44 protein-coding genes (1 of these 44 only partly in view) are annotated in these 46,613 nt (G+C 72.2%); 20 read left to right on the top strand and 24 right to left on the bottom strand.

Features of this window, described 5'->3' with window-relative positions; translation table 11 throughout:
* Positions 1-100 precede the first annotated feature (100 nt).
* The 5 genes from ACZ6RT_RS14475 to ACZ6RT_RS14455 form a co-directional block, all read right to left on the bottom strand.
* Positions 101-997, bottom strand: coding sequence for a hypothetical protein (locus ACZ6RT_RS14475; protein WP_470153814.1), 897 nt, complete (start codon positions 995-997; stop codon positions 101-103).
* 289 nt (positions 998-1,286) lie between these two features.
* Positions 1,287-1,832 (bottom strand): hypothetical protein, encoded by a 546-nt coding sequence (locus ACZ6RT_RS14470; protein WP_470153813.1) that lies wholly within the window; start codon positions 1,830-1,832, stop codon positions 1,287-1,289.
* 116 nt (positions 1,833-1,948) lie between these two features.
* Positions 1,949-2,701: a lysophospholipid acyltransferase family protein gene (locus ACZ6RT_RS14465; RefSeq protein ID WP_344904078.1), complete on the bottom strand. Its 753-nt coding sequence runs from the start codon at positions 2,699-2,701 to the stop codon at positions 1,949-1,951.
* Positions 2,702-2,826: 125 nt separating this feature from the next.
* The gene (locus ACZ6RT_RS14460) at positions 2,827-4,635 is read right to left on the bottom strand and encodes a thiamine pyrophosphate-binding protein (RefSeq protein WP_470153812.1); all 1,809 of its coding nucleotides are present in this window, start codon (positions 4,633-4,635) and stop codon (positions 2,827-2,829) included.
* A complete protein-coding gene (locus tag ACZ6RT_RS14455) occupies positions 4,632-5,405 on the bottom strand; it encodes a cyclase family protein (protein ID WP_399191911.1) in 774 nt (257 codons plus the stop codon). Before ACZ6RT_RS14455 ends, ACZ6RT_RS14460 begins: the two co-directional genes overlap by 4 nt.
* 218 nt (positions 5,406-5,623) lie before the next feature.
* Between ACZ6RT_RS14455 and dhaK the strand changes: the two genes are divergently transcribed.
* The 3 genes from dhaK (at position 5,624) to dhaM (ending at position 7,704) form a co-directional block, all read left to right on the top strand.
* Positions 5,624-6,616, top strand: a complete 993-nt coding sequence (dhaK, locus tag ACZ6RT_RS14450) for a dihydroxyacetone kinase subunit DhaK (RefSeq protein WP_399191913.1) — start codon at positions 5,624-5,626, stop codon at positions 6,614-6,616.
* A 1-nt stretch (position 6,617) separates the two neighbouring features.
* Positions 6,618-7,271 carry a dihydroxyacetone kinase subunit DhaL gene (gene dhaL / locus ACZ6RT_RS14445; RefSeq protein ID WP_470153811.1) on the top strand — a complete coding sequence of 218 codons (654 nt, stop codon included), beginning with the start codon at positions 6,618-6,620 and terminating at the stop codon, positions 7,269-7,271.
* 61 nt (positions 7,272-7,332) lie between these two features.
* Positions 7,333-7,704 carry a dihydroxyacetone kinase phosphoryl donor subunit DhaM gene (gene dhaM / locus ACZ6RT_RS14440; protein ID WP_399191917.1) on the top strand — a complete coding sequence of 124 codons (372 nt, stop codon included), beginning with the start codon at positions 7,333-7,335 and terminating at the stop codon, positions 7,702-7,704.
* 89 nt (positions 7,705-7,793) lie between these two features.
* Here the strand turns inward: dhaM and ACZ6RT_RS14435 are convergent, their stop codons facing one another.
* The 3 genes from ACZ6RT_RS14435 to ACZ6RT_RS14425 all read right to left on the bottom strand — a co-directional run bounded on the left by ACZ6RT_RS14435 (position 7,794) and on the right by ACZ6RT_RS14425 (position 9,698).
* On the bottom strand, positions 7,794-8,156 hold the full coding sequence (locus ACZ6RT_RS14435; protein WP_344904096.1) for a hypothetical protein: 363 nt from the start codon (positions 8,154-8,156) through the stop codon (positions 7,794-7,796).
* A gap of 277 nt (positions 8,157-8,433) precedes the next feature.
* Positions 8,434-8,604, bottom strand: coding sequence for a hypothetical protein (locus tag ACZ6RT_RS14430; RefSeq protein WP_399191919.1), 171 nt, complete (start codon positions 8,602-8,604; stop codon positions 8,434-8,436).
* Between the two features lie 149 nt (positions 8,605-8,753).
* On the bottom strand, positions 8,754-9,698 hold the full coding sequence (locus tag ACZ6RT_RS14425) for an NADP-dependent oxidoreductase (protein ID WP_470153810.1): 945 nt from the start codon (positions 9,696-9,698) through the stop codon (positions 8,754-8,756).
* A 79-nt stretch (positions 9,699-9,777) separates the two neighbouring features.
* Here ACZ6RT_RS14425 and ACZ6RT_RS14420 point away from each other — a divergent pair, with 79 nt between their 5' ends.
* Both ACZ6RT_RS14420 and ACZ6RT_RS14415 read left to right on the top strand, forming a co-directional pair.
* Positions 9,778-10,206: a winged helix-turn-helix transcriptional regulator gene (locus ACZ6RT_RS14420; protein ID WP_470153809.1), complete on the top strand. Its 429-nt coding sequence runs from the start codon at positions 9,778-9,780 to the stop codon at positions 10,204-10,206.
* 356 nt (positions 10,207-10,562) lie between these two features.
* The gene (locus ACZ6RT_RS14415) at positions 10,563-10,925 is read left to right on the top strand and encodes a hypothetical protein (RefSeq protein WP_470153808.1); all 363 of its coding nucleotides are present in this window, start codon (positions 10,563-10,565) and stop codon (positions 10,923-10,925) included.
* Between the two features lie 175 nt (positions 10,926-11,100).
* On the opposite strand, the gene ACZ6RT_RS14410 is transcribed toward ACZ6RT_RS14415, so the two are convergent.
* A complete protein-coding gene (locus ACZ6RT_RS14410; RefSeq protein ID WP_326638573.1) occupies positions 11,101-11,355 on the bottom strand; it encodes a Smr/MutS family protein in 255 nt (84 codons plus the stop codon).
* A gap of 614 nt (positions 11,356-11,969) precedes the next feature.
* Here ACZ6RT_RS14410 and ACZ6RT_RS14405 point away from each other — a divergent pair.
* Entirely contained in the window at positions 11,970-15,278 is a 3,309-nt protein-coding gene (locus tag ACZ6RT_RS14405; RefSeq protein WP_399191929.1) for a S8 family serine peptidase, read from the top strand.
* Positions 15,279-15,450: 172 nt separating this feature from the next.
* Here ACZ6RT_RS14405 and ACZ6RT_RS14400 read toward each other — a convergent pair whose 3' ends face one another.
* Both ACZ6RT_RS14400 and ACZ6RT_RS14395 read right to left on the bottom strand, forming a co-directional pair.
* A complete protein-coding gene (locus ACZ6RT_RS14400; protein ID WP_399191931.1) occupies positions 15,451-15,879 on the bottom strand; it encodes a CBS domain-containing protein in 429 nt (142 codons plus the stop codon).
* Positions 15,880-15,972: 93 nt separating this feature from the next.
* Complete coding sequence (locus tag ACZ6RT_RS14395) at positions 15,973-17,172, bottom strand: PucR family transcriptional regulator (RefSeq protein WP_344904129.1); 1,200 nt, start codon at positions 17,170-17,172, stop codon at positions 15,973-15,975.
* Between the two features lie 183 nt (positions 17,173-17,355).
* Here ACZ6RT_RS14395 and ACZ6RT_RS14390 point away from each other — a divergent pair, with 183 nt between their 5' ends.
* The 6 genes from ACZ6RT_RS14390 to ACZ6RT_RS14365 all read left to right on the top strand — a co-directional run bounded on the left by ACZ6RT_RS14390 (position 17,356) and on the right by ACZ6RT_RS14365 (position 24,007).
* A complete protein-coding gene (locus tag ACZ6RT_RS14390) occupies positions 17,356-18,189 on the top strand; it encodes an ABC transporter ATP-binding protein (RefSeq protein ID WP_470153807.1) in 834 nt (277 codons plus the stop codon).
* Between the two features lie 59 nt (positions 18,190-18,248).
* Positions 18,249-19,082: an ABC transporter ATP-binding protein gene (locus tag ACZ6RT_RS14385; RefSeq protein ID WP_470153825.1), complete on the top strand. Its 834-nt coding sequence runs from the start codon at positions 18,249-18,251 to the stop codon at positions 19,080-19,082.
* Positions 19,079-19,969, top strand: coding sequence for a branched-chain amino acid ABC transporter permease (locus tag ACZ6RT_RS14380; RefSeq protein WP_399191935.1), 891 nt, complete (start codon positions 19,079-19,081; stop codon positions 19,967-19,969). Before ACZ6RT_RS14385 ends, ACZ6RT_RS14380 begins: the two co-directional genes overlap by 4 nt.
* Positions 19,962-21,089 carry a branched-chain amino acid ABC transporter permease gene (locus ACZ6RT_RS14375; RefSeq protein ID WP_399191937.1) on the top strand — a complete coding sequence of 376 codons (1,128 nt, stop codon included), beginning with the start codon at positions 19,962-19,964 and terminating at the stop codon, positions 21,087-21,089. Before ACZ6RT_RS14380 ends, ACZ6RT_RS14375 begins: the two co-directional genes overlap by 8 nt.
* Positions 21,090-21,093: 4 nt before the next feature.
* On the top strand, positions 21,094-22,374 hold the full coding sequence (locus ACZ6RT_RS14370) for an ABC transporter substrate-binding protein (RefSeq protein WP_399191939.1): 1,281 nt from the start codon (positions 21,094-21,096) through the stop codon (positions 22,372-22,374).
* 226 nt (positions 22,375-22,600) lie between these two features.
* Positions 22,601-24,007, top strand: a complete 1,407-nt coding sequence (locus ACZ6RT_RS14365) for an aminopeptidase P family protein (protein ID WP_470153806.1) — start codon at positions 22,601-22,603, stop codon at positions 24,005-24,007.
* A 101-nt stretch (positions 24,008-24,108) separates the two neighbouring features.
* Here ACZ6RT_RS14365 and ACZ6RT_RS14360 read toward each other — a convergent pair whose 3' ends face one another.
* Positions 24,109-25,242 (bottom strand): cation diffusion facilitator family transporter, encoded by a 1,134-nt coding sequence (locus ACZ6RT_RS14360; RefSeq protein WP_470153805.1) that lies wholly within the window; start codon positions 25,240-25,242, stop codon positions 24,109-24,111.
* 200 nt (positions 25,243-25,442) lie between these two features.
* On the opposite strand from ACZ6RT_RS14360, the gene ACZ6RT_RS14355 reads away from it, so the two are divergent.
* From ACZ6RT_RS14355 to ACZ6RT_RS14345, 3 genes are read left to right on the top strand one after another with little or no spacing between them, the layout of a single operon-like run.
* Complete coding sequence (locus ACZ6RT_RS14355; protein WP_399191945.1) at positions 25,443-26,033, top strand: MarR family winged helix-turn-helix transcriptional regulator; 591 nt, start codon at positions 25,443-25,445, stop codon at positions 26,031-26,033.
* Between the two features lie 59 nt (positions 26,034-26,092).
* Positions 26,093-26,776, top strand: a complete 684-nt coding sequence (locus ACZ6RT_RS14350; protein ID WP_399191947.1) for an LppX_LprAFG lipoprotein — start codon at positions 26,093-26,095, stop codon at positions 26,774-26,776.
* 2 nt (positions 26,777-26,778) lie between these two features.
* Entirely contained in the window at positions 26,779-28,482 is a 1,704-nt protein-coding gene (locus ACZ6RT_RS14345) for an MFS transporter (protein ID WP_470153804.1), read from the top strand.
* Positions 28,483-28,647: 165 nt separating this feature from the next.
* Here the strand turns inward: ACZ6RT_RS14345 and der are convergent, their stop codons facing one another.
* The 11 genes from der to ACZ6RT_RS14290 all read right to left on the bottom strand — a co-directional run bounded on the left by der (position 28,648) and on the right by ACZ6RT_RS14290 (position 40,215).
* Positions 28,648-30,090 (bottom strand): ribosome biogenesis GTPase Der, encoded by a 1,443-nt coding sequence (der, locus tag ACZ6RT_RS14340; protein WP_470153803.1) that lies wholly within the window; start codon positions 30,088-30,090, stop codon positions 28,648-28,650.
* Positions 30,087-30,722: a (d)CMP kinase gene (gene cmk, locus ACZ6RT_RS14335; protein WP_399192269.1), complete on the bottom strand. Its 636-nt coding sequence runs from the start codon at positions 30,720-30,722 to the stop codon at positions 30,087-30,089. Before cmk ends, der begins: the two co-directional genes overlap by 4 nt.
* Positions 30,723-30,915: 193 nt before the next feature.
* Complete coding sequence (locus tag ACZ6RT_RS14330; protein ID WP_470153802.1) at positions 30,916-31,989, bottom strand: prephenate dehydrogenase; 1,074 nt, start codon at positions 31,987-31,989, stop codon at positions 30,916-30,918.
* Between the two features lie 37 nt (positions 31,990-32,026).
* The gene (gene aroH, locus ACZ6RT_RS14325) at positions 32,027-32,386 is read right to left on the bottom strand and encodes a chorismate mutase (protein WP_344904173.1); all 360 of its coding nucleotides are present in this window, start codon (positions 32,384-32,386) and stop codon (positions 32,027-32,029) included.
* A 78-nt stretch (positions 32,387-32,464) separates the two neighbouring features.
* On the bottom strand, positions 32,465-34,411 hold the full coding sequence (locus tag ACZ6RT_RS14320; RefSeq protein ID WP_470153799.1) for a pseudouridine synthase: 1,947 nt from the start codon (positions 34,409-34,411) through the stop codon (positions 32,465-32,467).
* A complete protein-coding gene (scpB, locus tag ACZ6RT_RS14315; RefSeq protein WP_470153797.1) occupies positions 34,408-35,016 on the bottom strand; it encodes an SMC-Scp complex subunit ScpB in 609 nt (202 codons plus the stop codon). The genes ACZ6RT_RS14320 and scpB overlap by 4 nt, the downstream gene beginning before the upstream one ends.
* The gene (locus ACZ6RT_RS14310) at positions 35,009-35,836 is read right to left on the bottom strand and encodes a segregation and condensation protein A (RefSeq protein WP_470153795.1); all 828 of its coding nucleotides are present in this window, start codon (positions 35,834-35,836) and stop codon (positions 35,009-35,011) included. The genes scpB and ACZ6RT_RS14310 overlap by 8 nt, the downstream gene beginning before the upstream one ends.
* Before the next feature lie 46 nt (positions 35,837-35,882).
* Positions 35,883-36,830: a ParA family protein gene (locus tag ACZ6RT_RS14305; protein WP_399191962.1), complete on the bottom strand. Its 948-nt coding sequence runs from the start codon at positions 36,828-36,830 to the stop codon at positions 35,883-35,885.
* Between the two features lie 100 nt (positions 36,831-36,930).
* Positions 36,931-37,914, bottom strand: a complete 984-nt coding sequence (locus ACZ6RT_RS14300) for a tyrosine recombinase (RefSeq protein WP_470153793.1) — start codon at positions 37,912-37,914, stop codon at positions 36,931-36,933.
* Positions 37,871-38,509 (bottom strand): NUDIX domain-containing protein, encoded by a 639-nt coding sequence (locus ACZ6RT_RS14295; RefSeq protein WP_399192271.1) that lies wholly within the window; start codon positions 38,507-38,509, stop codon positions 37,871-37,873. Before ACZ6RT_RS14295 ends, ACZ6RT_RS14300 begins: the two co-directional genes overlap by 44 nt.
* Before the next feature lie 35 nt (positions 38,510-38,544).
* Positions 38,545-40,215, bottom strand: coding sequence for a CTP synthase (locus tag ACZ6RT_RS14290; protein WP_470153791.1), 1,671 nt, complete (start codon positions 40,213-40,215; stop codon positions 38,545-38,547).
* A 156-nt stretch (positions 40,216-40,371) separates the two neighbouring features.
* On the opposite strand from ACZ6RT_RS14290, the gene ACZ6RT_RS14285 reads away from it, so the two are divergent.
* The 4 genes from ACZ6RT_RS14285 (at position 40,372) to ACZ6RT_RS14270 (ending at position 43,328) form a co-directional block, all read left to right on the top strand.
* Complete coding sequence (locus ACZ6RT_RS14285) at positions 40,372-41,232, top strand: acyltransferase (protein WP_470153789.1); 861 nt, start codon at positions 40,372-40,374, stop codon at positions 41,230-41,232.
* Between the two features lie 78 nt (positions 41,233-41,310).
* Positions 41,311-41,901, top strand: a complete 591-nt coding sequence (locus ACZ6RT_RS14280) for a DUF4126 domain-containing protein (protein ID WP_470153787.1) — start codon at positions 41,311-41,313, stop codon at positions 41,899-41,901.
* Between the two features lie 103 nt (positions 41,902-42,004).
* The gene (locus ACZ6RT_RS14275) at positions 42,005-42,619 is read left to right on the top strand and encodes a hypothetical protein (protein ID WP_344904200.1); all 615 of its coding nucleotides are present in this window, start codon (positions 42,005-42,007) and stop codon (positions 42,617-42,619) included.
* A 118-nt stretch (positions 42,620-42,737) separates the two neighbouring features.
* Positions 42,738-43,328, top strand: a complete 591-nt coding sequence (locus tag ACZ6RT_RS14270) for a Uma2 family endonuclease (protein ID WP_470153786.1) — start codon at positions 42,738-42,740, stop codon at positions 43,326-43,328.
* 665 nt (positions 43,329-43,993) lie between these two features.
* Here the strand turns inward: ACZ6RT_RS14270 and uvrB are convergent.
* Positions 43,994-46,105, bottom strand: a complete 2,112-nt coding sequence (uvrB, locus tag ACZ6RT_RS14265) for an excinuclease ABC subunit UvrB (RefSeq protein WP_399191976.1) — start codon at positions 46,103-46,105, stop codon at positions 43,994-43,996.
* 327 nt (positions 46,106-46,432) lie between these two features.
* Between uvrB and ACZ6RT_RS14260 the strand changes: the two genes are divergently transcribed.
* Positions 46,433-46,613 carry the beginning of an SPFH domain-containing protein gene (locus tag ACZ6RT_RS14260; protein ID WP_470153784.1) on the top strand. The gene runs 1,490 nt beyond the window's last position, so the window shows 181 of its 1,671 coding nt (coding positions 1-181); it begins with the start codon at positions 46,433-46,435; its stop codon lies beyond the right edge, outside the window.

Raw genomic sequence — 46,613 nt, 5'->3', positions numbered from 1 at the left:
CCCCCCCCCCCCCCCCCCCCCCCCCCCCCCCCCCCCCCCCCCCCCCCCCCCCCCCCCCCCCCCCCCCCCCCCCCCCCCCCCCCCCCCCCGGGCCCCGGGGTCAGGGGCTCGGGGTCGGAGTGGGAGTCGGAGTCGGAGTCAGGGTGGGGGTGGGGGTCGGGACGGGCGTGGGGGTCTCGGCGGGCGGCACGGTGTCCGTCACCGTCGGGGTCGGCTCGGGGGTGGGGAAGTCCGTGGGCGGCGGGGTCTCGGTGGGCGGCAGCGTGTCCGTCACCGTCGGGGTGGGAGTGGGGGTGGGCGGCGGCACGGACGGCGTGGGGCAGGAGGCCGGGGCCCGCCACTTCTTGCCCGGCCGCCACGGCTTGTAGGACCACCAGCCGTCACCCCGCCAGAAGTTCTTCTTGGGACGCGTCAGGTCGAAGACGTAGGCGGCCGTCGGCGTCTCGCCCACGTTCGTCGCGGTCAGCGACACCCAGTCGCCCTGCCTGATCTCGTTGCCCCGCCGGCCCGCCAGGGTCCGGGTGGAGTCGGTGATCGCGTACGCCTTCTCGAAGCCGTCCTGGCTGCGCACGGTGATCGAGTCCTCCGCCAGGGCGACGGCCTTTCCGGTCTGGGCGAACACCGTGAAGCCGCAGCCCTCCCGGTCCGGCAGGACGAACTCGCCGTGCAGCGTGCTGGGGAAGGCCAGCGGCGGTACGCGGGGCACCGGCTTGACGGTGGGGCTGGGTGACGGTTCCACGGTCTGGGTCACCGTCACGGTGGGAGCGGGTGTCTCGCTCATCGTCACCGACGGCGTGGGGGTCGGCGTGTCCGTCGCTCCGGGAACGGGCGCCGGTGTCGCCGACGCCGCCGCGGACACCGCCACCCCGCTCGACGCCGCCAGTGCCAGGGCGGCACCGAAGACCACGGGCCGTGAGACGCGCCGGCGCGGCCCGCCCGATCCGCCCGATGCGCTCGGCAGGATCTCGTCTGGCCTGTCCGGGTTCGTTCGCGTCACCTTGTCCTCCAGCTGGCTCGATCCGAAACCGGCGGCGGTATGGCGCGAGGGTGCGTGCGCCCGCCACCGAGACGGAGGGCCACGTGCCCGGCTGTGATCCTCCGTCGAAGGGCGCGGAGGAGACTTCCCGCTTTCTCCGGACACATGCGGACGAAATTTGTGGGAGCACGCTGTCAGGTAATCTTCTCGCAGCTCATCGGCGATTTTCACGAATTCGAACGCCCGCCGCGAGAGCGCGCCGGACGGACTCCGTCCGGCGCGGGCGGTCCCGTCCGGCGCGGGCGGCCGGTCAGAGCGAGGCGGCGACCAGCCCGACGAGGACGCCGGCGAGCGAGACGCACGTCAGGACGGAGCCGGCGACCACCGCTCCCCGCCTGCCGCGCCGTACCCCGAGGACATGGAGGAGCGCGTACGGCAGGAAGGCCGGCACGCCGACGCCGAGGAACGGCATGGTCAGCGCGGCCAGGACCCCGGCGGTGCCGGTCGGCACGGCGCGGTCGCCCTCCGGGGCGAGCCGGGCCCGCGTGACGTCACCGGCGCCGGAGTCGGGCGAGGCGTCGACCGCGATCGCGGCGCCACCGCCGTCGGGCGTGAAGCGGCCCTTGCAGTCGTAGCGCCCCTCCCCCAGGTCCTCGCACGACAGGACCGTGAGGGTGCCGGGGGTGCCGACGGCCCCCGTGGCGAGCCTCCACCCGGGCACCGCGGAGACGAAGCACGACACCGCGAGCCCGGCCCAGAGGATCATCAGGATCGACATGCCGATCCTGCCCGGTGTACGGCCGGGACCGGGGGCCGGCAGGAGGACATCGGTCAGGGTGTCGAACGCATCGCTCATGCGGACAGGATGGGACACCCCACTTGTGAACGACCTGCCCCGCACTTGTACGCGTCCCCGGGCGTCGCCTTCCGTCCATGGAACGCCCGCGACGGGTCGTCACCGATGACGGCGCGTCACGCCCCGTGGCGCGTCGCCCTCTCCGCGGCCTCGGCGGCGTCGAGCTTGGCGGCCTCCTCCGGGGTGGGCGCGGTGCCTCCGAGGTGGCGGGGCTGCCACCAGACGCCCTGCGGGATCTCCGGGTAGCCGCGCTGCGCCCGGTCGAGCATCTCGCCCATCCGCCCGTGCAGGTCGGCGGTGACGGCGTCGTAGTCGTCACCGCGCTTGGGGTGCATGGGCTCGCCCACCAGGATGGTGATCGGCACGTGCCGCTGGAGCAGGTTCCGGGGGCGGCCCTTGGTCCACAGCCGCTGGGTGCCCCACAGGGAGACCGGGATCATCGGCACCTTGGCGCCGACGGCCATCCGGACCGCGCCGTTCTTGATCTCCTTGACCGTGAAGGACCTGCTGATCGTGGCCTCGGCGAACACGCCGACGACCTCGCCGTCCCGGAGCGCCTTCAGGGCCGCGCCGAACGCGGCGGCCCCCGCCGCGCGGTCGACCGGGATGTGGTGCATGCCGCGCATCAGCGGGCCGGAGATCCGGTGGTCGAAGACCTCCTTCTTCGCCATGAAGCGCACCAGGCGCCCGGCCGGGCGCGCGGCCAGGCCCGCGAAGATGAAGTCGAGGTAGCTGATGTGGTTGCTGACCAGCACGGCCCCGCCGGTCCGCGGGATGTTCTCGGCACCCTCGATGCGGATCTTGAGGTCCAGCGCGCGGAACACGGTCAACGCCGCCCCGACGACCGGGGGGTACACGATCTCAGCCATGGCTGAACCGTACCTCAGCTCCGCCCCGGGCCCGGACCGGTGCCCACGCCCCTTCCGGTGTCCCTTCCGACGCCGTCATGGGCGTCCCCGTCCGCGTCCCGTCTCAGTGTCCCGTCGGTGTCCCGTCAGTGTCCCCGGAACGCCTCCTCCAGCCACCACGCTCCCCGGGAGCGGACGACCCGGGCGTGGACCAGCAGGGGCCGGTCCCTGGCGCCGTCCAGCAACCGGGCCACCTCGGCGAGGTCCGCCACGTCCCGTACGGTGACCGCGTCGCAGCCGAAGCCGCGGGCGATCGCGGCGATGTCCGCGGGCGGGAAGGTCACGGTGTCCAGCGGGTGCCCGTCCGGCCCGAAGTGGTGCACCTCGGCCCCGTAGCCGTCGTCGTCGTACACCACGATCACCATCGGGATCCCCAGCCGTACGACCGTCTCCAGCTCGGAGACGCCCATCAGCGCGCCGCCGTCGCCGAGGGCGGCCACCGGGAGGCGGTCCGGCCGGGCCAGGGCGGCGCCGATCGCGGTGGCCAGGCCGAGGCCGACCGACTGGAACGCCTGGGTGAAACAGAATCCCCGCTCGTCCGGAACGTCGAGGAACATCGACGGATATCCCATGAAATTTCCGGAGTCGACGGCGAGGACGCGCTCGGCGGGCAGCAGGTCGTCCAGCCCGATGGTCAGCGTCCTGGGGTCGATCCTGCCGTTGCCGCCCTCGTCCTCGTACGGGACGTCCCGCCAGCGGCCCTCCCGGGCGATCCGCGCGGCCAGCCCCGCCGAGCGGTAACCGGCGGCGTCCCCTTCACCACCGGATCCGCGACCACCTGCTCCGTCACCACCGGCTTCGTCGCGGTCACCGCCTGCGCCACCACCGTCACCACCTGCGCCATCACCGTCCCCGCCTGCGCCACCACCGTCCCCGTCGCCCCGGTCGTCGCGGTGACCGTCGTGGCCGCCGAGGAGCCGGACGACCGCCCGCGCGGTGCGGGCCACGTCACCGGTCACCCCCAGGTGGACGGGACGGTGCGCGCCGAGCGCGTCCTCGTCCAGATCGACCTGGACGACGACGGTGTCGGGACCGATCAGCGTGCCGTGCCGGGTGGTCCACATGGTGAACGCGCACCCCCAGCCCACCAGCACGTCGGCGCCGCGGACGAGCTCGGCCGTCAGCGGTGAGGCGAAACCGCCGCTGACGTCCAGGTCCCACGGGCTGCCCCGGAACAGGCCCCGGACCACCGCGGAGGTGGCCAGCAACGCCCCGGTCAGGTCCGCCAGCTCCTCCAGCTCCCGCCGGGCCGCCCGGGCACCCCGCCCGGCCACGAAGACCGGACGGCGCGCCGCCGAGAGGACCTCCGCCAGCCGGGCGGCCTCCCCGGGCGACGGAGCGCCCGTCCCCCCGGCCCCTGCCCCCCTCAGGGCCTCCGTCACACCGGTCGTCGTTCCCCCCTCCCCCGCGGGGACGTCCAGTGCCTGCACCGCCAGCGGGAGGTTGAGCAGGACCGTCCTCCGCTCGTCGCGGGCGACGCGGAAGGCCTCGGTCACCTCTGCGACCGCGGTCCGCGCGGAGACGATCCGCATCGGGACCGCGCCCACCGCCTCGGCCAGCGCGGCCTGGTCGACGAAGAAGTTGGAGCGCCGCTCGGTCACCTCCCCCGCCAGCACGACGAGCGGGGTACGGCTCTTGGCGGCCTCGGTGACGCCGGTCATCGCGTTGGTGAGCCCCGGCCCCTGGTGGACGCTGAGCACGCCGACCCGGCCGCTGAGGCGCGCGTAGGCGTCGGCCATGGTCGCCGCGCCGCCCTCGTGGCGGGCGGCGACGTAGCGCACGCCGTGCGCGACCAGGGCGTTGGTCACGTGGAAGTTGCCGCTGCCGACCACGCCGAAGGCGACCTCCACGCCCAGCGCGGCCAGCGTCGCGCCCACGACCTCGGCGACGTTCACCTCTCGACCAGGGCCAGCACCCGCAGCGGGCTGCCCGAACCCCCGACGATGGGCAGCGGCGGGGCGACGACCACCGCGCCGGTCACCGGGAGCCGGTCGAGGTTGCGCAGCTGGGTCAGGCCGTACTTCCCGGCGCCCAGCAGGAACGAGTGGCACGGGAAGGCCGGGTCGAAGCCGTGCGCCGCGCCCGCGTCGGTGCCCACGGTCTCCACGCCCAGCCCGGCGATCGGGCTCTCCTCGGCGAGCCAGCGGGCGCACTCGACCGAGACACCGGGGGTGTGCGGGCCGGTCTCGTTCGCGTTCAGGAAGCTCTCCTGGTCGTGGGAGCGGGCGTCCCAGCCGGTGCGGTAGAGCAGCCAGCCGCCCTCGGGCAGCGGGCCGTTGGCCTGCTCCCACGCCCTGACGTGCGCGATCTCCAGCAGGAAGTCGGGGTCCTTCGCCGCCTCGTCGGCGAGGTCGAGGACCACGGCCGGGGCGATGAGCCGTTCCGGCGGCACCTGCGAGACGTCGTCGCCGTCCCTGCCGGTGACCCAGTGGACGGGCGCGTCGAAGTGGGTGCCGGTGTGCTCGCCGGTGACGATGTCGTTCCAGTACCAGGCCGGGCCGCGGTCGTCGTAGCGGCTGATCTCCCGCAGGGAGAACGGGACGGTGTTGCCGAACGGCTCCGGCAGCCGCAGGATCGGCGTCTGCGGGGACAACGGCGCCGTCAGGTCGATCACCTCGATCCCGCCGTTCCGGATGCTCTCCACCAGATCGCGCAGCACCGACATGACGCCTCCTGTATGGGACGGGACCTGCGCAGATCCTCCTACAGCGGCACCCGCCGCCGCCACCTCCGCCGCCGCCCCGGCCCGGGCCGGATCCGGCCGCCGTCGCGCGGCAGATCTTTGTCCGCCGCGCGGCCGGACCTCGTCCGTCGCGCGGCCGATCCCCGGCTTCGCGCGTCCGGTCCTTGCCATCGCGCGCGAACGGGGCGAGGTTGGACACCGTGAAGAAGCTCATCAACGACGCCGGGACGGTCGTTCCCGACGCGCTGCGCGGTGTCGCGGCGGCCCATCCGGGGCTCCGGGTGGACGTGGACAACCAGATCGTGTTCCGGGCCTCGGGTCCGCGTACGGGCAAGGTGGGGTTGGTGTCCGGCGGCGGGTCGGGGCACGAGCCGTTGCACGGCGGGTTCGTCGGGTACGGCATGCTCGACGCGGCGTGCGCGGGTGAGGTCTTCACCTCGCCCGTCCCCGACCAGATGATCGAGGCCACCTCCGCGGTCGACGGCGGGGCGGGGGTGCTGCACATCGTGAAGAACTACACCGGCGACGTGCTGAACTTCCGGATGGCGGCCGAGCTGAGCGCCGAGGAGGGGGTGCGGGTGGAGAGCGTCCTCGTCGACGACGACGTGGCCGTGCGCGACTCCCTCTACACGGCCGGACGCAGGGGCACCGGCGCCACCCTGTTCGTCGAGAAGATCGCCGGAGCCCTGGCCGAGACCGGGGCTCCGCTGGCCGAGGTCGCCCGGGTGGCGCGGGAGGTCAACGCGCGCAGCCGTTCCTTCGGGATCGCGCTGAGCCCCTGTACCACCCCGGCCGCGGGCAGGCCCACCTTCGAGCTCTCCGACACCGAGGTGGAGCTGGGCATCGGCATCCACGGCGAGCCCGGCCGGACGCGCTCGGCCCTGCGCCCGGCCCGGGAGCTGGTGGACCTGGCGATGGACGCCGTCCACGAGGACCTGCCGCTGTCGGGCGACCTGCTGGTCATGGTGAACGGCATGGGCGGCACCCCGCTGATCGAGCTGTACATCGCCTACGCCGCCGTCGCCGACCACCTGGCCGGCAGGGGTGCGCGGGCGGCGCGGTGCCTGGTCGGCAACTACGTCACCAGCCTCGACATGCAGGGCTTCTCGGTCAGCGTCTGCCGTCTGGACGACGAGCTCACCGGCCTGTGGGACGCTCCCGTGGAGACCCCCGCCCTGCGCTGGGGCCGCTGAGATGGACGTCGCCTTCTTCGCCTCCTGGATCGAGGAGGCCGCCAGGGCCGTCTCGTCCGACAGGGAGCGGCTGACCGCGCTGGACGCGGCGATCGGTGACGCCGACCACGGGTCCAACCTCGACCGGGGCTTCACCGCGGTCGCCCACGCGCTGGGCACGGCCGAGCCGGCCACCCCCGGGGCGCTGCTGACGCTCGTGGGCAGCACGCTGATCCGCAAGGTCGGCGGGGCGTCCGGCCCGCTGTACGGCACGTTCTTCCGGGAGACGGGCAAGGCGCTGGGGGACGACGCCGAGGTGTCCGTCGCGCGGCTGCACACCGCCCTGCAGGCCGGGCTCGCCGGGGTGCGGGCGCTGGGCTCGGCCGCCGAGGGGGACAAGACCATGGTGGACGCCCTGGCCCCGGCGGTACGGGCCCTGGAGGAGGCCGTACGGGACGGTGGTGACCCGGCCGGCCCGGCGAATCCGATCGATCCCGCGGAGGCGATCGGCGCCGCGGCGGCGGCGGCCCGCACCGGGGCCGAGTCGACGATCCCGCTCCAGGCGCGCAAGGGCCGGGCCAGCTATCTCGGGCCCCGCAGCGTGGGCCACGAGGACCCGGGCGCCGCCTCCACCGCGCTCATCCTGGCCGCCCTGCACGCGGTGGCGACGCGGTGACCCGCCCGGTGGGCCGGACGGGCCGGACGGGCCGGGCGTGCCGGACGGGCCGGGTGCGCCGGTGGTAGGCATCGTCCTGATCTCGCACAGCGGGCCGCTGGCCGCCGAGGTCGCGCTGCTGGCCTCGCAGATCGGCGGCTCCGAGGTCCCGCTGGCCGCCGCCGGGGGTACCGAGGACGGTGGTCTCGGCACCTCCCCCGACCTGGTGGCGGCGGCGATCGAGACGGCCGACCGGGGGGACGGGGTGATCCTCATCCCGGACCTGGGCAGCTCGGTGCTCACCGCCCGGCTCTTCGCGGACGAGCGGGTGGTGATCGCCGACGTGCCGTTCGTGGAGGGGGCGATCTCGGCCGTCGTGTCCGCGGGCACGGGCGCCGCCCTGCCCGAGGTGCTCGCGGCGGCCGAGGAGGCTCGGACCTTCCGCAAGCTCTGACGGCCCGGCCCCTCGCCTCCGCGGAGGTCGAGGGCACCGGGCCGTACGGAAGCGACGGCCGGACCGGGCCGGACCGGGCCGTCCGGGCGCTAGCGGGTGGCCAGCAGGCCCTCCAGCAGGCCCAGGACGGCCTGGATCGGCGGGGGCGTGGTGCCGAACTCCACGTCGGTGCCGCTGACGGAGTCCATCACGGTGACCGAGTTCAGCGGCAGCCCCCAGCGCTCGCCGCCGTCGTGGCCCACCCCGACCTCGATACCGGCGAAGGTGACGTACTCCCAGTTCTTGAGCTCCCGGCGCAGTGCCTCGTGGCCGCGCGAGGTCGCCCACTCGGCGGTGGCCGTCAGGATCCCGCCGAGCGTGTTCTCGCGCTCCTTGAGGTCGCCGGACTGGAGTTCCTCGATCTGGCGGTCCAGCTCGGCGCGCTGGGCGAGAAGTGCATTGAGATCGGTCATAGGGGGCCTTTCAGAGGAGCCGTGAGGGTATGCGGGGAGGCGATGGTCTCCACGGGCGTGTCCACGCGAGGATCGGGCCGTCCCCCGGCCGGAGGATCCCGCCGCGCTGCGTGACCTGCCGATCGGCCGTACCGATCACCGGAGAGGACATTGCCGTCATGCGTCACATAATGGTGCCGTACGACCAGGCCCGCCGTCGATCCGCAAAAGTGGCGTCCTCACCGCTCAGAGGCCTCGGCCCCCGGAAACGCCCGGCGCGCCCGGCCGGGACGTCCCCTCAGGCGAGACCGCCTCCATCACCCCTCGTGCGCCGCTGCGCCCAGCCGGCCACCAGACCGGCGACGAACATGACGGCAGCGATGATCAGCAGCCATTTCAGGGCCTTGACCACGATGGCGATCGCCCCGAGGACGATCGCGCCCAGCATGAGCAGCAGGACCCACACCACGTCGGGCCTCCTCGGTTCGGTTGGGGATCCCTGTGAGCATTCCCCTTCCGGGCCGGTTTCACGCGGTCGTCCGCCATGTCCGGATCATGGCACGGGCCGGACTTCGCCAGGACCGGCCGGTCCGCCGGTCACGGGGGTGAGCCCGCCGGTCACGGGGTGAGGACGATCCGGCCGCCGACACCGCCCTTCTCCAGCAGCTCGTGCGCCTCGCGCGAGCGCTCCAGTGGGAGCGTGTGCGCGACCCGGAGGGTGAGGACGCCGTCGTCGACGTACCCGGCCAGCTCGGCGAGCCGGTTCCCGTCGGCGAGGACCTCCTGCACGACGACACGGGTGCCCCGGATCGGGGGCGGCGCGAACGGGGCGACGAGCGCGACGAAGACGCCGCCGCCGCGCAGCGCCTGGTGCGCCGTGATGCCGAGGATCGCGGCGTCGATCACCGCGTCCACACCGCCGGGGACGATCCCGCGCACCGCGGGCCCGAGGTCGTCGGAGGAGGTGACGACCTCGTCGGCGCCCAGGGCGCGGACCCGGCCGGCGTCGTGCGGGCGGGCGAGCGCGATCGTCCGCAGCCCGCGCAGCGCCGCGAGCTGGAGCGCGAAGCCGCCGACGCCACCGGAGGCGCCGGTGACCAGGAGCGTCGAGCCCGGTTCCAGGCCGGCCAGGTCGAGGGCGCGGTCCGCGGTCAGCGCGTTCAGCGGGAGGGTGGCCGCGTCCGTGAGCGGGACGGACACCGGGGCGGGCGCCAAGGCCTGCTCGTCCAGCACCACGTACCCGGCGTGCGCGCCCCCGGCGAACAGCAGGTCCCGCAGCCCGACGACCGGGTCCCCCATCCGGAAGCGGGTGGCTCCCGGCCCGGTGGCGTCGACGTGCCCGGCGACGTCCCAGCCGAGCCCGAACCGGGGCATCGGCGGCATCAGGCCCGCGGCGATGAGGCGTCCCGCGCGGGCGGACAGGTCGATGGGGTTGAGCGAGGAGGCCTCGACCCGCACCAGCACCTGACGCGGCCCGGGCTCGGGAATCGCGCCCTCGGCCAGTTCGAGGACCTCCGGGCCCCCGGGCGTGCGGACGACGATCGATGTCATGGAGTTGTTCACGGAATGAACGCTAGGCAGCGGTGGTTGGCCCCGGGAAGAAGGCACTTGCGAGTGCCTGGAGTACCCGGAGGAACCCACCGTGACCCTGAGCGCCGCGCAGAAGCGCGAGATCACACGGCAGGAGTACAACGCCGACCTCGCCGAGTGCCCGGGGCACGAGGTGCTCGCGACGCTGAGCGACAAGTGGATGACGCTGATCGTCGACGCGCTGGCCGACGGACCGCTCCGGCACGCCGAGCTCGCGCGGACCGTCGTCGGGGCCAGCCGGAAGATGCTCACCCAGACCCTGCGCAAGCTCGAACGCGACGGCCTGGTCGGCCGCACCGTCACCGCCTCGATCCCGCCGCGCGTCGACTACGAGCTCACCCCGCTGGGCCGCAGCCTGCTCCCGATCCAGCGGGCCATCAAGACCTGGGCGGAGACCCACATCGAGGCCGTCCACCGCGCCCGCGACCTCTACGACACGGCCGAGGAGCAGGACCCGCCGCGGGCCACGCCCCGCCCCTGACCGCCGGGGCGGAGTCCGGCTCGGCCATCGCCGCTGCCGCGGCTCGGGCGGGGATAGCAGACCCTCTGTACGGCTCGCCTGTCGATGTTCCGCGCCTGATCCCGGCATCCGGCACGGTTCGGCCCGGAACCGCGGCCATCGGCACGCGTCGGGCCGGTGTGGACGTGCTCCACGGCACCGTCGTCGATCCCGGCCCCCGGAGGAGTCCGGCGAACGACCTCCGGCCGACTACGACGGTGTGACGCACCTGATCGCCGCCGCGATGAAGTTGTCGGCGTCGGCTCGGACTGTGGGGACGGGGACGACGACCGGCTCCGGGATACACGCCGGATCCGCGCGGCCTCTAGGCTTTGCCCGTGAAGACGGACGACTTGACCGGGCGCATCGGCGCCAGTGTCGCGGTCCTGATCGGGGACGTGGCTCTGTTGACGGCTGCGGGGTTCGCCATCGACCGGGCACGCAACCGGGGCGTGCTGTGCGACGGCGCCACCGTGCTCTGCTCGGGCGGAGACCCCTCTCCCGCGCAGTGGCAGGCGGAGATGGCCTTTCGCTCCACCGTCGCCTACGGCTCCTTCGCAGTCGTGGCCCTGATCTTGATCGTTACCGTGGTTGCCGCCTGGCGGCGCCGACGTAACGGCATCGTGGTCGTGCAGCTCATCGCCTTCGCGGCCGTGGCGGTGCTCGGCGCTCTGTGGGAGCCGTACGTTGCGCAGCACTGACAGGTCTCTGCCCTGAAGACCGGTACTCAGCAGAGCCTCATCACGCTGCCGCGCAGGGCACACGCGGGGCACGTCACAACGGAATCGCCCGCGACTCGATGAGACCCGGAGGGACGAGGAACCCGGGTCAGACGCGGTTCACGACGGGTCTCCGCGGGCCGGAGACCCGTCCTTCCTACTTGTAGCGGAAGTAGACGAAGAGCCGGCCGTGGTTCTTGGCGTCCTTGTCGATGCGGTGGTAGAGGGCCTTGATCTCCTTCTGCTCCAGGAAACGCAGGACCTTCTTCTTGAGCTGGCCCGAGCCCTTGCCGGGGATGATCTCGACCTCGGTGGCCTTCTTCCTGATGGCCTCGTCGATGACGCCCCGCAACGCCTTGTCGATCTCCCCGCCCCGGTTGTAGATGGGGTGCAGATCCAGCTTGAGCTTCACACCGTCCCCTTCACCGCCAGGCCCGGGGGCCGGACGTGACACCGATGCCGGCGGAAGACCGGCGCCCTCCAGGGTACGGCCTGCGAGCCGTCACGGACAGGTGGCGTACGGCCCGCGAGACCGGCGCGGGCGGAGGCGGACCCGCGGGCACGACGTGGACGACGTAGACGGCGCGGACGGCGCGGACGGCGCTGCGGGCCTTCCCGGTCGCCGTGGACCGTGCGTCCGCCAAGGACGGGAACGTGGAACCCGGCCGAAATCGCGGTACAGGCGCACGCTCGGACAAAAGCGACACAAAAGGCTCTCATCAAGCCCGAACACGTTCTCCCGGAACCCCGCAGGAGTCTGCACTGAAATCTGACTAATTAATTCGTTGATTGTGTCAATTTCACGATCTAGGCAAATAAATCCTCTCTGGTTAGGCTCCCTCTGATGATCGGCCGCTCCTCGTGGGCGGCCGGTCGCGTCACCCGACGGGGAGGGTCGAGGCCTTGCCAGGCATGCCCTGCCCCGGGCACGCGGGTGACCGTCCCCCCTCCCTGCCGCGTGAGCTGTTCACGTTCCAACAGGGAGGTCCGTTGACCAGGAAGCCCCACTTACCGAGGATCAGGCGCGTGGCGGTGCTCGCCGCCGGCGTCGGGCTCGTCGCGGCGATGGCGCCGCCGGCGAACGCCGATCCCACCCCCACCCCCACGCCGTCCACCAAGTGGACGGCGACCCCCCTGACCGGGGGTGAGCCGGTACAGGGCGCGAAGTCCCCGACCGGCAGGCTCGCCCGGAGTGACGAGGGGCTGCTGAAGTCCACCTCGGGCGCCACGGTCAACGTGATGGTGAAGCTCGACTACGACTCCTTCGCCGCCTACCAGGGTGGCCTGAAGGGGCTTCCGGCGACGAGCCCGGCCAAGACCGGGAGGGCACTCGACGTCAAGAGCGGCGACGCCAAGAAGTACCAGAAGCACATCGAGGACGTGGAGAACGGCTTCCTGGCCGCGCTGGCGAGGAACGTTCCCACGGCCAAGGCGGGCCAGAAGCTGCGGACCGTCTACGGCGGCATCGCGCTGCGCCTGCCCGCCAACAAGGCGGCGGCCCTGCTCAGGCTTCCCGGTGTGGCCGCGGTCCAGGAGGACAAGCCCGAGCAGCTGCTGACCGACTCCAGCCCGGAGTTCATCGGCGCGCCCTCGATCTACAACAAGCTGGGCGGCAGCTCCTCGTCCGGCAAGGGCGTGGTCGTCGGCATCCTGGACTCCGGTGCCTGGCCGGAGCACCCCCAGTTCGCCGACCCGGGCACGCTGCCCGCCGTGCCTCCGACCAAGGACGGCACCCCGCGCGTCTGCGACTTCGGCGACAACCCGCTGACCCCCGCGGCCGACCCGTTCACCTGTAACCGGAAGGTCATCGGCGGCGCGCCGTTCCTGGAGACCTACAACGCGATCTACCCCGGCGAGGTCTACCCCGACAGCGCCCGCGACTCCAACGGCCACGGCACCCACACCGCGACCACCTCGGCGGGCGGCCCGGTGGCCGACGCCAACCCGCTGGGCATCAGCCGCGGACCGATCCACGGCATCGCCCCGGCGGCGCACGTGTCGGTCTACAAGGTCTGCGGCGTCGAGGGCTGCTTCCCCTCCGACTCCGCCCAGGCGGTCGGCCGGGCCATCCTCGACGGCGTCCGCGTGATCAACTTCTCGATCTCCGGCGGCACCTCCCCCTACAGCGACCCGGTGGAGCTGGCCTTCCTGGACGCGTACGCGGCGGGCGTGCTCGTGTCGGCCTCGGCGGGCAACGCCGGGCCGGGCGCGGCGACGGTCAACCACGTCTCCCCGTGGGTGACGACGGTGGCCGCCTCCACCCAGACCAGGACCTTCCAGTCGACCATCACGCTGGCCGGTTCCGGCGGCGCGACGGCCACGCTCAAGGGCGCCTCCATCACGCCCGGCCTGCCCACGCCGCTGCCGCTGGTGCTCGCCTCGGCGCCGCCGTACTCCGACCCGCTCTGTGAGGCCCCGGCGCCCGCCGGGCTGTTCACCGGGAAGATCGTCGTCTGCGAGCGCGGCCCCGGCCGGGTCATGAAGGGCTACAACGTCAAGCAGGGCGGCGCGGCCGGCATGATCCTGTACAACTCCAGCCCGCTCGACGTGATGACCGACAACCACTGGCTCCCGTCGGTGCACATCGACAAGCCCGAGGGGGACGCGCTGCTGGCGTTCCTGACGGCCAACCCCGGAGCGACGGCCTCGTTCACCCAGGGCACCAAGACGACCTGGCAGGGCGACGCGATCACCACGTTCTCCTCCCGCGGCCCCGGCGGCGACTTCCTCAAGCCGGACGTCACCGCTCCCGGCCTGCACATCCTGGCCGGTCAGACGCCGACGCTGGAGGACCCGGCCGGTGGCCCGCAGGGCAACCTGTACCAGGCCATCTCCGGGACCTCGATGTCGTCGCCGCACGTCGCGGGCTCGGCGGCGCTGCTGTTCGCGCTGCACCCGGACTGGACCCCCGGCCAGGTGAAGTCCGCGCTGGAGACGACGGCCAAGACCTCGGTCACCAAGCAGGACCGCGTCACCCCGGCCGACCCGTTCGACACCGGCGGCGGCCGCATCGACCTGACCAAGGCCGGCGACCCCGGCCTCACCCTGGACGAGACCGGCGCGAACTTCGCGGCCTCGGCCGCCGACCCGCTGAACCGCATCGACCTGAACCTGCCGTCGGTGAACGCCCCGATCATGCCGGGTCTCATCACCGCCGAGCGGAAGGTCACCAACGTCACGGACAAGACGCTCATCTTCACGGCCACGGGCAAGACCGTCAGCGGCGCCAACATCACGGTGCTGCCGCCGCTGCTGAGCGTGAAGCCGGGCAAGACCGCCACGTTCAAGGTGGTCATCACCGCTCCGGACCTGCCCGAGGGCCAGTACTTCGGCCAGGTGGACCTCAAGCAGGTCGGCGGCTCCCGCAAACTGCACCTGCCGGTCGCGTTCTTCCGCAAGGAGGGCGCCATCCCGGTGGACCAGACCTGCGTCCCGGCCACCATCGCGCGCAACACCGGCGAGTCCACCTGCACGGTCACCGTGAAGAACGAGACCCTCGAGGACGCCGAGGTCACCGCGGTCAGCACGCTGGACTCCAAGCTGCGGCTGAACTCGGTCACCGGCGCCGCCAAGATCGGCACCCAGATCGCGACGGCCAAGACCACCCTGGCGGCCAGGCAGCCGGACAGGCCGGGCATCGCCCCGGGCACCGGCCCCGCACCGTACCTGCCCCTCGACGCCTTCGGCATCGCCCCGACGCCGATCGGTGATGAGCAGGCGCTCAACTTCACCGTTCCCGCCTTCCAGTACGCGGGCAGGACCTACACCAGGATCGGCGTCGTCTCCAACGGGTACACGATCGCCGGAGGCAGCGCGGGAGCGACCGACATCTCGTTCCAGCCGCAGACCCTCCCCGATCCGGCGCCCCCGAACAACGTGCTGGCCCCGTACTGGACCGACCTGGACGGCACCGGCACGCCGGGCGTCTACGTCGGGACCCTCACCGACGGCGTGAGCGACTGGCTCGTCGTCGAGTGGCGGGTCAACCCGTACGGCACCACCGACACCAAGGTGTTCCAGCAGTGGATCGGGCTCAACGGGACCGAGGACATCACCTACACCTACGACCCGGAGAACCTGCCCGGTGACCCCCCGGCGGGCTACGGCCTGACCGTGGGCGCCGAGAACGCCGAAGGCACGGCCGGCGGCCAGATCAGCGGCCCGCCGACCCAGGACCTCCGGGTGACCAGCACGCCCGGCGCTCCGGGCGGCACCCTGAGCTACACGATGAAGATCAAGGGCGTCAGTCCCGGGGCCGGGACGGTGACGACGGGCACGTCGACACCGCAGGTCAAGGGCGTGACCATCGAGGTCGACAGGATCACCGTGCAGTAGGGGCGGAGCAGCACGTGCGACGGGCCCGGCGCGAGGCGCCGGGCCCGTTCGTCGTCTCCGTGCCCCCGGCGGCCTTGCGGGCCTTGCCGCGGACCGGCCAGGGGCCCTCGTGGACCGCTCGCGGGCCCGTCCCGGCCGGCCGTGCCCGGGACGGGCGCTACGGGCCGCGGGATCAGTGCTGGAGGTAGTCGACCAGGTAGGCCTTCTCGCTCTCCAGGGCCTCGATCGAGCTCTTGACCACGTCGCCGATGCTCACGATCCCGGCCAGCCGGCCGGAGTCGACGACCGGCACGTGCCGGATGCGGTGCGTGGTCATGGTCTGGCGCAGGTCCTCGACGTCGGCGTCCGGAGGGCAGGTACGGACCTCGGTCGTCATGATGGACGAGACCGCGTCGTCCAGCACGCCCGCGCCGCGGTCGTGCAGCCGCCGCACCACGTCGCGCTCGGAGACGATGCCGGCGATCGACTCGCCGTCCTCGGACACCACCACGGCGCCGATGTTGTTCCCTGCCAGAACGGCCAGGAGCTCTGTGACCGTCGCGTCCGGGCGCACGGTCGCCACCTGCGTCCCCTTGCCTTGCAGAATCGTACCGATCAGCATCGACACCACCTCGGTTCGCCTGGCGCGGGTATCCCTTTCCTTTGCCCGATCGGGCCTCGGGCTAAGCGTCCGAAGGAGCAAAGGGTGTGATTGTTACGTTACGGGTAGCAGCCGTACCGCGTCGAGGGCCAGGGTGAGCTCCACGATGTCCAGCGGGCGTGCCAGCGAGCGCCCGGTGAGCTGCTCGATGCGGCGGATGCGGTTGAAGACCGTGTTGCGGTGGCAGTAGAGCTGCCCGGCCGCGCGCATGGCCGAGCCCTCGCAGCGCAGCCACGCCTCCAGGGTGCCGAGCAGCACCTCGCGGTCGGCCTGGTCGAGGGCGAGGATGGGGCTGAGCACGGCCCCGCTGAGATGGCCGGCGAGCTCGGGCTGGCTGACCACGAGCGCGGCGGGCAGCCGGTCCTCCAGCCGGGCGATCTCCGGGCCGTCGCCCACGCAGGTCCGCAGGGCCAGCTCGGCGAGCCGCCGGGCGCGGCCCAGCTCGGCCAGCCCCTCGACGACCGGGCTGATCCCGGCGCAGCCGGTGACGTGCGGGCGCAGCTCTCCGGCCAGGTCGTCCATGCCTGCCTCGTGCAGCAGCACCACCGAGACCTCGTAGTCGGGGCGCATCCGCCACAGCAGCCGCATCGTGCCCAGCGAGGTCGGCCGAGGCTCGTCGTCGCCGTGGTCGTGCCGGCCGGGCAGCCGGGTGATGACGACGGCGTACCGGCCCAGCTCGGGCAGGTCGAGCGCGGCGGCGGCGCTGCGGACCAGGGCGGCGTCGGCCCGGTCCTCCAGGAGCGCGTCCAGCAGGGACTGGACCCTTTCGGCTGTGCGGCCGAACATCTCGGCCTCCCGTCTTCGATAGGCCTCGGCGGCGGCGATGGCCTGCCGGTCGATGGCGTGCCAGACCTTGGTGGCGCTGCGGATGAGCACGGGCAGGCTGTCGGAGTCCTCTTCGGCGACGACGTCGATGAGTCCGTCCCACATCACCTGCGCCGAGAGGCGGTAGCTGCGCAGCAGTGAGTCCATGGGCAGGCCCTGCTCGGCCCTGCGGCGGGCGGTCTTCTCCGCCTGGGGCAGGTCGCGCCGTTCCGGCCTGGGGAGCAGAATGGCTCCGATGCCGTCGCGCATCGCCTCGTACACGCTCTGCCAGTGGTCGTCGGTCGGTACCATCCGGCGATAGGCCTCGTCGGTGTCGCGGATCTTGGCGACGAGTTCGTCGGTCAGCTCGGGAAGTCTCAGCAGCAGCCTGCGAGCGGCCAGCCGCATGATCCTGCGTACTTCGTCGTCGGTGACGGGCCGGGTCCCCATCCGGTGATGGTGTCAGCAGAACACGTACGGAACAAGGTTCTGTTCTGTTTCGTGATGAGGGGTTGTGCCGGTGCACAACCCGCACCCGTCCGGCCTGGGCGCCCGCCCCGACTTCACGCCCGCCTCTGGACGCCGGTGAACCGCCTCGGTTGGGTGCGTTCATCGGCTGTCAGGAGGCAGAACATGGACGTGCACGACCCTCGCCCGCCCGGGGACTCCGGGCTGGTCGTCAGGGATCTGGCGGTGAGCTACGGCCCGGTCCTTGCCCTGCGGGGTGTCTCGCTGGACGTCCCGCGCGGCTCGGTCGTCGCGGTGCTCGGCGGCAACGGCGCGGGGAAGTCCACCCTGCTGCGCGCGGTGTCGGGCACCCTGAGGTTCCACCGGGGCGGGATCACCTCCGGCGAGATCGCCTTCGGCGGGAAGCGCCTGTCCGGGGCCGCCACCTCGGCGGTGGTGGCCGGCGGCGTCGTACAGGTCCCCGAGGGACGGCGGGTGTTCGCCCGGATGACCGTGGAGGAGAACCTGCGGGCCGGCGCGCTCGGCGCTCCCGACCGGCGCGCCGCGGCCGAGGCCAGGCGGGAGGTGCTCACGCTCTTCCCGGTCCTGGCCGAGCGCGCCGGGCAGCGCGCCGGGCTGCTGTCCGGCGGCGAGCAGCAGATGCTCGCCATCGGCCGGGCGCTGATGGCCTCCCCCAGGATGCTCCTGCTGGACGAGCCCACCCTCGGCCTGGCCCCGATGATGGCCGCCCGGATCGCCGACACCGTCCGTGAGATCAACGCCCGGGGCACCACGGTCCTGCTGGTCGAGCAGAACGCCGCGATGGCCCTGACGCTCGCCTCGCACGCCTACGTGCTGGAGGTGGGCGAGGTGGTGCTCTCCGGACCGGCCGCCGAGCTCGCCGCCAGCGACGAGGTGCGCCGCCGCTACCTGGGCATCGAGGACGCCCCCGAGGACCTGCCCGCGACCGGCCGGGCCGCCGCGTCGTCCCGCCCGGTCCTGGCGAGGTGGTCGTCGTGACCGAGGCGACCGGGACGGGCGGGGGAACCGGCGTGAGCACGACATACCAACCAGGCGGTATGGAGGACTCCGTCCCCCGGCTGGAGGTCCGCGACGTCACGGTGCGGTTCGCCGGGCTCACCGCGCTGGACGCGGTCGGCTTCACCGTCGAGCCGGGCAGCGTGCACGCGGTGATCGGGCCCAACGGGGCGGGCAAGTCGACCTGCTTCAACGTGCTGTCGGGCGTCTACCGCGCCACCTCGGGCAGCGTGCGGTTCGGCGACGCCGAGCTGACCGCGCTGGCCCCGCACCGTATCGCCGCCCTGGGCGTGGCGCGCACCTTCCAGAACATCGCGCTCTCCGCGCACCTGTCGGTACGCGACAACCTCATGCTCGGCCGTCACCGGCTGACCCGCGCCGGGTTCGTCTCGGCCGGGCTGCGGCTGCCGTCGGCCCGCCGCGAGGCCGCCGCGCACGGCGAACGGGTGACCGAGATCGCCACGTTCGTCGGGCTCGCCGAGCGGCTCGCCACCCCGGTAGGGCTCCTGCCGTACGGGGTGCAGAAACGCGTGGAGCTGGCCCGGGCCCTGTGCATGGAGCCGCGGCTGCTGCTGCTGGACGAGCCGGTGGCCGGGATGAACGGCGGCGAGCGGCGCGACATGGCCGAGCTGATCATGGCGGTGCGCGAGAGCCTCGGCATCTCGATCCTGCTGGTCGAGCACGACATGGGGATGGTCATGCGGCTCGCCGACGCGGTGACCGTCCTGGACTTCGGCAGGCGCATCGCCGACGGGACGCCCGCCGAGGTGCAGAACGACCCCGGCGTCGTCCGCGCCTACCTGGGCGCGGCGGCCGAGAGCGTCACCATCGACGGCATCGACGGCGCGGACGGGACCGGAGGGGTCACTTCATGATCACTTTTCTTGAGCTCCTGGTGAACGGGATCTCCGTCGGGGCCGTCTACGCGCTCATCGCCCTGGGCTTCGTCATCATCTTCAAGGCGACCGAGGTGGTGAACTTCGCGCACGCCTCGCTGCTGCTGGTCGGCGGCTTCGTGGTCGCCAAGCTGCACCCGTCGGTCGGCTTCTGGGCGGCCCTGGCGCTGGGCGTCACCGTGGCGGCCGTGGTGGGCGCGCTGATCGAGTTCCTCATCATCCGCCGGGCGAACGTCACCTCGCACAGCGTCCTGGCGATCGTGACGATCGGCGTCGACATCGTGCTCGTCACCGAGCTGACCCGGCGGATCGGCACCGACGTGCTCGCCCTGGGCGACCCGTGGCGCGACCGGGTGCTGCACCTGGGGGAGGTCAGCGTCGCGCAGACCCGGGTGGTCGCCCTGGGAGTGGCCGCCGCCCTGATAACCGCGTTCCTGCTGGCCTTCAAGTACACCAACTGGGGCATCGCCATGCGGGCCACCGCCGAGGACTCCGAGACCGCCGCGCTGATGGGCGTGCGGCGCGGGCGGGTCTCGATGGGGGCCTGGGCCGTGGCGGGTGCGCTCGCCGCGGTCGCCGCGCTCTTCCTGTGCGTCTTCCCCACCCCCGGGCTGGACCGCAGCACCACGTTCGCGGCGATGAAGGCGTTCCCCGCGGCGATCCTCGGCGGCCTGGATTCCACCACCGGGGCACTGGCCGGCGGGCTCATCATCGGCGTCACCGAGGCCATGATGAGCGGCTACCAGAACGACCTGGCCTTCCTGGGACGGGGCATCGGCGACGTCGCCCCGTTCCTCGTGATGATCGTGGTCCTGCTCATCCGCCCCGCGGGGCTGTTCGGGACGAGGGAGCTGGCGCGTGTCTAAGAAGGTCATCCTCGCCTGCGTCGCGCTGGCCGCGGTGGCGGTCGCCGTGCCGTTCTACCTGGAGGGCTTCTGGCTGCAGGCCGGTCTCTTCGCGATGTCGGCCGCGATCGGGGCGATCGGCATCAACCTGCTGACGGGTGCCACCGGCCAGCTGTCCATGGGCCACGCGTTCTTCCTCGCGGTCGGCGCGTACGCCTACGTCTACTTCTCCTCCGAGCCCGAGGGCGGCGCGCACGCCCTCGGCGGCCTGGGCCTGCCCACCCCCCTGGCCGCGCTGCTCGCGGTGGTGGCCGCGGGCGCGGCCGGCGGGCTGTTCAGCCCCATCGCCGGCCGCCTGAAGGGCGCCTACCTGGGCATCGCGACCCTGGCGCTGATCTTCGTCGGCCAGCACGTGCTGTTCAACGCCGAACCCGTGACGGGCGGCTACAACGGGCGCCCGGTGCCGCCGATGGAGCTGTTCGGGCTCGTCTTCGCCGACACCCCCGAGCTGGTGATCGCCCAGGTGCCGTTCGGGGCGCTGGAACGGCTCTGGTTCCTGGGGCTGGTCCTGCTGACCGGCGCGGCGCTGTTCGCCCGCGGCGTGCTGCGCGGCAGGCCCGGACGGGCCATGAACACCATCCGCGACCACGAGATCGCCGCCGGGGTGATGGGCGTGCCGGTGGCGCGCTACCGCGCCGGGGTGTTCGTGCTCTCCTCGATGTACGCCGGGCTGGCCGGGGTGCTGGTCGCCCTGGTCTTCCAGCGGACCGTACCGGACTACTTCGGCCTGCTGCTCTCCCTCGACTACCTCGCGATGATCATCATCGGCGGGCTCGGCTCCGTCGCGGGCGCGGTCATCGGCGCCTTCTTCATCTCGATGCTCCCGCAGGTGCTCAGCCGCTACAGCGACGCCCTGCCGCTGGTGGCCGAGCCCGGATCCGGTGGGGTCTCCCCCGCCGAGGCGGCCCGCATCCTGTACGGCGCCGCCGTCGTCGTCATCGTGCTCTTCCTGCCCGGCGGGCTGCTCGGCCTCGCCAGGCGGGCCGGTCTCGCCCTGCGAGGGCGGGCCGGCACCGCCGCACCCGCGAGGCAGGCCCCGCTGTCCCCCTCTCCCGCCCCGTCCCCCGACCCAAGGAACTGATCACATGCGAAACTCGAGAACCCCGGTCCGGCGCATGGCGGCGCTCGCCGTCCTGGCCCTGGCCGTCACCGCGTGCGCCAGCGAGAAGGCCACCGGGGGCAGCGGGGGCGCCGCCCCCTCCGCCGTCGGGGGGGACGGTGTGAAGACCGGTCCCGGCGTCACCGCGGACAAGATCACTCTCGGTCTGATGACCGACCTCACCGGCCCGTACGCCTCGTTCGGCAAGAGCCTGACCCAGTCCCAGCAGCTGTACTTCGAGCAGGCGAACGCGGCCGGGGGCGTGTGCGGGCGGCAGCTGGAGGCCCTGGTGCGCGACCACGGCTACGACGCGCAGAAGGCGGTCGCGACCTACACCGAGATCGCCCCCCGGACGGTGGCGCTGGCCCACGTCGTGGGCTCGCCGATGGTCAACGCCATCAAGCAGCGCCTCGAGGCCGACCAGATGCTCACCATCCCGCAGGCCTGGGCGACCGCGCTGCTGGGCAGCAAGCCGATCCAGGTCACCGGGACGACGTACGACATCGACATGATCAACGCGGTCGACTTCCTGACCAAGGAGAAGGGCGTCAAGTCCGGGGACAAGATCGGCCACCTGTACTTCGAGGGCGACTACGGCGAGAGCGCGCTGAACGGGTCCAAGTTCGCCACCGGCAAGCTCGGGCTCACCCTGGTGGAGCAGAAGATCAAGGCCACCGACCAGGACATGAGCGCCCAGGTCGCGGCGTTCAAGGCCGAGGGCGTCAAGGCCATCCTGGTCTCGGTCGGGCCCCGGCAGACCGCCTCGCTCGTCGGCGTCTCGCTGGCCAAGGGCATGGACGTGCCGTTCGTCGGCAGCAACTCGGCCTACTCCCCGCAGCTGCTGCCCACCCCGGCCGGGCCCGCGCTGCTGAAGGACTTCTACTTCATGACCGCGGGCACGCCGATCAGCGCCGACAACGCCGCCATGAAGAAGCTGGCCGCCGACTACGCCGCGAAGTACCCCGACACCGCGATCGACAGCGGCGTGGCCGCCGGTTACTCGTCGGCGGCGATCGTGGTCGACGCGCTCAGGAAGGCCTGCGAGAACAAGGACCTGAGCCGGGCCGGCGTGGTGGCCGCGCACCGCAGCCAGTCGGCCTGGGGCGAGGAGTTCGGCGCCGTGATGGACTTCACCTCGTTCGACAGGCCCGCCTCGCTGCTGTCGTACGTCGTCAAGCCGGACAAGGAGGCCCTGGGCGGCGCGAAGATCTTCAAGGAGGCCGCCACCTCCGACCTGGCCAAGGAGTACCAGGTCCCGGTCGGCTGACCGGCGGGCCCCGGACCGGGCCTCGGCCGGGCACCGATCGGACCGGCCGATCAGGCCGTCGGACGGGCACCGGCCGGGCACGGTTCCGGGTACGGATCGGGGAACGGGCCGTCCGGTACGGATCGGGGAACGGGCCGCGCCGCGGTCGTGCATCACCGGGGATGCGCGGCCGTGGCGCTCCGGTTAGCGTGGGCGGCACACGCAGACCTTCGCTCCCGGGGACAAAATGACCCAAAAGCTCAATATCGGTAGCCACGACCTGCCGGTCTCCGACGCACTCGCCGCGTTCATGACGACCGGCTGGGCCGACACCCACCGCGACGACCTGGCGCCGCTTCCGCAGGTCTCCTACACCGCCAAGCGCCGCGCCGCGCTCGCCGCCCGGTTCCCCGGCGAACAGCTCGTCATCCCCTCCGGCACGCTCACGACGCGCAGCAACGACTCCGACCACCGGTTCCGGGCGCACACCGCGTTCGCCTATCTCACCGGCGGCCAGGAGCCCGACGACGTGCTGGTCGTCGAACCCTCCGGGGAGGCCGTGCTGTTCCTGCGCCCCCGCTCGCCGCGCTCGGCGCCCGGCGAGGCCGGCCAGGAGTTCTACCGCGACCGCCGCTACGGCGAGTTCTGGGTGGGACGGCGTCCCGACCTGGCGGAGGCCGAGGCGCTCCTGCAGATCGCCTGCGCGCCGATCGACCGGCTGGACGACCTGCTCGGCGGGCCCGCGCGAGTGCTGCGCGGGGTGGACGCCTCGGTCGACAGGCGCGTCGCCCCCCACGACGGGGACGCCGAACTGGAGACGTTCCTGTCCGAGATGCGGCTGATCAAGGACGAGTGGGAGATCGCCGAGCTCCGGTTCGCGGTGGAGGCGACCGTCCGGGGGTTCGAGGACGTGGCACGGGCGCTGCCCGCGGCCCTGGAGCACCGGCGCGGCGAACGCTACCTGGAGGGGGTCTTCGGGCTCCGTTCCCGCCTGGAGGGCAACGCGGTCGGCTACGACAGCATCGTGGCCTCCGGCGCGAACGCGTGCGTGCTGCACTGGATCCGCAACGACGGGCGGCTGAACGAGAACGAGCTGCTGCTCCTGGACGCGGGCGTGGAGACCGACCACCTCTACACCGCCGACATCACCAGGACCCTGCCGCTGTCCGGCCGCTTCGACCCGGTCCAGCGCCAGGTCTACGAGCTGGTCTACCGGGCCCAGGAGGCGGCGATCGCCACCCTGCGGCCCGGCGCGCGCTTCCGCGACTTCCACCGCGCGGCCATGCGGGTCATCGCGGAGGGACTGCACGACTGGGGCGTGCTGAAGATCAGCGCGGACGAGGCCATGGAACCCGGCAGCGGCCTGTACCGGCGCTACACGCTGTGCAGCAGCGGCCACATGCTCGGGATGGACGTGCACGACTGCGCCAGGGCCCGCTCCGAGGTCTACCTGGACGGCGTACTGGAGGAGGGGCAGGTGCTGACCGTCGAACCCGGCCTCTACCTACAGCCCGACGACCTGACGCTCCCGCCGGAACTGCGCGGCATCGGGGTGCGCATCGAGGACGACCTCGTCATCACCGCCGACGGGGCCCACATGTTGTCCTCGGGTCTTCCCCGGCACCCGGACGAGATCGAGAAATGGTTGTGTTGATGGCGCGGTTGATGGCGACGCTTCGCGTCGCGGTGAGGCCGCTCTTATCCGGTGACTTCCCTCGTCGCTCATCCGCTTCGCTCCTTCGCTCCTCAGTCCAGTCACCGGCGCGGCCTCACGGGCCGGTCCGTGGTCGGAGGCGCGGGGTCCGCGGGGGCGTCGCCGCTCTCCAGGTCGTCCCGCCCTCCCCGCCCGTCACGGCCGGCACCCGGGCGGTCGCGCGTCCCCGAGCGGTCTCCGGCGTCCGGGTTCTCCCGGGCGCCCAGGCCGGGGGTGGGGTCCAGGAACACCTGCACGATCTGCGGGAAGTGTTCCCTGAGCGTGCCCTCCACCCGGTCGGCGGCCCGTTCCAGGCTCGCCCCGGTGGCCTCGTCCACGAAGTCGATCCGGGCCGCGACCAGGATCTCCCCCGGGCCCATCATCATGGTCAGCAGCTCCACCACGTTCTCGACCTCGGGCATGGACCGGATCTCCTCACCGATCCGCTCGGCGATCGACGCGGGCGCGGCCTGGCCGATCAGCAGCGAGACGTTGGTCCGGATCAGGTTGATCGCGACCCACAGGAGCAGCAGGCCGATCAGCACGGAGGCGACGCCGTCCCAGACGGACGAGCCGGTCAGCTCGGCGGCCAGCAGGCCCGCCCCGGCGATCAGCAGCCCGGCCAGGGCCGCGGCGTCCTCGAAGAGCACGGCCTTCAGCGCGGTGTCGGAGGTCTTCGTGACGTACCGCCGGGGGCTCACCTCGTACCGGCGGGCCTGGCCGCGCACCTGCGCCAGGGCCCGCAGGAACGACACCCCCTCGATCAGGAACGAGACCGCGAGGACCACGTACGAGATCGTCAGATCGCTGAGCCTCTCGCCCGCGCCGATCTCGTGCACGCCGTGGGTGATGGAGAACCCGGCCCCGCCGACGAGGGTGGCGAAGGCCGCCATCAGCCCCCAGAAGAACCCGGCCCTGCCGTGCCCGAACGGGTGCCGCGCGTCGGCGGGCTGACCGCCCCTGCGCACCGCGACGTACAGCAGCACCTCGGTGAGGGTGTCGGCGGCGGAGTGCGCGGCCTCGGACAGCATCGCCGAGGAGCCGCTGATCAGCCCGGCGACCAGTTTGGCGACGGCGATCGCCAGGTTGGCCAGGCCCGCCACGACCACCGTGATCAGGCTCTCCGACGCCGCCCCGCCCCCGGTCCCCCCTCCGGTCTCGGCCCCGGCACCCGTACCCGCCGCGTTCTCCCCCATGCGGTCACCCTACGTGCGCCCGCTGACCCGTCCGGCGGCGGTGCCGTGAACCACCGCGGGACGCCATACGTATCCGTACATGACACGAAACGAGCGGGCAGGCAGAGCCGTGGGATCCGGTGATCCACGACATGATCGACGCCGGAACACCATGTCGGCGACCACGAAAGATCGGCATCCTGTGAGGTAGATTCTGATCTATGACCGTGAAGCAAGCCTCATCCGGCGAGCGGAGTGGTCGGCCGGGGGATGAGACCACCGAGAGCACCGGGGCCGGTGAGGCCACCGGCGCCACGGGAGCGGTGGACGAGAGGGGTGAACGACCGGTGGACGGTGAGGAGACCCACTGGCTCTCCCCGATCGAGCAGGGGGCATGGCGCGCCCATCTGGCCGCCCACAAACTTCTCGAACACCGCCTCGACCGGGAGTTACAGCCCTTCGGGCTCTCCTTGAACGACTACGAGATCCTGGTGAACCTGTCGGAGATCGCCGACCGCCGCATGCGGATGAGCGACCTGGCCGAGGCCACGATCCAGTCCCGCAGCCGGCTGTCGCACCAGATCTCGCGGATGGAGAGCGCCGGCCTGGTCGCCAGGGAGACGTGCGCCGACGACCGGCGCGGCACCTTCGCCGTGCTCACCGAACACGGCTGGGCCACCATCCAGAAGGTCGCGCCGCACCACGTCGGCAGCGTGCGCCGGCACTTCATCGACCTGCTCACCGACGATCAGCTCATCGAGCTGGAGACGGCGTACGCCCCCGTGGTCAAGCACCTCAAGGGCATTCGCTGACGCGAAACCGATACCCCCCGTTCTCCACGAGTAGACCGGGGGATGGCTACGATCCGGCCATGCCTGCTCGCCGGATCCTCATCGCCGCGGTGATCGCCGCGCTCTCCCTGATCACCGCATGCAGCGGGGGAGGCGGAGCCGGCGCCACGGCCGCGCCCCTTCCCAGCGGTACCGAACTGGTCAAGAAGTCCGCGGAGGCGGCACGCGCCGCGAAGTCCGTCACCTTTTCGATGGAGACCGAGGGCACCCCGCCGGTACAGGTCAAGAAGGCCTCCGGCCGCCTCACGGGGACCGGTGACGCGGACGGCACCCTCCAGGTCGACGTGCTGGGCACGCTGCAGGAGATCAGCTTCGTGCTGCTCGGGGAGACCGTCCACTTCAAGGGCGCGACCGGCGGCTTCCAGAAGATGTCACGGAGCCAGCTGGCGGCGATCTACGACCCGTCGGCCATCCTCGACCCCGACCGGGGCGTGGTGCAGCTCCTGGGCACCGCGCAGAACCCGAAGACGCAGGCGGCCGAGACCCTGGACGGCGCCGACGTCTACCGGGTGACGGCCACCCTCTCCAAGCAGGTGCTCGCCACGATGGTGCCCGGCATCGCGCAGAACGTCGACGCGACGCTGTGGATGGACCGGGCCACCGCCCGGCTGATCAAGGCGGACCTGCCGCTGACCGGCGGCAAGGTGATCGTGGGCTTCGGCGACTACGACGTACCGGTCGAGATCACCGCCCCGGCGGGGTGACGGTGTCCCACCTCGCCCCCGGGGCCCCCGGGGACCGTCGCCCGGACCCCGGCTCCCCCGGCTCCCCCGAGGGTTCCCTCACCGGCTCCGCCCTGTCCGGGGGTGGCGCCGACGGTTCCGGGAGTGGCTCCCCCACCTCCCCGGCCCCCCTGGGCCGTGGCTCCGCGGCCAGGCGGCGGGTCGCCCTCGGCGTCGGCGGCACCGCCGTCCTGCTGGCCGCCCTGGACGCGTACGTCGTGGTCACCGTCCTCGTCGACATCGCCAGGGACGTCGACGTCCCGCTCAACCACCTGGAGCGGGCCACCCCGATCGTCACCGGCTTCCTGCTCGGCTACATCGCGGCCATGCCGCTGCTCGGCCGGCTCTCCGACCGGTACGGCAGGCGCCCCCTCATCCAGCTCTGTCTGGCCGGTTTCGCCGTGGGCTCGGTCGTCACCGCGCTGGGCGAGACCGTGCCCTGGCTGGTCGCGGGACGGGCCCTGCAGGGCGTCGCGGGCGGCGCGCTGCTGCCGATCACCATGGCCCTGATCGGGGACCTGTGGGAGGAGGACGAGCGTCCGGTGGCGCTCGGCGCGGTGGGCTCGGCCCAGGAGCTCGGCAGCGTGCTGGGCCCGCTGTACGGCGCCGCGCTGGCCGCGCTGGTCCCGGCCACCCTCCAGCTCGGCGGCGTGCAGCTCGGCGGCTGGCGGTCGATCTTCTGGCTGAACCTTCCGCTGGTGGCCCTGGCCGCGATCGCCGTGCAGCGGTCGGTACCGCCGCCCGCCTGCGACCGGGCCCGCCACGGCCACGGCGCTGACCAGGCCGAGCGCGTCGACGTCGTCGGCGGCCTGCTGCTGGCGCTCGCGCTGGGCCTGCTGGTGGTCGGGCTGTACAACCCCGACCCGGGCGGGGCCGTCCTTCCGCCGTGGGGCCTGCCCGCCATCGCCGCCGGGGTGGTGTCCGGTGCCGCGTTCGCCGTCTGGGAGGCGCGCGCCAGGACCCGGCTGATCGACCTGACCGGGGCGCTGCGCCGCCCGTTCTTCGCCACGCTCGGGGTCGCCTTCGTGACCGGCGCGGCGCTGCTGGTCACCCTGGTCGACGTACAGCTGTCGGCGCAGACGCTGCTGAACCTGCCGGCCCTGGACGGCGCCCTGGTGCTCTCGCGCTTCCTGGTCGCGCTCTCCGTGGCCGCGGTGGCGGGCGGGTTCCTCTCCCGCCGGTACGGCGAGCGCGCGGTGTGCGTGGCGGGGCTCGCGGTGGCCGCGGCCGGGTACGTGCGGATCGGCCAGTGGCCGCTGGACCTGGCCTCGGCCGGGTACCGGATGGACGTCGACCTCGTCGTCGCCGGTCTGGGCCTCGGCCTGGTGATCGCGCCGATCTCCTCGGCGGTGCTGCGCGTCGTCCCCGCCGCCCAGCACGGGGTGTCCTCGGCCGCGGTGGTCGTGGCCAGGATGATGGGCATGCTGCTCGGTGTCGCGGCCCTGTCCGCCTGGGGTTTCCACCGCTTCCAGTCCCTCACCGCCGACCTGGACACCCCCCTGCCGTTCGGGGTGGACGCGGCCGTGTACGCCACCCGGCTGGCCGAGTACCAGGCGGCGATCAAGGCGGCGCTGCACACCGAGTACAGCGAGATCTTCCTGATCACCGCCGTCCTGTGCGGGGTGGGCGCGCTGACCGCGCTGCTGCTGCCCGGCTCCGGTCCGGTGCGCGAGACCCCCGGAAGGTAAGCCCCGCCCCGCTGGAGTTCACCGGACGCCGGAGTCCACCGGACGATGGACCTGCGGACGACCGGAGGGCGGGCGACCGGCACTCGCGGATCACCCGGAGACGAACGAACGACCCGGCACGGGCCGGGTCGTTCGTTCGTTCGCGGGATCGCCCCCCGGAGGGGACTACTTCCGCTTGCCCTGCGGCTGGCGCTTCTCGCGGATCTTCATCGTCACCTCGATGGGCGAGCCGGCGAAGCCGAACTCCTCGCGGATCCGGCGCTCGATGAAGCGGCGGTAGGTCTCCTCCAGGAAGCCCGAGGTGAACAGCACGAACTTCGGCGGCTCCGTCGACGCCTGGGTGGCGAAGAGGATCTTGGGCTGCTTGCCGCTGCGGACCGGCGGCGGGGTGGCCGCCACCAGGTCGGTCAGGAAGGCGTTCAGGCGGGCCGTGGGCACCCGGGTCGACCAGGAGTCCAGCGCCTTCTCGATCGCCGGGACGAGCCGGTCGACGTGCCAGCCGTTCTTGGCGGAGATGTTGACCCGCAACGCCCACGGTACGCGGACGAGCTGGCGGTCGATCTCCTTCTCCAGGTAGTAGCGGCGGTCCTCGTCCAGCAGGTCCCACTTGTTGAACGCCACCACCATGCACCGGCCGGACTCGATCACCAGCGAGATGATCCGCAGGTCCTGCTCGGTCAGCACCTCGCTGGCGTCGATGAGCACCACCGCGATCTCCGAGCGTTCCAGGGCCCCCCGGGTGCGCATGCTCGCGTAGAAGTCGGCGCCCTTGAGCTCGCGGTCGCGCCGCCGGATGCCGGCGGTGTCGATGAACCGCCAGGTCTTGCCGCCGAGCTCGATCAGCTCGTCGACCGGGTCGCGGGTGGTGCCCGCCATGGGGTCGACCAGCACCCGCTCGGAGCCTGCCAGCTTGTTCAGCAGCGAGGACTTGCCCACGTTCGGCTTGCCGACCAGGGCGACCCTGCGCGGGCCGCGTTCGGCGCCGAAGCGCTGCTCCGGCGTCTCGGGCAGCTTCTCCAGGATCACGTCCAGCAGGTCACCGCTGGAACGGCCGTGCAGCGCCGAGACCGGCTGCGGCTCGCCCAGGCCCAGGGACCAGAGACCGGCGGCCTCCAGCTCCATCTGCTGGTTGTCGACCTTGTTGGCGGCGAGGATGACCGGCTTGCCGGACCCGCGCAGCACGTGGCCGACGATCTCGTCCGCGTCGGTCACGCCCACGACGGCGTCCACCACGAACAGGATCACGTCGGCCAGCTCGGCCGCCACCTGCGCCTGCTCGGCGATCTTCAGCGCCATGCCGGTCGCGTCCGGGTCCCAGCCTCCGGTGTCGACCACCGTGAAGCGGCGTCCCCGCCAGGTGGCGTCGTAGGTGACACGGTCGCGGGTCACCCCCGGCACGTCCTCCACGACCGCCTCGCGGCGGCCGATGATCCGGTTGACCAGGGTGGACTTGCCCACGTTGGGGCGGCCCACCACGGCCACGACCGGCTGCGGGGCGTTGTCGTACGCCTCGTCCCGGTCGCCCCCGTCGTTCGTCGAGCTGTCGTCGGTCCCCGGATCGGCGAGCTCCGCGTCGATCCAGCCGTTGTCGTCGTATTCCCCGGTCACGCCTTTTCCTTAATCACACGCAGTATTTCGGCGATGACCTCTTCGAGGTTCAGCGCCGTGGTGTCGAGCTCGACGGCGTCGTCCGCCTTGGCCAGCGGGGCCGTCGCGCGGGTCGAGTCGAGGGTGTCGCGGCGGGCCATCGCGGTCCGCTGCGCCTCCACCGTGGTGTCGTTCAGCTCCGCCGTACGGCGCAGCGCCCTGGCGTCCGCGCTCGCGGTCAGGTAGATCTTGACCGCGGCGTCGGGCGCCACGACCGTGCCGATGTCACGGCCCTCGACGACGATCCCGCCCGTGCCGATGATCTCACGCTGCTGGGCCACCAGGCGGCGCCGTACCTCCGGCACCGCGCTGACCGCCGAGACGGCCGCGGTGACCTCCGCGGTACGGATCGGCCCGGCGGCGTCGGCTCCGTCGACGGCCACCGCGGGGGCGTCCGGGTCGGTGCCCAGCGTGAGGACCGGGTCGAGCGCCCGCGCGGCGATCGCGCCGGGGTCGGCGAGGTCGACGCCCCGCTGGAGCATCCACCAGGTGATCGCCCGGTACATCGCACCGGTATCGAGATAACGCAGCCCAAGGGCCCGCGCCACCCCTCGTGACGCGCTCGACTTGCCCGATCCCGAAGGACCGTCCATGGCGACGACCAGTCCGGTCACGACGCCTCTCCCTTGCAGCCCGCTTCAGTTGTCCGTACGAGGCTACCGGGAGCCGGGAAGGAACCGCGCATCGAGCGTCCGCCCCCCCCCGTCCGGGGGCGGTGGCGGCCGGCCCTCGCAAAGCCGCCCCCGGGGAAACCCGAGCCCCCTCGCCGGAGGGCCCGAGCGGCCCTCAGGGCAGGTGCCAGCCGTGCTCGCGGAGGGCCTCGCTCAGCGTGGGCACCGCCTGGGGCTGCACCCAGAGCTCGGCCGCTCCCAGCGGCAGGCCGGGGGCGTGCTCCAGCCGCACGTCCTCGATGTTGACGCCCACCGCCTCGGCCACCTTGAAGAGCCTGGCCAGCTCACCGGGACGGTCACCGATGATCACCTGGACGGTGGAGTAGGCCCGCGGGGGGCCTCCGTGCTTGCCGGGGATGCGACCGGTGCCCGCGACGCCGCGGTGCAGCAGCTCGGTGACGGACGCCATGGCGGCGGGGTCGGCGGCCGACCGGAGCGAGGCCGCCGCGGCCGCCAGGTCGGCCGCCACCGCCTCCAGCACCTCGGCCACCGGCAGCGCGTTGCCCGACAGGATCCCGGTCCACAGGGCCGGGTCGCTCGCCGCGATCCGGGTCACGTCCCGTACCCCCGGCCCGGCCAGGCCGAGCGCGGCGGCCGGGGCGTCCGCGAGGCGGGCGGCCACCGCGGAGGCGGCCACGTGGGGGGCGTGCGAGACCACCGCGACGGCCCGGTCGTGCTCCTCGGCGCCGATCCTGACGGCCTCGCCGCCGCAGAGCTTGACGAGCCCGTGCATGATCTCCACCGCGTCGGCCGAGGCCTCCTCGGTCGGGCAGAGCGCCCAGGGGCGCCCGAGGAACAGATCGGCCCGCGCCGCGGCGGGCCCGGAGCGTTCGCGGCCGGCGAGCGGATGCCCGGCCACGTAGGTCGTCAGGTCGCATCCCAGCTCGGCCGCCCGGCCGAGCGGCAGCACCTTGACGCTGGCCACGTCGGTGTAGAACCGGGCCGCCTCGGCCTTCTGGAGGACGGCGAGCCGCTCCGCGACCGCGTGCGGCGGGATCGCGATGACCGCGACGTCCACCCGCGTCCCCTCGTCCCACTCCACGCCCGCGCCGAGCTCCCGTGCCAGCCGCAGGGACGCGGCGTCGCGGTCGGCCAGGTGGACGGTGACGCCATGCTCGCGCAGCGCCAGGGCGATCGAGGTGCCGATCAGCCCGGTACCGACGATCAGGACGCTCTCGAGACCGCTCACGCGCGCTCCTCGGGGGTGGTGACGACGTACGAGGAGGTCACTGGGCGATGTCCACGCGCAGGGCGACGGCCCCGCGCAGGTAGACGTGCTGGATCTCGTGGCGGGGGCGGTCGACGTCGACGTGGGCCATCAGCCGCACCACGCGGGGCAGCGAGCCCGGGACGTCGATCTCGGAGGCGCAGATCAGCGGGACGTCGTGGAAGCCGAGCTTGCGGGCGGCGAGGGCGGGGAACTCGGCGGTGAGGTCGGTCGTGGCCGTGAAGATGACGCTGATCACGTCGTCGGTGGTGAGCCTGTTCCGGCCCATCACCTCGGTGACAAGTTCGGTGACCCCGGACAGGATCTCGTCCCGGTCGTTGGCCTCGACCTGGATCGCACCGCGGATCGCCCGCACCATCGCCGTTCCTCCATATCGACCCACGCCGGACCACCCCGAGGGGTGATCCGGCGTGTTCTGACTCGCGTATCAGGAAGGTTACAGCCCGACGGCCGCGTAGAGCTCCCCGACCTCGGTGAGGGTCAGCGCGCGGACCGTGCCCGGCTTGAGGCGGCCCAGCTTGACCGGGCCGAACTCGATGCGGGCCAGGTCGATCACGGGGTGACCGACCTCCTCCAGCATCCGGCGGACGATGTGCTTGCGGCCCTCGTGCAGCACGATCTCGACCAGGGCCTGCTGGCCGTGCTCCTGGACCAGGGTGAAGGAGTCGGCCTTGGCCAGGCCGTCCTCCAGCTCGATGCCCTTCTTCAGGCGGCGGCCGAGGTCGCGCTCGATCCGGCCGGGCACCTTGGCCCAGTACTTCTTCTGCACGCCGTAGCTCGGGTGGGTGAGGCGGTTGGCCAGCTCGCCGTCGTTGGTGAGCAGGATCAGGCCCTCGGTCTCGGTGTCGAGACGGCCCACGTGGAACAGGCGCTCGGTGCGGTCCGCCACGAAGTCGGCCAGCGAGGGCCGCCCGTCCGGGTCGGACATGGTGCTGACCACGCCGATCGGCTTGTTGATCGCGAGGTAGACGAGATCGGGCATGGTCGGCAGGCGCTTGCCGTCGACGTGGATGACCTGCCTGGCCGGGTCGACCCGGGCGCCGAAGCGGCGCACCGTCTGGCCGTCGACCGTCACCCGCCCCTCACCGATCATGTCCTCGCAGGCCCGGCGGCTGGCCACGCCCGCCTGGGCGAGGACCTTCTGCAGCCGAATGCCGTCCGGGACCTCGGTGGTGTCGCGCTCGTCGACGTAGTCGCGGTCGTAGAAGTCGGGGTCGCGCTTGGGCTGGCGGGCGGTCTTGAACCGGTCGTTCGCGATCGTGCCGGGCCGCAGCGGCGCCTTGGCCGCGGGAGCCCGCCCGGTGGTGCCACGGCCTGTGGTACCACGGCCGGTGGTGCCACGGCCGGTGGAGGAACGACCCGCCGGGTTCCGGTCGGAGGTACGGCGCTCGCCGTACGCCTCGGCACGGTCGCCGCCGATCGTCTGGATGCCGTCGCGGCGGTCGGTCCTGCCGAAACGGCCACGGGAGCCTCCGGAGGGCGCGTCACCGCGGCGGTCGGAGCCGGGCCTTCCGCGGGAGCCGTCCCGCTCGGCGCGGAAGCCGCCCCGGTCCTCACGACGCGGACCGTCGGAACGGAAGCCGCCTCGGTCCTCACGGGGCCTGTCGAAAGAGGAACCACCACGGTCGTCACGACGCGGACCGTCGCTGCGGAAGCCGCCGCGGTCCTCACGGCGCGGGCCGTCCGAGCGGAAACCGCCCTGCGGCCTGCCGTACGAGGATCCGCCGCGGTCGTCACGACGCGGACCGTCGCTGCGGAACCCACCGCGGTCCTCACGACGCGGACCGTCCGAGCGGAAACCGCCCTGCGAACCACCCGGGGAACCGTCGAAGCGGCTGCGCGAACCGTCGCGCTCGGCACGGAAACCACCGCGATCGTCCCGGCGCGGGCCGTCCGAACGGAAGCCCCGGTCGTCGCGGCGCGGACCGTCGGAACGGAAACCCTGGTCGTCGCGGCGCGGCCCGTCCGAGCGGAAACCGCCCTGGGAGCCGCCCTGCGGCCTGCCGTACGAGGATCCGTCGCGGTCGTCGCGGCGCGGCCCGTCGGAGCGGAAACCGCCACCCTGACCACCGGAGGAACCGCCGAACCGGCTCCGCGAGCCGTCGCGCTCCGCGCGGAAGCCACCGCGGTCGTCCCGGCGCGGAGCGTCCGAGCGGAAGCCGCCCGACGAACCACCGCGGGAACCGCCCGACGACCCGCCCGACGAACCACCGCGGGAACCGCCCGACGATCCGCCCCGGGAACCGCCCGAGGACGATCCGCCCCGGGATGATCCACCCCGGAATCCACCGGACTGCGACCCTCCGCGGGAACCGCCGCGCGGGGCTCCGCCACGGCCTTGACCGCGTCCATCACCGGACGGGGTGCTGCGCCTGTTGTTCACTGCTTCTGCTCCTCTAGGGATTCCATGTCGTCGGGCAGGAAGGGCGCCAGTTCGGGAAGCTCACCGAGCTCCCGCAGGCCCATCCGCTCGAGAAAATACGAACTCGTCCGGTAGAGCACGGCTTGGCTCTCCGGTTCGGTGCCGGCCTCCTCGACCAGCCCCCTGGTCACCAGCGTGCGCATGACGCCATCGCTGTTGACACCGCGGATGGCCGCCACCCGGGCCCGGCTCACCGGCTGCCGGTAGGCGACCACGGCCAGGGTCTCCAGCGCGGCCTGGGTCAGGCGCGTCTGCTGGCCGTCGCGGACGAACCGCTCGACGAGAGGAGCGCACTCGGCCCGCGTGTAGAACCGCCAGCCGCCCGCGACCTCTCTGAGGTCGAAACCCCGTCCGGCCCTCGTGTATTCCGCCGAGAGCTCCCGGATCACCCGGGCGATCTCGGCGACGGGCCGGTCCAGGACCTGGGCCAGGGTGACCTCGGCGACGGGCTCGTCCACCACCAGCAGGATCGCCTCCAGCCCGGCGCGCAGCCCCGGCTCCGAGGCCGCGTCCGGGACGAAGCCCGCGATCGGGGCCGGGCCCGGCTCGGGCGCCACGTCACTCATCGGCGGGCTCTCTCCTCGCGGTGGTCTCGTCGTAGTCGTCGGCCACGGCGACGTCGCCGTCGTCACTGCCGGTCCAGGTCACGTGCAGGTCCCCGAGAGGCTCCACCTGCTCGAAGGAGACGGCCGCCTCCCGGTAGAGCTCCAGGACGGCCAGGAAACGCGCCACGACCTCGAAGGTGCCGGTGCAGTCGGAGGTGAGGGCCCGGAAGGTCGCCCGCCGTACCCGGCGCAGCCGCTCGACCAGGATAGCCGCCTGCTCGCGGACATTGGCGAGCGGTTGGTAGATGTGGGCCACCGAGACCGACGGCGGCGTCCTGGGCGCGAAGGCCCGCCGGGCGATCTCCGCCAGCCGGTCGGGGCCGATGCCCAGCACCAGCGCGGGCAGCAGGCTCGCGAACCGCGCCTCCATCGGCACCGTACGGGGGAAACGCAGCGCCTCCTCGGCCATCCGGGCGGAGAAGACCTTCACGACCTCCTTGTAGGCCCGGTACTGCAGCAGGCGGGCGAAGAGCAGGTCCCGGGCCTCCAGCAGGGCCAGGTCCTCCTCGTCGTCGACCTCCCCGGACGGCAGCAGCCGGGCGGCCTTGAGGTCGAGCAGGGTGGCCGCGACGAGCAGGAAGTGGCTCGTCTGGTCCAGGTCCCACTCCGGGCCCCTGGCTCGGATGTAGGAGATGAACTCGTCGGTGACCTGGCTGAGCGAGACCTCGGTGATGTCCAGCTTGTGCTTGGAGATCAGACCGAGCAGCAGGTCGAACGGGCCCTCGAAGACCTCCAGATGCACCGTGAAGGCGTCATCCACGGCTCGCGGCTGCTCGGTCATCCCCCCAGTGTCCCGTACCCGGCCGTCCCCTACCCGCAGGAGGGGATCACTGCTCCAGCGCGGCCCACCTGGCGAGGACCTCCCTGGCGAGCTCCCGGTAGGCGCTGGCGCCGAGCGAGGACGAGTCGAAGCTGGTGATGGGCTCACCGGCCACGGTCGCGTCCGGGAAGCGCACGGTCCGGTTGATCACCGTGTGGTAGACCTTGTCGTCGAACGCCTCCACGACCCGGGCCAGCACCTCGCGGCCGTGCAGGGTGCGCGCGTCGTACATGGTGGCCAGCAGGCCCTCGATGACCAGCTCGTCGTTGATGCGCTCCTGGACCTTGATGATCGTGTCCATCAGCAGCGCCACGCCGCGCAGCGCGAAGAACTCGCACTCCAGCGGCACCATGACGCCGTGCGCGCAGGCCAGCGCGTTGATCGTGAGCAGGCCCAGGGACGGCTGGCAGTCGATCAGGCACACGTCGTACTCGGGCAGCAGGGGCTTGATGACCCGGCCCAGCACCTGCTCGCGGGCGACCTCGGTGACGAGCTGGACCTCGGCGGCCGACAGGTCGATGTTGCTGGGCAGCAGGTCCATGTTCTCGACGCCGGTCTCCAGCAGCACGTCCCTGGCGGTGATCTGCCGCTCCATCAGGAGGTTGTAGACCGTCAGGTCGAGCTGGAGGGGGTTGATGCCCAGGCCGACCGACAGGGCGCCCTGCGGGTCGAAGTCGACGAGCAGCACCTTCAGCCCGGCCTCCGCCAGCGCGGCTCCCAGGTTGATGGTGGTGGTCGTCTTGCCGACCCCGCCCTTCTGGTTGACCATGGCGACGACCCTCGCCGGCCCGTGCACCGTACGAGGGGGCGGGTCGGGGAAGACCGGCCGGGGGCGCCCGGTCGGGCCGAGGACTCCCCCGCTGCGAGGGGTCCCGGCGGTCTTGGTGTCGCCCCAGGGATTCTCGGGGTTTGCCGGAGTAGCCCCCCGGATAGAACCGTCGGTGGTCACAGTCACCAGTCGAACCTCCCTGACGGCCTCTAACCGGAACCGTCCGGACGGACACTATGGCGTCAACACGTATGCGGCAAGGCGGCACGCCCGGACATAAGCAAGGTCAATCCCGCGTGCGCGGATGAGCAGCGGCACAGACCCCTCGGAGCTTGTCGACCGTCACCTGGGTGTACACCTGGGTGGTGGTCACCGAGGCATGGCCGAGTAGTTCCTGAACCAGCCTAACGTCCGCACCCCCGTCGAGGAGGTGGGTTGCGAACGAATGTCGCAACATATGTGGCGACACGCCGTCCAGCCCGCCGCGTTCCGCGGCGCCCCGGAGGACCTCCCAGGCCCCCTGACGGGTCAGCCGGCCGCCCCGGGCGTTGAGGAACAGCCCCGGGCCGCCGCGCCCCTGGGAGACGATACGGGGGCGGGCACGGGTGAGGTAGGCGCGCAGGGCCTCCCCGGCGAAGCCGCCCAGCGGCACCAGCCGGGCGCGCCCGCCCTTGCCGCGCAGTCGCACCCGCCAGGCCCCGGCCTCCAGGTCGACGTCGTCCACGCAGAGCCCCACGGCCTCGGAGATGCGCGCGCCGGTGCCGTACAGCAGCCCCAGCAGGGCCCGGTTGCGCAGCGTCAGGGGGGCGCCGTCGGAACCGCAGGCGGCGATCAGCCGTTCCACGTCGCGGGCGCTGATCGCCTTGGGCAGCCGCCGCAGCTGGCGGGGCGGGCGTACCTGGTGGGCGGGGTCGTGCCGGCAGACGCCCTGGGTCAGCGCGAAACGGTGCAGGCCCCGCACGGCGGAGACGGCCCGCGCCGCCGAGGCGGCGACGAGGGCCTGGTGCGCCTCGTCGCCCTCCCTGAGCGCCGCCACGAACGCGGAGACGTCGCCCTCGGCGACCCCGCCGAAGGTGACGTGACCGCGGCTCTTCAGATGTTCCAGGTAACGCAGGAGGTCACGGCGGTAGGAGGCCAGGGTGTTGGCGGCCAGGCCCCGCTCCACCGCCAGGTGAGCGAGGTAGCTGGACAGGACGGCCTCCGTCTCGCTCAGGGTGTCCTCCTGATCATGCCTCCGGTGCGTCGGCGGGCCGCAGCGAGGCGAATCCATCCGCCGAAGCGGCGTATGCGGCGAGAATACCGGCCACGGCTTGGGAATTGTGGATCATTCCCGCCATGGCACGCCGAACCGCGTCGGACAGGGGAATCCAGGCCAGCGGCATGTCGGCCTCCTCGTGCCGCCGGACGAAATCGAGTTCCCCCTCGGGCAGGAGGGCCAGATCCCTGGCCAGGAAGATCCGGGTGCGCTCGTTCGCCATGCCCGGCGAGGTGAAGGCGTCGACCAGGACGTGCCAGGTCCCCGCCCGGTAGCCGGTCTCCTCGGCGAGCTCGCGGGCCGCCCCGACGTGCAGGGGCTCGCCGTCCACGTCGCGCAGCCCCGCGGGCAGCTCCCACAGCAGCCGACGTACGGGATGGCGGTACTGGCGCAGCAGCAGGATCCGGCCCTGCTCGTCCAGCGCGACGACCGCCACCGAGCCGGGATGGACCACGTAGTCCCGGTCGGCGATCTCGCCGTCCGGCATCACCACGGCGTCGGTGACGCCGGTGATCACCCGGGCGCGGAAGCGCTCGGTGCTGGAGTCGACCTTCCACTCCTCGGGCACGTCCCGGACCTCCAGGTCCTCCGGTCCCCCGACGAACTCGATCCGGCCGGCGGAGCCGGTGCCCTCCGCGGTGCCGCTCACTTGCCCCGCCCGGCCTTCGCGGCGGCGCCTCGGATGTCGGCGTACGTCAGGGAGGCGGAGATCAGGCCCTTGAACAGCGGGTGGGCGCGGGTGGGGCGGGAGCGGAACTCCGGGTGCGCCTGGGTGCCGATGAAGAAGGGGTGGACGTCACCGGGCAGCTCGGCGTACTCCACCAGGCGGCCGTCGGGCGAGAGCCCGGAAAAGACCATGCCGACCTTCTCCAGCTGCTCGCGGTAGGAGTTGTTGACCTCGTAGCGGTGGCGGTGGCGCTCGTCCACCTTGGCCATCCCGTACAGCCTGCGGGCCAGCGACTCCTCGGCGAGCCTGGCCGGGTACAGGCCGAGCCGCATGGTGCCGCCCATGTCGCGCTCGCCGGAGACGACGTCCTCCTGGTCGGCCATGGTGGAGATGACCGGGTGGGTGGTCTCGGCGTCGAACTCGGTGCTGCCGGCGTCCTCGATGCCGGCCAGGTGGCGGGCGGCGTCGATGACCATGCACTGCATGCCCAGGCAGATGCCCAGCAGCGGGACCTTGTTCTCCCTGGCGTGCCGGATCGCGCCGACCTTGCCCTCGATGCCGCGCACGCCGAAGCCGCCTGGGATCAGCACGCCGTCGACGCCGTCCAGCTCGCGGGCGGCGCCCTCGGGGGTCTCGCAGTCGTCGCTCTTGACCCAGCGGATATTGACGCGGGCGTCGTTGGCGAAACCGCCCGCGCGCAGCGCCTCGGTGACCGACAGGTAGGCGTCGGGCAGGTCGATGTACTTGCCGACGAGCGCGATCGTGACCTCGTTGGCCGGGCGGTGCACCCGGCGCAGCAGCTGCTCCCACTCCTTCCAGTCCACGTCCCTGAAGGGCAGGCCCAGGCGGCGCACCACGTAGGCGTCCAGCCCCTCGGAGTGCAGCACCTTGGGGATGTCGTAGATGCTGGCGGCGTCGATGGCGGAGACGACCGCGTCCTCGTCCACGTCGCACATGAGGCTGATCTTGCGCTTGATCGCGTTCGTGACCGGGCGGTCGGAGCGCAGGACGATCGCGTCGGGCTGGATGCCGATGCTGCGCAGCGCGGCCACCGAGTGCTGGGTCGGCTTGGTCTTCAGCTCGCCGCTCGGGCCGATGTACGGCAGCAGGGAGACGTGCAGGAAGAACACGTTGTCGCGGCCGACCTCGTGACGGACCTGGCGGACGGCCTCCAGGAAGGGCAGCGACTCGATGTCGCCCACGGTGCCGCCGACCTCGGTGATCACCACGTCCACCTCGGGCCCGGCCATGGACCGGATGCGGTCCTTGATCTCGTTGGTGATGTGCGGGATGACCTGCACGGTGTCACCGAGGTACTCGCCGCGGCGCTCCTTGGCGATGACGTTGGAGTAGACCTGGCCGGTGGTCACGTTGGCCGAGCCGTGCAGCTCGGTGTCGAGGAACCGCTCGTAGTGGCCGACGTCCAGGTCGGTCTCGGCCCCGTCGTCGGTGACGAACACCTCACCGTGCTGGAACGGGTTCATGGTGCCGGGGTCGACGTTGAGGTAGGGGTCGAGCTTCTGCATGGTGACCCGCAGGCCGCGCAGCTTGAGAAGGCGTCCGAGGCTGGAGGCCGTCAGTCCCTTTCCCAGGCTGGAGGCGACGCCGCCGGTGACGAACAGGTGTTTGGTGTGTGCGGCGCTGCGCAAGAAGGCTCCCGTGGTCGTTACAGATCAGTCGGCGCACCCTTATGAATGGCCTACAGGTCCACGGGCTCTCAGAATATCAAACGGCGCAGGCGGACGGCCCGGACGATCTCGACCCGCATGCCGGGGGTCCCCGACCGAGCGGTAACTTGTTCCGTCATGTCACTTCGTGGTGTGGTGCGGCGTGCCGCCGGCAGCCTCGTTCACCGGCTCTGGGCCGCCGCCCGCGAGGCCGGCACGGTCACTCCGGCCAGTCCCGGCGGCTACCGCTTCCGCCGGCTGGGCGAGGGCGCGTGCCTGTCGTTCCCGGTCGGGGCGATCTTCGGCGAGGCCTGGATCGAGATCGGCGAGCACTCCCTGATCGGCGAGCGGGTCTCCATCTCCGCGGGCATGGGCCCGGGGGTCGACCTGGGCCCGGACTCGATCGTGCGGATCGGCCGGAGCTGTTCCATCGGCCGGGGCAGCCACATCGTGGGCCACCAGTCGATCGACATCGGCGACGACGTCTTCACCGGCCCGTACGTCTACATCACCGACCAGAACCACGTCTACGACGACCCCGAGGCGCCGATCGGCCGGCAGTGGCCGCGCAACAACCCGGTCTCCATCGGGGCGGGCTCGTGGCTGGGCACCGGCGCGATCATCCTGCCCGGTACCAGGATCGGCAGGCAGTGCGTGGTGGCGGGCGGGGCCGTGGTGCGCGGGGAGTTCCCCGACCACAGCGTGATCGCCGGCATCCCGGCCAGGGTGGTGCGCCACTACGTGCCCGGCCGGGGCTGGCTGCCGCCCCACCCCGACGGCACCGACGCCGGGACGGGCATCGCCGCGGGCGCGGACGTCGCGGGTGCGGACATCGCGGCGGTCGTCGGCACAGGCGCGGGCATCGGGGCGGACCTCGACGTGGGCGTCGGGGCGGACGCCGGAACGGACCTTGACGCGGGCATCGGGGCGGACCTCGTGAACGCGGCCGAAGGCGCGGGAGCGCGAGCGGCACGGGGGCGCCCGCCGATACCGGAGTGATATCCACCGAGGCGGCCGATCGGGATCGTTCGGCGGGCGGTGACCGTTGAACCCCGCAGAGAACACTACGGAGGTGCGATGCTCGCGGCACTGACAGGCCTCGGACTCTCCACCGCGGCCGGGCTCAACGCCTACATCCCGCTGCTGGTGGTCGGCCTGCTCGCCAACTTCACCGACCAGGTACGGCTGCCGCAGGAGTTCTCCTGGCTCACCAACGGCTGGGTGCTCGGGATCATCGGGGTGCTGCTCCTGGCGGAGTTCGTGCTCGACAAGGTCCCGGTGGTCGACAGCGTCAACGACATGATCCAGACCGTCGTCCGCCCGGCCTCCGGCGGCGTGGTCTTCAGCGCCACCGAGGCGGCGGCCCGGCTGGACGGCTCGACCTGGATGAGCCACAACCCCTGGCTCAGCTGGGTTCTGGGCATCGGGATCGCGCTGGCCGTGCACACCATGAAGGCGGCCACCAGGCCGGTGGTGAACGCCACCACGGCCGGGGTGGGAGCGCCCGTGGTCAGCACGGTGGAGGACGCCGGATCCCTGGGCATCAGCCTGGTGGCGATCTTCCTCCCGGTCCTGGTCGTCGTGGTGGTGGCGGTGCTCGCGGTGCTGGCCTGGCTGGCGACCCGGCGGATACGACGGCGGCGCGCCGCCCAGCCGAGCCTGAGATGACGGCGCTCCGCCCGGCACCTGCCGGTTCCGCCGCGTCCGGCGCCCTCGCGGGGGCACCGGCGCGGGCTATGCTCGAAACACCGCGTCCAACCCCTGTCGGGAGGTGGCTCCGATCGGCGATTTCCTCATCGTCCTGCTGGTGATCCTGCTGTTCCTGCTTCTCCTGGGAGGCGTCGGGATCTACCTGCTGGTCCAGGTCGGCAAGAAGGCCAGTAAGAAGGCCAGGAAGGTGACCGAACGGGTCACCTCGCACATGGCGGCGATGGGCACCGGCGACGCCGCCGAGACCGAGCGGATGCGGCTCGACCTGCGGCGCGAGGTGTCGCTGACCCGCCAGGCCGTGGAGCACGCGCTGCGCGGCGGCTGGGGGTTGGGCGACCTGCCCCACCTGGTGGCCGAGATCTCGGTGCACGCCGACCAGCTGGACGCCCAGCTCGCCCACTACGCCCAGGAACGCCGGGTGTCGCCCTACGTCGACCACACGGCCCTGAGCAGGCTGCGCGAGCACCACTCCAAGCTGACCACGTCCTGCGCCCGGATCAGGGCCGACCTGCGCAACGACCAGATGGAGCACGCGGCCGGGAACATCGACCAGATCCAGGGTCGTACCGATCTGGAGATCGAGGCCCGTCGCCGCGCGCCCGACCCGCTGGACGAGATCGACGAGCTCTACAACCGCACGATGATCAACCGCTCCCGTCCGGACGACGCCCGCTGACCCTCAGCTCCGCGCCCCGGCCGCACGAAGGCCCGAACGGCCCGTGCGCCGGGCACGGAGAGTGACATCGTGACTCCGTCGGATAATGTTCCAGGGTGCCGACGAAGGAGGTTCTCTGATGACAGCCGTTTTCCCCGAGTGGTTCTACCCGGGACCGGCCGGCGGGTGGACCGCCGACATGCTCGACGACCTCCCTTCGGACGCGCCCCGGCATGTCGAACTGATCGACGGGTCGCTCATCATGATGTCTCCCCAGACCGCTTTCCACATGTTCGTCATCAATCTGATGATCGATCGCCAACGCGGTATACGACCGCCGGATCACCTTGCCGTCGTCCGGGAGATGACCGTGACCCTCGGGATCCGGCAGCGGCCCGAGCCTGACATCATGGTGGTGTCGAGGTCCGCGCTGACGAACCTGAGGACGACCTCGTTCAGACCCGAGGACGTGCACCTGGTGGTCGAGGTGGTCTCTCCCGAGTCGCTGGAGCGAGACCGCACCACCAAGCCCAGCAAGTACTCCGGCGCCGGGATCAGGCATCTGTGGCGCGTGGAGCAGGAGAACGACAGGCCGGTCGTCTACACCTTCGAGCTGGAGCCCGCCGTCAGGGCGTACGTCCCCACGGGCATCCATCGCGATCGGCTGACGACGGACATCGGTTTCCCGGTCGACATCGACCTGGACCTGAGCACGTTCATCGGCCCATGATCGCGAGGTCGGCGAGGTCGGCGAGGTCGGCGAGGTCGGCGTAGGTGGCTCCGGCGTTGATCCGGGCGCGCAGCGCCTGGGCCTGGGGGGGTGCTGGGCAGGAAGCCGTCCAGCAGGGCGGGCAGGCAGAGTCTCCAGCTGAGCAGGGCCCGCGGCGACTGCCGGTGCCCGGCGCGGACCACCGAGACGCCGACCCTGATCGCGTGCTCGTTGCCGGGCGGTACGCGGGGACGGTCGATCTCGACGGCCGAGTAGCGGAAGCCGTCGGCGAGGTCGCACGGCGGACAACCCCGGGGCCCCCTGCTCAGCGGGCCCCGGCATTCACGGCAGACGATCCGGTCGAGAGCGGCGTCGACGACCCGCCAGCCGTGCCGGTCGGGCTCGTCCGCGACCATCTCGGCGATGACCGGCTCGTCCTCGGGGGACGGCCCGTCCGGGCCGAAGCGTTCCCGCAGGAACTCCCGCCAGCCGTCCTCCACGATCCGGTCGACCAGTGCCGCGCACCTGTCACAGCCGGGGCGGACCGGTCACACCGGCCGGGCCCCACTCCCCCGGGTGTCCCGCACCCGAAGGCTCCCCCGCGTGTCCCACGCCCGAAGACCCCGGCCCCTCCCGTGAGGGCCCGGGATCGCGTGGTCGGCGGCCGGGGTGGCCGGGGTGGCCGGTCAGGAGACGCCGGCCTCGCGCATGTCGCGTACCTCCCGCTTGAGCTCCTTGATCTCGTCGCGGAGCCGGGCGGCGACCTCGAACTGGAGGTCGGTGGCGGCCTGGTGCATCTGCGCGGTGAGCGACTCCATCAGCGCCTCCAGCTGTGCCCTGGGCATCTCACCGGCGATCGCCTTGGCGTGCTGGCCCGCCTGCTTGAGCGCGAAGCCGGGCACCGGGGCCTTGCCGCGCGACTGCTGGCGGCCGCTGCCGCCGAGAAGCTGCTCGGTGTCGGCGTCCTCGCGGTTGAGCGAGTCGAGGATGTCGGCGATCTTCTTGCGGAGCGGCTGCGGGTCGATGCCGTTGGCCTCGTTGTAGGCGATCTGCTTGGCCCGGCGGCGGTTGGTCTCGTCGATCGCCCGCTCCATGGAGGGGGTGATCCGGTCGGCGTACATGTGCACCTGGCCGGAGACGTTCCGGGCCGCGCGGCCGATGGTCTGGATCAGGGAGGTCTCCGAGCGCAGGAAACCCTCCTTGTCGGCGTCGAGGATGGCCACCAGCGACACCTCGGGCAGGTCCAGGCCCTCGCGGAGCAGGTTGATGCCGACCAGCACGTCGAACTCGCCCATCCGCAGCTCGCGCAGGAGCTCGATGCGGCGCAGGGTGTCGACCTCGCTGTGCAGGTAGCGGACCCGGATGCCGAGCTCCAGCAGGTAGTCGGTGAGGTCCTCGGACATCTTCTTGGTCAGCGTGGTGACCAGGACCCGCTCGTCCCGCTCGGTGCGGACGCGGATCTCGTGGATCAGGTCGTCGATCTGCGACTTGGTCGGCTTGACGATCACCTCGGGGTCGATCAGGCCGGTCGGCCGGATGACCTGCTCGACCACGTCGCCCTTGGAGCGGCCGAGCTCGTAGGTGCCGGGGGTGGCCGACAGGTAGACCGTCTGGCCGATCCGCTCCAGGAACTCCTCCCACTTCAGCGGGCGGTTGTCCATCGCCGACGGCAGGCGGAAGCCGTGGTCGACCAGGGTGCGCTTGCGGGAGGCGTCGCCCTCGTACATCGCGCCGATCTGCGGGACGGTCTGGTGGGACTCGTCCAGGACGAGGAGGAAGTCCTCGGGGAAGTAGTCGAGCAGGGTGTTGGGCGCGCTGCCCGGGGCCCGGCCGTCCATGTGGCGCGAGTAGTTCTCGATGCCGGAGCAGCTGCCGATCTGGCGCATCATCTCCAGGTCGTAGGTGGTGCGCATGCGCAGCCGCTGGGCCTCCAGGAGCTTGCCCTGGCGCTCCATCGTCTCCAGGCTCTCGGCCAGCTCGGCCTCGATGCTGCGGATGGCGCGCTCCATCCGCTCGGGGCCCGCGACGTAGTGCGAGGCCGGGAAGATGTAGAGCTCGTCGTCCTCGGTGATCACCTCGCCGGTCAGCGGGTGCATGGTCGAGAGCTTCTCGATCTCGTCGCCGAACATCTCGATCCGCACGGCGAGCTCTTCGTACTTGGGGATGATCTCGACGGTGTCGCCGCGCACCCGGAAGGTGCCCCGGGTGAAGGCCATGTCGTTGCGGGTGTACTGCATGTCGACGAGACGGCGCAGCAGGACGTCGCGCTCGATCTCCTGGCCGACCTTGAGCCTGGTCATGCGGTCGACGTACTCCTGGGGGGTGCCCAGGCCGTAGATGCACGACACCGAGGCCACCACGATGGTGTCGCGCCGGGTCAGCAGCGAGTTGGTCGCCGAGTGGCGGAGCCGCTCGACCTCCTCGTTGATCGAGGAGTCCTTCTCGATGTAGGTGTCGCTCTGCGGGACGTACGCCTCGGGCTGGTAGTAGTCGTAGTAGGAGACGAAGTACTCGACGGCGTTGTTGGGCATCATCTCGCGCAGCTCGTTGGCGAACTGGGCGGCGAGCGTCTTGTTCGGCTGGATGACCAGGGTCGGCCGCTGGAGGCGCTCGATCAGCCAGGCGACCGTGGCGGTCTTGCCCGTGCCCGTGGCGCCCAGCAGGACGTTGTCCCTGTCGCCGCCCTTGACGCGCCGTTCGAGCTCGGCGATCGCGGCGGGCTGGTCACCCGAAGGGATCATGTCGGTGACGACCTCGAAGGGGGCCACCTTGCGCTGCAAATCTGTTACCGGCCTCACCTGTCTCACTGTAGGCGGCGCGACCGACAGTTCTCCCCCGGACGGCCCCGCCCGGCCCGGACGGACCCCCGCCCTTCATCCCGGCGACCGCGTCCCTTCCCCGGACGGCCGTGTCGGGCCCGTAGGATCCCCGCGCGGACGCGTCCCTTCCCCGGACGGCCGCGTGGACCCCGTACGATCCCCGCGCGGCCGCGTCAATCGTCCGGCAAGCGGTTCGCAAGCGGGTTCCCCTTTACTGTCCGGAGTGCGCACGATCACAAAGCGTGATATATGGGCCTTTCTAGTTATGAATAATCCGGAGGTGTGATGTCCCGGCCAAGGGAAGCCATGCAGTACGCCAGGACCGCGGCCCAGACGATAGGCCAGGGCGGCGACATGCGCCAGGTGGTCGGCCAGGCCGCCCAGCAGTTCGCCGGCCAGGTCCAGGGCCAGTTCACCGGCCAGGGTCAGGGCGGCGGGCAGGGCGGGCCCGGGGCGGCCATGGGCTTCGCGCTCACCCCCTCCGACT

The organism is Streptosporangium sp. NPDC050148 (assembly GCF_055586505.1).
Note: the sequence above shows the minus strand (reverse complement) of the source record. Positions and strands in the feature narration are given on the sequence as shown.

Excerpts from the sequence above, each read along its gene's own strand:
- ACZ6RT_RS14470 (WP_470153813.1), bottom strand. The coding sequence starts at position 1,832 with ATGAGCGATGCGTTCGACACCCTGACCGATGTCCTCCTGCCGGCCCCC.
- ACZ6RT_RS14465 (WP_344904078.1), bottom strand. The coding sequence starts at position 2,701 with ATGGCTGAGATCGTGTACCCCCCGGTCGTCGGGGCGGCGTTGACCGTG.
- ACZ6RT_RS14455 (WP_399191911.1), bottom strand. The coding sequence starts at position 5,405 with ATGTCGGTGCTGCGCGATCTGGTGGAGAGCATCCGGAACGGCGGGATC.
- dhaL (WP_470153811.1), top strand. The coding sequence starts at position 6,618 with ATGGACGTCGCCTTCTTCGCCTCCTGGATCGAGGAGGCCGCCAGGGCC.
- ACZ6RT_RS14435 (WP_344904096.1), bottom strand. The coding sequence starts at position 8,156 with ATGACCGATCTCAATGCACTTCTCGCCCAGCGCGCCGAGCTGGACCGC.
- ACZ6RT_RS14400 (WP_399191931.1), bottom strand. The coding sequence starts at position 15,879 with ATGCTGATCGGTACGATTCTGCAAGGCAAGGGGACGCAGGTGGCGACC.
- ACZ6RT_RS14395 (WP_344904129.1), bottom strand. The coding sequence starts at position 17,172 with ATGGGGACCCGGCCCGTCACCGACGACGAAGTACGCAGGATCATGCGG.
- ACZ6RT_RS14390 (WP_470153807.1), top strand. The coding sequence starts at position 17,356 with ATGGACGTGCACGACCCTCGCCCGCCCGGGGACTCCGGGCTGGTCGTC.
- ACZ6RT_RS14385 (WP_470153825.1), top strand. The coding sequence starts at position 18,249 with ATGGAGGACTCCGTCCCCCGGCTGGAGGTCCGCGACGTCACGGTGCGG.
- ACZ6RT_RS14380 (WP_399191935.1), top strand. The coding sequence starts at position 19,079 with ATGATCACTTTTCTTGAGCTCCTGGTGAACGGGATCTCCGTCGGGGCC.
- ACZ6RT_RS14370 (WP_399191939.1), top strand. The coding sequence starts at position 21,094 with ATGCGAAACTCGAGAACCCCGGTCCGGCGCATGGCGGCGCTCGCCGTC.
- ACZ6RT_RS14365 (WP_470153806.1), top strand. The coding sequence starts at position 22,601 with ATGACCCAAAAGCTCAATATCGGTAGCCACGACCTGCCGGTCTCCGAC.
- ACZ6RT_RS14360 (WP_470153805.1), bottom strand. The coding sequence starts at position 25,242 with ATGGGGGAGAACGCGGCGGGTACGGGTGCCGGGGCCGAGACCGGAGGG.
- ACZ6RT_RS14355 (WP_399191945.1), top strand. The coding sequence starts at position 25,443 with ATGACCGTGAAGCAAGCCTCATCCGGCGAGCGGAGTGGTCGGCCGGGG.
- ACZ6RT_RS14350 (WP_399191947.1), top strand. The coding sequence starts at position 26,093 with ATGCCTGCTCGCCGGATCCTCATCGCCGCGGTGATCGCCGCGCTCTCC.
- cmk (WP_399192269.1), bottom strand. The coding sequence starts at position 30,722 with ATGGACGGTCCTTCGGGATCGGGCAAGTCGAGCGCGTCACGAGGGGTG.
- aroH (WP_344904173.1), bottom strand. The coding sequence starts at position 32,386 with ATGGTGCGGGCGATCCGCGGTGCGATCCAGGTCGAGGCCAACGACCGG.
- scpB (WP_470153797.1), bottom strand. The coding sequence starts at position 35,016 with ATGAGTGACGTGGCGCCCGAGCCGGGCCCGGCCCCGATCGCGGGCTTC.
- ACZ6RT_RS14310 (WP_470153795.1), bottom strand. The coding sequence starts at position 35,836 with ATGACCGAGCAGCCGCGAGCCGTGGATGACGCCTTCACGGTGCATCTG.
- ACZ6RT_RS14300 (WP_470153793.1), bottom strand. The coding sequence starts at position 37,914 with ATGGATTCGCCTCGCTGCGGCCCGCCGACGCACCGGAGGCATGATCAG.
- ACZ6RT_RS14285 (WP_470153789.1), top strand. The coding sequence starts at position 40,372 with ATGTCACTTCGTGGTGTGGTGCGGCGTGCCGCCGGCAGCCTCGTTCAC.
- ACZ6RT_RS14280 (WP_470153787.1), top strand. The coding sequence starts at position 41,311 with ATGCTCGCGGCACTGACAGGCCTCGGACTCTCCACCGCGGCCGGGCTC.
- ACZ6RT_RS14270 (WP_470153786.1), top strand. The coding sequence starts at position 42,738 with ATGACAGCCGTTTTCCCCGAGTGGTTCTACCCGGGACCGGCCGGCGGG.